The sequence below is a fragment of the Salinactinospora qingdaonensis genome, assembly GCF_039539445.1.
GTDB classification, from domain to species: Bacteria; Actinomycetota; Actinomycetes; order Streptosporangiales; family Streptosporangiaceae; genus Salinactinospora; species Salinactinospora qingdaonensis.
In genome coordinates, this window is the sequence record NZ_BAABDD010000007.1 from 115,344 (window position 1) to 171,993 (window position 56,650).

Genomic DNA, 56,650 nt, shown 5'->3' on the forward strand with positions numbered 1-56,650 from the left:
ATGGGGTGGCAAAGCGTTGTCTTCTTCGGCACTCAATCGATCGTGGCCTACGTCATGTTCGGCTGGTTCGCGCAGTTGCTGCGCGACAGCGGGCTCGACGCCACCACCGCTGGGCTGGCGCTGTCCTACCTCACCGCTTTGGGTGTCCCCGTGTCGTTGACGCTGCCGGGGCTGGCGGCCCGGGTGCGTGACCACCGGATTTTCGTGGTGTGCTTCTTCTTGGCCTATATCGCCGGGTTCACTGGTCTGTGGGTGGCGCCCGTGGCCGGCGTGTGGGCGTGGGCCACCCTCATCGGCATGGCCATGAGCACCTTTCCGTTCGCGCTGACCCTGTTCGCCCTGCGCACCCGCACCGCCGACGGCACCGCCGCGCTGTCGGCGGCCAGTCAGAGCATCGGCTACCTCATGGCCGGTCTGGGGCCCTTCCTGTTCGGGCTGCTGCGCGAGGTGAGCGGTAGCTGGGACGTTCCGCTGGCCATGGTCATGGGGATCGTCGCCCTCAACTTCACCGCGGGGATGTTCCTGGGGCGTCCCCGCTATCTGGAGGACACGCTGGAGGCTGCCGCGGCGCGCAAGTGAGGGGCTCCGGGCGGGCTCACCCTCCTGGCAGCCAGCCCACGCGCCCGATCAGATACGCCGAGCCCACGAAGGCGACGATGTCGATGATGCTGTGGGCGGCCACCAGCGGCATGACCCGGCCGTGACGGTGGTAGAGCCAGCCGAACACCAGCCCCATCGCCAGGTTGCCGACGAACATGCCCAGGCCCTGGTAGAGGTGGTAGAAGGCCCGAAGCAGCGCGACCGCCGCTGTAGAACGCACCGGTGACCAGCCCAGTTGCCCCAATCGCAGCAGCAGGTACCCGAAGATCACCTCTTCGAGCACGCCGTTTTTGACGGCCTGGAGTACCAGCACCGGCAGCCGCCACCAGCTCTCGTTGAGGGCGCTGGGCGCCACCGTGACGGCCAATCCCAGTTGCCAGGAGACGAGGTAGACGACGAGTCCACTCAGGCCCACCAGGGCAGCCAGCGCGGCGCCCATCCCGAGGTCGCGGCTGGGACGGGTGAGGTCGAAGCCGATCGTGCGGGCCGACTCGCGGCTGCGGTACAGCAGGTACAGCACCAAGGCCACCGGGGCCATCGCAAAGACCAGCGAGGAGATCTGGCGCGTCAGATCCAACCAGGGGCGCTGCTGTGCGGCCTGGGGACCCACGAGGCTCGCGGTCTGCTCGGCCAGCGGTTCCGGCGCGGTCAGGGCGCCGACGAAGGAAATCGCGGCCGAGACCGCCGCCGCTCCCAGCGACAGGGCGAGGACGCACAGGATCTCCCCGGCCAGCAGCCGCGGCGTCAAGACGCCGGCGCTCGGAAACGGTGTGGCGTGGGGCGCCTCGGCTTCGGCGGCGGGCTCGGCTGGCGCGCGAGAACCGGAGGTGGATTCGGACATACCGCCGATCATGCCATCGTAGGCGCGCATGGCCGAACAGGGCACGAGCGCTATGGCCGGCATCGAGACGAGCGTGCCAAGGGCCGGCGCACCGCCGCAGCGGGCGCGCCGGCTTGCGGGCTGGCGCGCAGCCTACTCCGCCGTGGTCTCCTCAGCGGTGGTCTCCTCGGCGGTGGGGCTCTCGCCGCTGTCGGCGCCCTCGCCGCCGCCGTCGTTGCAGGCGGTCACGGAAAAGGTCGCGAAAGCGGCGATCGCTGTGGCCGCCGCGATCCTGCGGGCGATGGTGAGAGGTTCCTCGATCTTCATCTGTCCCTCCAAGAGTCGCGGTTTCGGCGCCGCCTCGCAGAAGGGGGGAGCGAGACGGCGCGGCGGACGAGAGTCCGTCGTACAGCAGCCAACCGGATGGGAGGACACACCAAGTGAAATTAAAGTTACTAAAAATAGAGGAAAATGGGAGAAATGGCGACGACACGGTTAACCCAACGTGTCTTTCGAGTTTCCTTGGGCTGTACGTGCGTTTCCTGTTCCTGGTCGACCGGTAGGTGTCGCCGCCCTCGTCGCCTCAGTAACCCCGGTCTTGCTCCTCCTCTTGCTGCCCTTCCTGCTCGCCTTCCTCGTTTTGCGTCATCTCCTCCTCGCCGCCGGTGTCCTCGCAGGCCACCACGCCTGCAAGCGGCAGCGCAGCGATGAGGGCGACGGCCAGGCAGCGTTTCAGTCCGGCATGTGGCTGGTTGTCGGCCATGGCGTACTTACCTCCGCTCGCGTTCGCTACACCCGCCCCGGCGCGGCCGTAACGGCCCGCACCGGAAAGAGCCGGGCCGGCGCTGGCCACCGGCCCGCTGGTTGGCCGCTACCCAGCTAAGCGCTGCGGCGTGACGGTGAGGCGGAAAAACCTGGGCGCACACGCCACCGGCCCCGCGGGTGACACGGTGTCCGCGGGGCCGGTGGCCAGGTGACGGCGCCCGCCCCGCCCCAGCCACGAAAGCGGGGCGGGCACCATCGGGAACGAGGAGCGTTCGTCAGTGAGCCGCTGCGAACTGCTCCTCCTCAGTAGAGCCGGTGAGTGCGGTGGTGGAGCCGTCGGGGGTGATCGCCGCGCTGACCTGGTCGAAGTAGCCGGTACCAACCTCGCGCTGGTGGCGCGTGGCGGTGTAGCCGGCCGACTCGGCGGCGAACTCGGCCTCCTGGAGCTGCACGTAGGCGCTCATGCCGCCCTCGGCGTAGCCCTTGGCCAGGTCGAACATGGAGTGGTTCAGCGCGTGGAACCCGGCCAGGGTGATGAACTGGAACGTGTAGCCCATGTGGCCCAGTTCGCGCTGGAACTTGGCGATCGTGGACTCGTCGAGGTGACGCCGCCAGTTGAACGACGGCGAGCAGTTGTAGGCCAGCATCTGGTCGGGGTACTCGGCCTTGATCCGCTCGGCGAACTGGCGCGCCACCTCCAGGTCCGGGGTGGAGGTCTCCATCCACAGCAGGTCGGAGTAGGGGGCGTAGGCCAGACCGCGGGCCACGCAGGCCTCCAGCCCGTTACGCACCCGGTAGAAGCCCTCGCCGGTGCGTTCGCCGGTGATGAAGGGCTGGTCGCGCTCGTCGATGTCGTTGGTGATCAGCGTCGCGGCTTGGGCGTCGGTGCGGGCGATGATCAGCGTGGGCGTCCCCGAGACGTCGGCCGCCAGCCGAGCGGCGTTGAGGGTCTTGATGTGCTGGCTGGTGGGGATGAGGACCTTGCCGCCCAGGTGGCCGCACTTCTTCTCCGAGGCGAGTTGATCCTCCCAGTGCACGCCCGCGGCCCCGGCCGCGATCATGCCCCGCATCAGCTCGTAGGCGTTGAGGACACCGCCGAAACCGGCCTCAGCGTCGGCGACGATGGGCGCCAGCCAGTGCGGTGCGCTGTCGTCACCTTCCGACCAGGTGATCTGGTCGGCGCGCAGGAGGGCGTTGTTGATGCGCCGGACCACCTGCGGGACCGAGTTGGCCGGGTAGAGGCTCTGGTCGGGGTAGGTCTGGCCGGCCAGGTTGGCGTCGGCAGCCACCTGCCAGCCCGAGAGGTAGATCGCCTTGAGGCCGGCGCGCACCTGCTGGACCGCCTGGTTACCGGTGAGCGCGCCCAAGGCGTTGACGTAGTCCTCCGTGTGGAGCAGGTGCCACAGTCGCTCGGCGCCCAGCCGCGCGAGCGTGTGGTCCTCGGTGACCGACCCGCGCAGCCGCACGACGTCCTCGGCGCTGTAGGTGCGCTCGACGTCCGCCCAGCGCCGGTCGGTCTGCCACTGCTCGTGCAGCTCGGCGGCTGCCTGCCGCTGGCGATCGCTGATGCTCATCTGTGTACCGCCTTCGAGATTCGTCCCCTGGAAAGTCACCCGGCTGGAGACCCCCACGGCTTCCCGCAACGTGTCAGCCACGCCGGAGCCGGTGGAACCGCGGTTTGTTCCCCGCCGGTAACTATTATTCTTCGCAAAGTTCCAAGCTTTTTCGAGCCCGTCCAGGGTGAAGATTTGCGATTCTTTCCCTATCATGAACGCATGGCGTACTTTGGGACTGAAGAAATACCGGCTTTGCCGAGTGACCTGGATCTCGTCACCTTCGGCCAGCGGCTGCGCCACTTGCGTCGTTCACGCGGGTTGACCCTCTCTGAGATGGGAGAACGGGTCGGCCGCGCCCCCTCGCAGTTGTCACTGCTGGAGAACGGCAAGCGCGAGCCGAAGCTGTCGCTGCTGACCGCCTTGGCCAAGGAGCTCGAGGTCTCGGTGGAGGAGTTGCTCTCGCGCCAGCCTCCCAGCCGCCGCGCCCAATTGGAGATCGCCGTCGAGGAAGCCCAGCGCGATCCGGTGTATCAGTCGCTGCAACTGCCCCACCTGAAGGTGGGCAAGCGGGTGCCCAACGACGTCCTCGAACACATCGTCTCCCTCTATGAGGAGCTCAAGCGCCGCACCGTCAAACCCACGGCCACCCCCGAGGAGGCCCGCCGCGCCAACGCCGAGCTGCGCCGGCAGATGAGCGAGCGCGACAACTACTTCCCCGACATCGAGAAGGTCGCCCAGGAAACACTGGAGGCCGTGGGCTACCGCGGCGGAGCGCTGTCGCAAGGCCAGATCCTGTCGATCGTCACCCACCACGGCTTCACGCTGCGCTACGTCCACGACCTGCCGCGCTCGGTGCGCTCGGTCACCGACACGCGCAACCGCCGGCTCTACCTCAAACGCGAGTCGCTGGGCATGCACACCCCGCGCACGATCCTGCTACAGACCTTGGGCCACTTCGTGCTGGGCCACTCCCACCCCCGTGACTTCGCCGACTTCCTGCGTCAGCGCGTCGAGGCCAACTACTTCGCCGCCGCCGTGCTCATCCCCGAGTCCAGTGCCGTGGACTATCTGCGCGAAGCCAAGCAGGCCCGCGACCTCTCGGTGGAGGACCTGCGCGACGTCTACTCGGTCTCCTACGAGATGGCCGCCCACCGTTTCACCAACCTGGCCACGCCCCACCTCGACCTGGTCTGTCACTTCATCCGCAACGACGAGACCGGCATCATCTACAAGGCATACGAGAACGACGGGCTGATCTTTCCCACCGACGACACCGGCGCCATCGAGGGTCAGCGGATGTGTCGTTACTGGTCGGGGCGCCAGGTCTTCGCTTCCCCCGACCGTTACTCGATCTACTACCAGTACACCGACAAGCCCAACGGCACCCACTTCTGCGTAGCCCACGTCGACCCCAGTCGGGAGCGCAACTTCGCCATCACCTTGGGAGTGCCCTACAAGGAGTCGCGCTGGTTCCGTGGCCGGGAAACCACCAACCGCACCACATCGGCGTGTCCCACCGGCGAGTGCTGCGTCCAACCACCGGCCGAGCTGGCCGCCCGCTGGGAGGGCCACGTCTGGCCTTCGGCGCGGGCTCACTCCCACGTGCTGGCCGCCCTGCCGCCGGGGACCTTCCCCGGTGTCGACGAGACCGACGTCTACACCTTCCTGGAACGCTACGAGGAGGATTGATCCGCCCCGCTCGTCCAGCCGGGGCCTCCAACACGCGCCCGCGTAGGCCTCGCTCGGCTCGGGGGGAGACCTCCCCGGGCCGATGGGGGCGTTGCCCAGCGCCGGGCCCAAGCGCCGCACGGCGTGACACCGGCGCGGGGACACCCGTCCCGATCGGGACGGTGATCGTGCCCGGACCGTGCCGCTAGAATTGTGTTACCGTTGGTAACACTGCTGCTCACGGTGACTCCCCAACGCCGACCTCCCCGTTCGCCCCGCCACGCATCAGAAAGACCTCCCCATGACAGACAGCGCCGCTCAGCCCGATCCCGCCTTCAACCTCGAACTCAGCGAGGACGTCCGCGACATCCGCGACTGGGTCCACGGCTTCGCCCGCGACGTCATCCGCCCTGCCGCCGCCGAGTGGGACGAACGCGAGGAGACCCCGTGGCCGATTCTGCGGGAGGCCGCCAAGATCGGCCTCTACTCCCTCGACTTCTACGCCAACCAATGGCTGGAACCCACCGGCGTGGGCATCCCTGTGGCCTACGAAGAGCTGTACTGGGGCGACCCCGGCATCGCCCTCGCCCTGACCGGCACCACCCTGGCCGCGGTGGCGGTGGCCGCCAACGGCAGTCAGGAACAACTCTTCGAGTGGGCGCCGCAGATGTTCGGCACCGCCGATGACATCAAGCTCGGCGCGTTCTGCTCCTCCGAGCCCGACGCCGGAAGCGACGTCGCGGCCATCCGTACCCGCGCCCGCTATGACGAGGCCCGCGACGAGTGGGTGCTCAACGGCACCAAGACCTGGGCCACCAATGGCGGTATCGCCGACGTCCACGTCGTCGTCGCCAGCGTCGAGCCCGAGTTGGGCGCGCGCGGCCAGGCCACCTTCGTTGTCCCCCCAGGCACCCCCGGCCTGCGCCAGGGCCAGAAGTTCAGCAAGCACGGTATCCGCGCATCCCACACCGCCGAGGTCATCCTCGACGACGTGCGCGTGCCCGGGCGCTGTCTGCTCGGCGGCAAGGAGGCCCTCGACGAGCGCCTGGCACGCGCCCGCGAGGGCCGGCACTCACGCGGCCAGGCGGCCATGCGCACCTTCGAAGCCTCCCGCCCGGCCGTGGGCGCCATGGCGGTGGGCTGTGCCCGTGCCGCCTTCGAATACGCCCGCGACTACGCCACCGAGCGCACCCAGTTCGGCCGGCCCATCGCCGACAACCAGGGGGTGGCCTTCCAACTCGCCGACATGGCCACACGCATCGACGCCGCCCGACTGCTGGTGTGGCGCGCAGCCTGGATGGCCCGCAACGGCAAGGACTTCGAGCAGGCCGAGGGCTCGATGAGCAAACTCTTCGCCAGCGAGACCGCCACCTGGGTCACCCAAAACGCCATCCGCATCGTCGGTGGCAACGGCTATACCAAGGACTACCCGGTCGAGCGTTGGCACCGCGACGCCACGATCTTCACCATCTTCGAGGGCGCCAGCGAGATCCAACGCCTCATCATCGGCCGCTCCGTCACCGGCCTGCCGGTGCGGTGACGTTTCACCAGGTCAAGACATTAGAAGTGACTGTGTTGGGCGTCGATGCGTGTTGGTTGGCCGGTGGCTGGCGTGCCGATTGCCGGTGACTGCGGCAAGGAAGATTTACCGATTTTTACCGGTTTTTCTTGGTTGCTCTCGGACGGGTGTTGACGATCGTGCTGACGATCGGCGGGCGTGTATGTCGAGTGTGACCTGACAGAGAAACGTCCCCTGACCTGCATCTAGGTCAGGGGACGTTCGTATACGCGGAGCATGGTGTGGAAGCCGTCAACAAGGAGTCCCAGTGTCCGCTGACGCCCCGGCTCGATCGGGGGGTGAGCCGGGGCAGGGCGAGGGCTAGTTGAGCCCGTCGTAAATCTGCTGCCGCTGAGCCTGGGGGATGGCGAGGCTGGGGTGTAGATGCCTGTTGTGGGCGGGGATGAAGTTCGCTGGATCGCCGGCTTCCCCAGCGACGGGTTGGGGCTGATCACTCACGAAACCGGGTCGGGCTACTTGTACGCCAAACTGGCCCGAGATGATCTCGCGGCGTCCCTCATCGTCCCGCCGTGGGACGGGACGCTGCACACGCGCGACCAGTGGCTCCGGTTGGAGCTGCGGTGCGACGGCACGGACACGGTACTGCGCATTTACCCCGGCCACGCCGACACTGACCCGCGGGTACTCACCTGGAGTGGTCAGACCTTGTCGGGGCCGGTGGAGCTCACGGGGTACCGGTACCGGGTCCGTCCCACACTGCGGTACGGCGACCAGGGCAGTGAGGTCGCCGAGTTGCAGAACGAGTTGATTGATCTCGGCTACGATCTCGGGTCGTGGGGAGCGGACGGGGACTACGGCCAGGTCACCGTGGACGCTGTCGAGCAGTTCCAAACCGACTATGGCTACAGCCTGATCGATGGGGAGGCCGGACCCTCCACCCGTGCTGGGATCGACCTCGCGCTGGGGGGAGCCTACCCGCCGCTGTGGATCTCCCACGTTGCGGTGTCGGACGGGCCGCTGGTGGGTCCAGAGCCGGAGCCGGTGGACCCGACCCCACCCGCCCGGCTCGTGGCCGGAATGCCGATCTGAACACCTGACTGTAACCGCTCCACCCTTGGGTTTTTTCAAGGGTGGAGCGGTTTTGTGTTTTTCAGGGGGCTTCCCGGTCTGCCCTTGTCAGGGGGTGGCCCGGCTAGCTGATGGTGGCGCTCCACGTCCCCCGCGACAGGTGGCAGGTGCCGTCGCGCGTCAGCGTCACGTGGAACTCTGCGCGTGCCGGTTCGCCCAAGCGTTGCCATTCATCCCGGGCGGCTTCGATCTCGTCCCAGATTCGTCGTGGCCCGCCTTGGGTGACATGCCCGTTTTCGGTGAGGTAGCCCCACGAGTCGTCGGTCAGTAGCCAGTGTCGGGTCGCGCCGTGGCTGTCGACGGTGATCATCGCGGCGGCGTCAGGCACGGTGAGCGCAGCGAACCATCCCCACGGGGTGCCCTGATAGACGGGGTTTCCCGTCAGGGAAGTTTCACGTGTTTGCCCCTCCTTACCTTGGTGGTGAGAAAGCAGGCTGCTGGCGTGGGCGGGAGCTATGGCGCGGGTGGGCATGAATCCGCCGAATTGTTCCAGCACACGTCCATGCGCCGCCACTGTTGGCTCGTCCTCGGTTTGGAGTTCGAGCATGACACCGGCAGGCAGGTGGGAGCGAAACACCGGAAGGATCAGTTTCCCGCCTGGCACGGTCTGTTGGATCAGCTCCCACGGAGGTTCGGCGAATCCGCACGTGACGATCACGCGGTCATAGGAAGCGTTGGGCAGGTAGCCCGTGGCCCCGTCGCCCACGTGCAGGGCAGGATAGTGTCCTGCCTTGGCGAGTCGGGTGCGCGCCTGTTCGACGAGTCCAGGGTCGATGTCGACGCTCGTCACGTTGGCGTCTCCGAGCCGGTGACACAGCAGCGCGGCGTTGTAGCCGGTGCCGGTGCCGACCTCCAACACCCGCATCCCCTCGGCCACGTCCAAAGCGTCGAGCATGCGCGCCATCACCGACGGCGCCGACGAAGACGAGGTGGGCTGGCCGTATACCCGCCCGTCCTCGTCTGGCTCCGGGAAACCACCATCGATTTGGGTCACCCACGCTTCATCCTGGTACGCCAGATCGAGCCACGCGGGATCGCCTTCGGTGGCCACAGTGAACCCGCCTTGAGGGTGCGGGATGTAGATGCGTGGCAGAAAGAGGTGGCGGGGGACAGTGGCGAATGCGTGGACCCAGGCTGGTGTGGTGAGCTTGCCGGCGCGTGTCAGCATGTCGGCGAGTTCGCGGCCTGGGCTGGCTGAAGCAGCGGCCATTACGCTTCCTTGTCGGAGTCTTGCTCGAAATCGGCCGGAGTGGTGGGTTTGCTGCCGTCTTTGAACGTGGGGGCTGCGGTCATGGTGGGGTCACCTTTGTCCGCCCAGATTTTCCCGCCACGGGTGAGCATCTGCACCTCTTCGTCGTAGACCACATCACCGGGGACGGTGGGTCCGTCCTGTGGAGGTACGGCGTAGCGCATGCCGAAGGGACGGCACTCGCTGGGTTGGTCTTCTCGGACAGGGTCGGCTCCCCTGCCTAGCGGGAACACGTCGATCACGGCCGTGGTGCTCATTGGGTTACCTCGTTTCTTTTTTGGTGAGGGCATCGGCGATGGCTTCGCCGATCTCATGGGTGGTCGCGTGCTGAATCCAGCCGTATTGGCCGTTGGGGTTAGCTTCCAAGAACCACCAGCGGCCCGAGCGGTCAACGGCGAAATCCATGGCGGCGTATCGCAGATGTAGCCGCCGGGTCAGCTCCCGCACGCCCGCCAGGACTCGGCGGGGTAGAGGTGGCGTGCTGTAGGTCAAAGCCTGGTAGTCAGTGCGCCAGTCCACCTGCGCGGCATCGGAGCGGGTGTGGATGCCGGCGGGGAACACGTGTTCATCGACCACGGTCACCCGGACCTCATAGTCTTTGTCGATCTGCTTTTGGAACAGGTGCGCCGTGTGGCGCAGGGCAGGGTCTCCCCACCCGGTAGGGGGCATGGGGGTCGTGTAGATGGAAAAGTGTGTGTTGTCCTCGGAGAATGTGGCTGCGCCGAGTGGTTTGTAGACCACGCGGCCGACATCGCTACACCATTGTTCGGCGCGCGCAGGGTCGTTGGTGACCAGGGTGCGGGGCACGTTCAACCCCGCACTCGTTGCTTCGGCGAGCTGGTGGGGTTTGTACTCCGCGCGTCCGATCGCCGCCGGATGGTTCAACCAGCCGGGCAGAGTGTTGAGGACGCCGCCGAAACCTCGACGGGCCTCATCTTGCGCGAACTCCACCTCGGAGGCGTTCATGCCGTCGGGGAACTCAAAGCGGCGCGGGCGGCGGTACCAGACCCCGACGACTGTTGAGAGGTCGAGGGAGCGCTTCTCGGTCTCCACAACACCGGACCAGTGGCCGGCATCGAGTTCCGCATGGAGTTTTAGTCGCTGCGGGAAGTCGGCGGGGTCGACGCGAAAGACCGGCACGTCGCGGTCGTGGAGACGCCGTATCACATCGTCAGCGGTCGGGTCATAGGTGTTGGTGAGGATCAGAACAGCCATACAGTCCCTTCTCAGGAGAGCGCGGCGCTGGCGGGCGGAACCGAGAGGTGGCCTAAAGGCGGGACTCCTGCCGGGGTGAGCGGCCGGAGCCGGCAGGAGCCCCGCGCGGCCGTCCGGGGCACCCCTAACCCCGACGGCCAGCGTGAGGGCGCCCCTGATAGCCACCCCGCCCGCGCAGCTCCACGCCGGCGCGTATGAGCGCATCACGGACGGCGCCGTAGGACACGCCCAGCTCGCGCGCGATCTGGCGGATGCTCATGCCCTGCTGGTAGCGGGTCACGTAGGCCGCCAGCGGATAGGGATTGGGGCGCCCGCTGGTCAACGCCCCTCATTTCTTCGGCTGCTTCGGTCGCCGCTGCTCGACACACCACGGGCAGTACTCGCCGGCCCCGCAGCCGCATAGCCATGCCTCGCGCATCGTGCCTCTCTCCTCTCTGAATGATGTCTTGGTGGGCGGTTGGCCGCGCCCCTCACTCGTGGCCGGACCGCCGCTGGGTGGGCCGCCCGCCGTGTGGCGTGGCTCCGGGGGGAGGAGTGGTGGACAGCGGGCGGGCGGCCCGGTCTAGTGAGCCGACATCCATGCCAAATCGGTGACCTGTCCAGCGGCCTTACTCCGCTCTTCGGGGGTAGACAGCAGTACGTTCAGGTAGTGCCCGGCCGCTGCGAGCTTGCGGGCGATGTCGGTGGCGTCCTTGGCGTTGGCGCCGTTGGGGGTGAACACCAGCGGTTCGCGGGGGCCGAGGTGCAGGATGACTGTGGTCGCGTCGGGGGTGACCTCGACCCGGATCGCGCCCGGCTCCACGAGTTCGCTCAGCTCTGTGGTGGTCAGTGGTGGTGTCACGTGTGCCCTCCTGTCGCTAGGGCCATGTAGGGCTGCGTTGACCACAGGCCACTTTCGATGGCGTGCTGCTGCTCGATCAGGTGCGTGAGGTGTGGCCAGTCGGCCGCCCACAGCACGTACCGGAGTCCGGCCTGCACCTCGTGTGAGGCGAGCAGCAGAGTGTAGGGACGTGCGGCCCAGAGGACCCCGCCGACCCGCGTTTCTGTGTCCAGCCCCCAGGGCCGGCCGAGACTGTCGCGGGGCTGCGGTGTGGGCTCCACGCCGGAGGAGGTCATCGCTGCACCCCCTCCACGGGGGCGAGCGCGAGCAGCGCGGCCAAGTCGTCGCGGAGCCGGTGGATGCGCACTTGGATATCGCTCAGCGCGGCGCCGGTCTCGGCGTCTCGCAGCCGGTCGCCAAGCTCGCCCAGCGTCCACGCCGCTGTGCCCAGATGGTCACCTGTAGCGACCAGTTTCCTGACATCGGCCCGGTCCAAGCGGTCGGCGTGGCCGCGTAGGGCCGGGCCGGGCAGGGGGTCGCGGTCAAGCTGGTCGGCGGCCTCGGTGAGCCCGTCAGCCATCTCCTGCTGCCCGAGGTCGGCTAAGAGCACCGCCCATGCGCGCGCCTGGCCGGAGGTGAGATCGACATTCACGATCGAACCGGCGTAACGCTGCACCATGATGCTCGGGCGTGCGGCTACACCGTCGAACGGTTGTTCCCAAGCAGTGAGGATCTCCATACTTGCGCCACCGTTGTAGGTGCGATGCACATGGAGATAGTGGGTGTGGCCCAGCACTGGCCCCTGGTGGCTGCACCGGCACCAGGTGGGGCAGGCGGGAGCGGGCAGGAGGCCGAGCCGGTCGGTTGCGATCCATGCGGTCTCGTCAGGGCCAGCGTCGTCCCACCGCACCGCGACCACCTCGATATCGCCGTCGGACCACCACGCCGACGGTTCCGGATCTCCGGCGAGGTAGCCGCCAGCGGCGCGGACGATGGTGCCGCCGACGCTGGTTTCCAGACACCGCACTCGGCTACCGATCGGGAAACGGTCGGTGAGGGCGCGTATCGCGTCGTCGTCACGGCTCAACTCAGGCCACGTGGCGCTGCTCATTGAGCCGCCTCCGCGAGCGCCTGTTGCAGCTCCTCGGGAGTGGCGGCAGTGATGTCCGCGCCGGTATCGGTGTGGCGTGCACACCAATCGCCAAGACTGCGGTCTTCACGAACAGCCCGCCAAATGCGCCATCGGTATCGTCCGTAGGTAAGCCGGAGGCGCGCCAGGATGTTGTCTTCGTCATCGGCCCAGGGCCCATGTAGCGCCTCAACATCGCGGGTAGTCATCTCTGTCCTCCCAGGTTTGGGGTGACAAAGACGCTACGCAGACGTGCCGCGCGGTTACAGGGACGTACTGTCCAGACTCACGATCCAACACACGGTAACCCGGACGCACAGTCCGGGTTACCGGCAGGTTGCCTCCAACTAGTTGCCGCGCAGGGTCGTCAACATCGCCGCGAGCGGCTCCGGCGGACGCGCCTTCCGCCGCCGGATCTCCTCGACCACAGCGTCAGCGACGCGCTGATGCCGGAACCACTCCGGGCTCAATTCGTGCGCCTTCGCTGCGGTGACCATCGCCTCGTCGGTGCGGCGTCGCGCCACCTGCGACTGGGCCACGTCGAGCAGGTGCCGCCCGTACTGGATGGAGAGCAGATCGTTCGGCTGGACGTCGCGGGCGGCTTTCAGCGCCTTATCCGGCTGGTCCAACGTCGTATGGATATGGGTCGACTGCACCGCGACCTGGGTAGGGCCGAACGAGATCCAGTAGCGGCGCTGCTCTTGGGGCATACGCACCGCAGCGGACCGGGCGGCAGCGAGGTAGGTTTCGGCCTGGTCGCTGCGGTGGTCGGTGGCGGTGACGACGGCGGCCTGCATCATCAGCCCACCCCACGCGGCCAGCCGGGGTTCGTCGGTGTCGGACATCCTGGGTGCGATGTCGTCTGCCGCGCGGACCACCAACGACTCGGCTTCACGGTAGCGGCCCATGTGCAGCAACACCCACGCATACGTGCCCAGGAACGAGACGGGGCGGAACTCGTCGTTGCCCTCCCGCGCTGTGAGCACCGCCCGCTCGATCGCCGCCAAGGCGGCGTCGTCCTTGCCGGTGTGGACCAGCAGCGCCGCAGCGAGGTCGTAGGCATGGGCATACGGCGCTGCAACGGGAGTGATGCCGTGGGCGTGGCGGGCGTCGCGGCACTGGGTGAGCAGGCGAGGGACCATCGCGGCGAGCGCCCCGAACTCCCCGCTGAAATAGGCGCCGTAACCTTTCTCGACGGTGCGCATGAGCTCGCGTGGAGGGGTGGGCTCACCCTCGGGTGGGCCGGGAAGGAGGAGTGCGGGGTCGTAGACCGCGTCACGCACGGCTAGAACTGAAGAGTCGCCGATGGGTTGGACACGGTTCGTCTTCCCCGTGAGGTCGCCGGGGTCACAGTCGAGCGCACGCGCGAGCCGCATGATCGTCTGGAGGCTGGCGGTGCGGGTACCGCGTTCGATCCGACCGATGTAGTCGGTCGACAAGCCGGAGCGTTCGGCCAAGTATTCCTGTGTCCATCCGAGCTGCTCGCGGCGGCTCCTGAGCGTGGGGCCGATGCTGGTAGTCTCGTCCATGAATTAAGCCCGTCCTTGCTGGTTGGCGTCCACTGGCCAGCATAGGGCGGGCTTTCTCGTGCGTCAGGGGATCGTCGTGTTGCTACCCCTCATAGGGGTGATGAGGACCCGTCCGACTCAAGCCGACTGGAAGCGGCTCCACCGGGTTGCTACCCCTCATAGGGGTGATGAGGACGATCGCAGATCACAGCCTCGACGGCGGCCGATACGGTTGCTACCCCTCATAGGGGTGATGAGGACCATGCCCTCGGATGTGGGTGATGTGGAGGCGTGGATGTTGCTACCCCTCATAGGGGTGATGAGGACAGCACCTCCTGTGCGGGTACGAGCGGCCATGCGCGCTGTTGCTACCCCTCATAGGGGTGATGAGGACCGTGATCGTGATCCGCGTCGCCCCGCTATGGGAAGTTGTTGCTACCCCTCATAGGGGTGATGAGGACCTGTGGCACCCGGAGACCCCCCGGACGCCGGGCATGTTGCTACCCCTCATAGGGGTGATGAGGACCTGTGGCACCCGGAGACCCCCCGGACGCCGGGCATGTTGCTACCCCTCATAGGGGTGATGAGGACCGAGAGTAAAGTCGCTGGCCACGATGGGTACGGCGGGCGGTTCGGGAGGCATTTTTTCAGTGGACCTCCAGTGCTGCAGTTGACCCGGGGGGTTCGCTGAAATCAGCTGATCTCGGCTGGTCACAGACGTGACTGTATCAGGGCCTCCTCAGGCTCTGCCGGACACGCGAGTGGCAGCACACTTGCCTGCTGTAGGCCACGTTCCTGAGCGTTTGGCCTCGCCTACTGCTGGGCGGCACACCCGCGTACCGCCCCGGCAGCAAGGGGGTTACTGGGTGCCGGCCGTCTGGCCGGTGGTGGCGCGGTAGGCGGCGAGCTGGCTGCGGCCCCACCGGTCGGACATGCCGCAGGCGGCGGCGACCTCGCTGCCGGTGATCTGTCGCCCTTCCATGTGGGCGGCGTGGATCAGGTCGCGGGCGGCACGGCGGGGGTCGTCCTCGGGTAGGGGGATCACGTCGGCACGGTGCGGGGTGTCGACGGCGGCACGTGGGGGTGCCGGGGCTGTGCCGCTTGTGCCGCCGCCGGCGGCAGACGTGGCGACACCGTGCCGGATCATGCCGAGGTGTTCCATGTAGGCGTCGTCTTCAGCCGTCCATGCGGGTATCCGGTCCCACGGGGTGCCGTCCGGCATCGGCGGTAACGGGGGTTCGGGCTCGTTTTCCGGCATCGGTTCCGGCACGGCCTCCGGCAGGCTGCCGGTCTCCGGCACGGTGCTGTGCCGCTCGGCCAGGTGCAGCAGCACACTCGACAAGCCCAGGACGGCAACCGGCAGCACGGACACGAACACCACCACCGGCATCGGTGCCGCGTGCGGCTGCCGCTCAGCGGTCAACAGGTGATAGGTCGCTTGGCCGAACGCGCCGACCATCAGCGCCCCGGCGGCGGAGCACCACGCGAACACGCGCGCCCCGCCGGCCACGATCCCTGAGACGGCCACGTACAGGGCGATGGCGGCAAACGCCTCCACACCGAGCGGCAGGGTGATGGCGAGATCCACGGTCAGGCCCTCGCCGATGCCGGGCAGCAGGTTGACGGGGCCGAACCCGGCGAGCGTGCCCAGCCCGACCCAGCCGCCCCAGATCGCCACGAACGCACTCGCGGCGACGACGGCGACTACGAACCGGAGTATGTACAGCGCCTTCACTGCCGCCCACCTCCCGGCTCGTCGACGGTCGGGTAGGTGACCGGAGTCATGGTGTCGCGCAGCACGCGGGCGATCACAGCGGCGTCGCCGTGTTCGCCGAGAACCGCGTCGAGCGCGCCCAGAACCTGGCAGGCGCGCGTGCGTTGCAGGTCGGCGCGCTCCTGGTAGCCGGACAGGTCGGACGGGGTGGGCACGTTGAGGGCGTCGTAGATACTCGTCAGCAGGTCGCGCACCTCGGGTGTCAGGTCGGCCATCGCTACTCACCCCCGCCCGTGGTGGCGTCGTCCCACACTCGGTAGGTGACCGGGTTCCTCGCCACGATCGCGGCCAGATGGCCACGGAGCCGCTCCGGCGGGGTGTGGGCGGCGTCGCGCACCAGTTGAGAGATCCCGATCGCGCGCAACGCCACCACCCGGTCACGCTCAGCCTCCCCCTCGGGGGCAGCGATCGGCGGATGCAACGCATCAGCGAGTTCATCGAGGAGCTGGGACAGCTCCGGGACGGTGGGGTTGGCCATCACTGCTCACCTCCGTTGGGGGTGTAACGCGCGTCGCAGGCGTCACGGACCGAGGCGGGCTCGCCCTCCTGGTGCGGGGCCGAGTTCGGCGGGTCATCAGGGATACGATCGATCACGTTCGGCTCCTGGTGTTGTCAGACCGGCAGGGGCCGGGCGGTGGCCCTGGCTGGTGTTCGCTCACCGGCCAGGGCCTTTCACATGCGAAGATTCAGCATCTGCCCGAGAGTCCATCAATGCAACATGTGTTCTCATTATGGAGACAGTTGTTAGCATTATGTTGGAATGCAGATGGGGAAGCAACACACCTCGTGTGCCCCTGGCAAACTCGCTCTCATGAGCGACAGCCAGGGGCGACGCCCGAACGAGATCGGCCCAACCGGAAAGCAGGTGAGCGCCAACCTTCACCGTCTACGAACCACGCGCGGCCTCACCGTGCGGGAGTTGGCCCGCCGCCTCACCGACAACCACGGGCGTTCCTGGACCCCGGGCGCGGTGTCCCGTGTGGAAAGCGGGCAGCGCCGTGTTGATGCTGACGACCTCATGGCGCTAGCGCTGGCCCTGAACGTCGCCCCCACCGCGCTCCTACTCCCGCCTGACGCTGAAGGTGAAACGCAGATCACCGGCGCAGCCGGACCGCTCCCGTCTGCTCATGTGTGGCGGTGGGCCGACGGACAGTGGCCGTTGACCTGGTCCACGGACCCGGAGGAGCTGCGTCGTCAGCTCATGGACTTCCATCTGACCTCTCGACCGGCGGGGTTGGCCCCGTACCACTCGGCTGATGACGCGGCCGAAAAGATGCGTCTACTGAGGAAGACACCGTTCGACTAGCGGCACTCTTCGCTTTCCGGTGCCGCAGAAAGGAAGGCCCGGGATGCTTGGAGGGTCGAACCGGATGCTGTCAGCGCAGGAGACCGCGGACCGGTTGGGGATCAGCCGCCGCACGCTGTACAACAACTGGAAATCCTGGGGCCTGAAGGCCCACAAGGTCGGCGGATCGCTCCGGTTCCGGGAGCGTGACGTGGAGGCGTGGCTGGACACCCGCGCCGCCGCCTAACTGCCTGTCCTCGCGGGGTGTGTTGCTTCCCTCTTCACCCACCCCCTATGCGAGGAGACCCCTGTGGCGACCGTTCTCAAACGGTGTGCGTGTGCGAAGCACATCACGGACCGCAAGCAGCAGATGAAGAAGTGGCACCGGTGCCCGCACACGTGGAAGGTTCTGGACCGGCCTCCGGGTGCGAAGAGGTCGATCCAGACGTCGTTCACAGAGTGGGCGGACGCTGACAAGGAACGTAAGCGCCTCGAAGCCGCGAAGGCCGAAGGGAAGAGGTCGGCTGTCATCAGCGGTGGCCACGTGAAGTTCGAGACCTACGCCGAGGACCGCTTGGACAAATGGCGTGGCGCCCCCAGTTCAGCGAAGAAGTATCGGTCGTCGCTGCGCACCCACGCCTATCCCCGCATCGGTCACCTGGCGCTGCGCGAGATCACCCGCGAGCACGTCGTGGATCTGGTGGCGGAGATGGAAAACGCGCAGGATGAGGACGGAGATCCTTTCTACGCCGGTTCGACGATCGCCGGAGTGTATGTGGCGATCGCCGCGATCTTCGCCGAGGCCCGGAATAACCAGCGGATAGCGGAGTCGCCATGTGTGCGGGTGAACCTGCCGGTGGTGGTGTCAGGTGCGATCTTGATCGACCCGCCTATGGACCAGCTCACCACGTTCGTGAACCGGTTCCCGGCGGATTGGCGGCTCCCGGCCTGGTTCCAGTACGGGTGTGGGCTGCGTATTGGGGAGGCTCTCGCCGTGAACGCGAACCAGTTCCGGGAGGGCGGCACCGTGTACCGAGTGGAAGAACAGGTAGACCCGGACGGGAACGTGATCCCGTGCAAGTGGCGGCGTAAAGGCCAGTATCGGGATGTTCCGGTGCCCGAATTCGTCCAGGAGCGGTATCAGCAGCACATCGCCTTGTTCCCGCCTGACGCGGACGGGTACGTGGTGCCGGGGCGCAAACACCCGAGGGTGGTGCGCAACTCCTACAACGAGCACTTCCGCAAAGCGGTCGAGCTGGCGGGGTTGCCGGAGTTCATGACGTCCCATTATCTGCGGCACCGGTGGGCGGCGGTCATGCTGGCGCGGGGGGTCGATATTACCCACGTCAGCAGGTGGCTGGGGCATCAGCAGATCGAGACGACGTATCGGATCTATGGGCACATGGTGCCGCGTGTGGCGACGGAGGCGCGGGCGGCGATACAGGCGGCGTTCGCGGAGTTGCCGCGGACAGGTGAGGTGTCGAGTGTTGACGACGTGTTGATCCCGGGGGCGGGGTGATTGTGTTGACCTGCGGGAACTGGTCGCGACGCCACGATCTTCACCATCTTCGAGGGCGCCAGCGAGATCCAACGCCTCATCATCGGCCGCTCCGTCACCGGCCTGCCGGTGCGGTGACGTTTCACCAGGTCAAGACGGCATGGGCGAAGGTGGGTGCGCATCGTCCGACGGTGATCTCGGGTACGGCGCGCGGGGCCGTGTTATCCGATCCTTCCCGCGATTTACCGGCCGTTCGCGGATGGGTGTTGATGATCGTGTTGACGCTCGGCGGGCGGGTATGTCGAACGTGGAGCCGTAAACGAAGTGGGGGCGGCGGAAAACCCCCTGCATGGGACCGTCCCCGCTTATCGCGCTTCTCAAGAGCTCACCAAGGGCTCGAACAACCAACCCGTAGTACTGGTTGCTACCCCTCGTAGGGGTGATGAGGACCCGAGGGTAAAGTTGCTGGCCATGATGGGTGTGTTGGGCGGTTCGGGAGGCATTTTTTCAGTGGACCTCCAGTGCTGCGATTGCCCCGGGGGGTTCGCTGAAATTCGGGGATCTTGGCTGGTCACAGATGTGGCTGTGTGAGGGCTTCCTCAGGCTTGGCCGGACACGCGAGTGAAGCCGCCACGGAAGCACTGCTTCCTGGGAAGCGTAGATGACGACAGGCCGTTTGTCGGTATAACGGTGGCAATAGCGGCGGCTCGACGGCTACCGCAGCGGGGCGAGGTCGCCCCCCAAGACCCGCAGTTACCACGCATGTCTAGGCGAGCACGAGGCGGCGAGGAACAGCACGTGCGCTACCGAGGAGTTACCCGTTGCCGATTTGCCTTATGGCGGGATTACCTCCCTGCGTTGGGGACGCCCCAGGAACGTAACCCAGTGTGTCTATCGTGTCACCTGAAATGGCCGGGTGTAGCCAGGTCACCCGCTCATCCTCTACGCCCATCGGCGGGCGGTGTCTGTCCCTTGAATGCCGGGCGGCACGCCGCGGGTCGTCCTCGGGTAGGGGATCACGTCGGCGTGGTGCTGGGTGTCGACGGCGGCACTGGCGTGTGCCGGGGCTGTGCCGGATCATACCGAGACGCTCCAGGTAGGCGTTGTTTTCAGCCGCCCATGCGGGTATCCGGTCCCACGGGGCGCCCTCCGGCACCGGCGGTGGGGGGGGCATCTGGCAGCTCCGGCACGCTCTCCGGCAGGCTGCCGGTATCCGGCACGGTACTGCCGCTCGGCCAGGTGCAGCAGCACCGAGGAGAGCCCCACCACGACAACCGGCAACACACTGACGAACACCATCACCGGTATCGGCGCTGCGTGCGGCTGCCGCTCAGCGGTCGACAGGTGGTAGCTGGCTTGGCCGAACGCGCCGACTATCAGCACCCCGGCGGCGAAGCACCAGGCGAACACGCGCGCCCCGCCGGCCACGATCCCCGACACGGTCACATACAGGGCGATCGCGGCGAACGCCTCCACCCCCAGCGGCAGCTCTTCGCCCCGGTCGGCTGCCGAAGGTCTCCCCAACACCGGACCCCCTTCGGGGCGTCCGTATTTACTGCCCAGGGATGACTACGTATAGTCATTGTTCGTTGCTTCAAGTGAGAGTAAGAGTCCCGTGAGGGTTCCTGTGGCGATGTTGAGAAGACAATAACGACATGATATCGATTATGGCGTTGGCTATCCGCGACTGAATTGGGAGTCACGTATGGCGGTGACCACTCCTGCGGCTTCCCTGGAGGGTGGCAGCACCACCCCCGAACGGCAAGCCGCACGAAGCGGCCTCTCCGACGCGACTCCGATCACCACCGCATGGCTCGACCTCACCCGCATCGCCGCCATGTTCGCCGTGGTCGTCGTCCACGTCTTCGCCCCCGTGGTCACCACCCGCTACGCCGAGTTCGGCGACCCCACCTGGTGGCTGGCCAACAGCGTCGACTCCGCCGTGCGGTGGTGCGTGCCCATCTTCGTCATGATCAGCGGCGCCCTGCTGCTCACCCCCCGCATCGAAGGACTGCGCTCCTTCTATGCGCGCCGCTTCTCTCGCATCGGGGTCCCCCTCGCGGTGTGGACTCTGGTCTACCTCGCCTGGGAACGTCTGCGCTCCGGCATCAGCGTCTCTGACGCCGTGGGCGCGGTCATGTCCGGCAACCCTTCACTGCACCTGTACTTCCTGTTCGTCCTCGCCGGGCTCTACCTGCTCACCCCGTTCCTGCGCGTGTTGACCCGGTACTGTCCCAGGCGCATGCTGTGGAGCTTCGCCGTGCTGATGGTCGCGTTGGGGGTGGTCAACCAGGCCATCGCCGCCTTCGACAACGCCGGCGAACCCAACGCCGTAACACGGTTTCTGCCCTATGTGGGCTACTACGTGATGGGCTACCTGCTGCGCGAGGTTCCGCTCACACGCCGCCACACCTGGCTGGCCGGCGGCGTCTTCGTCGCCTCGGTGGCTGCCACCGCCGTCGGCGCCTGGGCGCTGGGCAAGATCTCGGGCGGCTGGGGGACCGAGTCCAACTACCTCTACGACTACCTCTCACCCACGGTCGTCGTCATGTCCGTGGCGGCGTTCCTGCTGTTTCGCGCCGTGGGCACCGGCTGGCCACTGCTCACCGCCCCCGACCGCGAAACCGAGTCCGCCCGCCGCCGGCTTAAGACCCTCGCCGACCTCAGCTTCGGCGTCTTCCTGGTGCACGTGCTCGTGCTTTACACGGTGCGCGATTTCACCGGCATCCCCGACTACCCGCTGGGCATGACCGCGATGGCCTCCGTCCACCTCGCTGTCGTGCTGCTGGCCAGTTTCGCCGTCACCTTCGTCTTCCGGCGCACTCCGTGGCTACGCGCTACGGTTTGATGGTGTGGCTTCCCCTAACTCCACACCCCAGAACCACCGCCCCCTCGGCACGCTGGCCCCCCAGATGGCCGCCGACCCCGGCGGGGGGCGCGGACGCAACCCCGAACGCCGCCGCGCCATCCTGGACGCCGCCGACCGCATCATCCAACGCGACGGCCCCGAAGCGGCCATGGCGACGATCGCGGTCGAAGCCGGCATCAGCAAGCCCATCCTCTACCGCCACTTCGGCGACAAGAGCGGGCTCTACCGCGCCCTTGCCCAACGCCACGTCGACCCGCTCATGGAGCGGGTCCGCGCCGAGCTGCACAACGGCACCGACCTGTGGTCGCGCACCCGCGCCACCGTCGGCGCCTATCTGGGGATGATCCGCGCCAACCTCAACCTCTACCGTTTCCTCATCGACCGCGCCACCGCCGAGGACCCGCAAACCCGCGGCGACCTGGGCATGATGGTGCGCCGCCTCGGCGAAGAGTTGGCGCAGGTATTCGTCGACGAGGGACGCATCCCTAACCCGGTGGGCGCCCAGATCACCGCCCACGCCGTGGTCGGCATGGTCCAGGCGGCGGGGGAGTGGTGGCTGGACCACCCTGAGGTGGCCGCCGAGACCGTGATCAACGACCTCACCCGCTCCGTCGTCGGAGCCATCTCCGGAGCCGCACCGCAGGGAACCGCCTAAGTTCTGTTTTGGGTACGGGCGGCGAGGGCGGGCGGTGGGCGTAGGCGGGTGAGCGCCCACACCGTCGCCTTCACAGGCTGGCGAGATCGCGCAGCGATCGAGGCACGAGCCAACGAAGAACACTCTCACGACTCCCACACCACGGCCCCACATCCCAACCGTCCGAAAAACACACCCCGGCCGCCACATCCCCCACGGCTCGGCTTGACCTGGAGCGCGCTCCAGGTGCCAAGCTTTTGGTCATGAGCGAGTACTACACGCCGGGTGAAGTGGCCGAGCGTTTCGACATCAGCCATGACACCCTGCGCTACTACGAACGGGCAGGGCTGCTCACTGAGGTCGAGCGCGCCCCCAGCGGCCACCGGCGCTACCGCGCCTCCGACGTTGAGCTGCTCTATCTAGTGCGCTGCCTGCGCGACACCGACATGCCCATCGCCCGGCTGCGCGAGTTCGCCGAACTCGTACGCGAGGGCGACCACACCATTCCTCGCCGGCTCGACGTGCTGGAAAGCCATGACGCGCAACTCACCGCGAAGATCGAGGAGTTGCTGGACCGGCAGCGCGCCATCCGCAACAAGATCGACTACTACCACTCCGTGCTCCGAGCACATGAGGAGACCGGTCAGACCTCGGCGGCCACCGCCGACGACAGCCACGACGAACAGGAACGAGTGGGCTGATGCAGTACCGCACAATCGGAACCGGAGCCGCGGCCCGCGAGGTCAGCGCCATCTGCCTGGGGGCCATGCCGTTCGGCTCCGTGGTCGACGAGGCCACCGGCTTCGCCGTCCTCGACCGGTTCGTCGAGGCCGGCGGCACGTTCATCGACACCTCCAACAACTACATCTCCTGGCTGCCCGGCCACCAGGGCGGCGAGAGCGAGACCGTGCTGGGCAACTGGCGCGCCTCCCGCGGCCTCGGCGACGATGACGGGCTCGTCATCGCCACCAAGCTCGGCGCCAAGCCGCTCACCCCCGACGGCGGTCTGGAAGCCGCCGAAGGGCTCTCGGCCCAAGCCGTGCGTTCGGCCGTCGAGGGCAGCCGCAAGCGGCTGGGTATGGACCGGCTCGACCTGCTCTACACCCACATCGAGGACCGCTCGGTGGCGCTGGAGGAGACGGTGGGCACGCTGGCCGACCTCGCCGCCGACGACACGGTGGGGATGCTCGGGGTGAGCAACCACCGCACGTGGCGGGTCGAGCGCGCCCGCCAGATCAGCCGCGACGCCGGCTGGGCGGGCTACGAGGTGTTGCAGTACCGCAACAGCTACCTGCAACCGCGCTTCGACATCGGGCTGCCTGAGGGCGGCCACATGCACGCCACTCCCGAACTGCTCGACTACGTGCGCGAGGAGGGCCGCACCGGCCGTGCGCCCACCCTCGTGGTCTACACGCCCTTGCTGTTCGGTGCCTACACCCGCGCCGACAAGGAGTTGTCGGCGCCCTACGACCACCCCGGCACCGCTAAGCGGATGGCCGCGCTGCGCCGGGTCGCCACAGAGGCCGGCGCCACGCTCAACCAGGTGGTGCTGTCGTGGCTGCTCGACAACGACCCGCCGATGATCCCGCTGCTGGGCGTCAGCTCCCTTGCACAGTTGGACGAGGTTCTAGAGGCCACCGAGCTCAAGCTCACGATCGAGCAGCGCGCCCTGCTCGACGAGGCCGGATAAGCCCCCCGGCGCCCGAGACCCCGTCCCCACGGGATCGTCTCGTCGCCGTTGGCCGGAAAACCCCAATCCGGCCACCGCCCGGTAGCCGCCATGAGGTACTGGGCATGTCCCGCTAACTGAATACGGTGCTCTTCCCTGAGCCGCCGGTTGGCCCGTCCTGGGGGAACGGGCCAACCGGCCTCCATGCTTTCGTATACGACTAGCAGCGGGTCCGGATCTCCTCGTCCTCGGCCACGTAACCGGGGTCGTACCAGTGGATGCGGTAGGCGAACCCCCGGGCGCGCTCCTTGGCGAAGGCCTCGACGGACTCCCAGTCGCGCACCAGCCGCACGCCGATGCCGGGCCGGTAGCTGATGATCACCTCGCCCACGACCACGCCCAGCATCACCACGTACTCGTGGCCGTCGCGCTCGTTGTGCAGGATCAACGCGAACGTCGCCGGGTGCTCTTCCAGCATCCCCTCCTCAAGCCGGATGTAGGGATACAGCGCGACCCTGCCGCCGCCGGATGTTTCAGGGGGCATTGCTCCTCCAGACGAGCAATCGGGTGGTGCCACGTCCCCGCCGGTCCCTGAGCGAGGATGTGAGACACTTCCCGGTGACTTTCTTTGCAGAAAAGACTAAGCTTTGCAGAAAAGAAGTCAAGTGTTCTGGGGAAAACTCTCCGTAGTTTCTGCTGTCTGACTAGCATGCTCCCGTGTTTGTCGGGGCAAGGAGGACGAAGTGCCGCGTAAGGCAACGGTTCGCGCTCGTGGTCTGGGAGCTGAACTCAAGGAACTGCGGACCCGCACTGGGCTGACGACGACCGTGGTCGGTAAGCGTCTGGGCTGGTCGGCATCCACAGTCAGTCGGATAGAAACCGGGCAACGCGGCGTGACTTCAGAGGAAGTCGCGGCGATGCTGGTCGTCTATCGGGCCACTCCGGAAGAGCGGGAACGCCTCGTAGGGCTGGCCCGCGAGGTGGACAAACCTGGCTGGTGGGAGACTGGTGACTCGGGGTTGCCTAAACAGTTGACCTCGCTGATCAGCTTCGAGTCGCAGGCTACGCGGATTACCGCCATGTCATTGGCCTACGTGCCGGGACTGTTGCAGACAGAGCAGTACGCACACGCGGTCATGTTGGCTTCGGGCGTCTCAGCGTCAGCAGCTCAGACACGGGTCGTGACGCGGATGGGGCGCCAAGGGGTGCTCACTCGTTCCGATCCTGTGGAGTTCCACGCCTTCATCGACGAGGCTGTCCTGCGGCGCCCCCTCGGTGGCGCAGCGGTCATGGCCGAGCAGGTTCGCCATCTCCTCGCAATGGGAAAACGGTCGAACATCACTATCCAGGTTCTGCCGTTCAGCGCCGGCGGACATCTCGGACTCGACGGTTCCTTCGTGATCCTGGAGTACGGCAAGGCACCCACCATCGTCCATCTGGAGAACAAGACCTCCAGCCTGTTCCTCGACGATCACGAGGACACCGCCCTCTACCTCGCGGATGCCGCTACGCTCGAAAACGTAGCCCTGAAGGCATCGGAATCCGCGCGATTCCTGGCATCGATAGCTGACACCTACGAAGAACAGTGAGCCCCACCATGGATCTTTCCACCGCCGCGTGGCGTAAGAGCAGCTATAGCGGTTCCCAGACCGACTGTGTTGAGGTTGCTCGGGCGTCGGGTTTGGTTGCGGTTCGGGATTCCAAGCGTCCTGATGATGTTGCGCTTGTGTTCAGCGTTGAGGAGTGGGCGTGTTTCCTGCGCGAGGTGGGTAAGTAGAAGCTGCCGTTGCGTCCACTCCTCATCGTCCATGGTGGCGAACTAGGGTCGCCACCATGGAGCTTTCTCCCCCTCAGTGGTGTAAGAGCAGCTATAGCGGTCCCCAGACCAACTGCGTTGAGGTGGCTCTCTGGCGTAAGAGCAGTTACAGCGGAACCGAGGTCAACTGTGTTGAGGTTGCTCGGGCGTCGGGTTTGGTCGCGGTTCGGGACTCCAAGCACCCTGAGCGTGAGCCGTTGGTTTTCAGCGCCCAGGAGTGGGCGCGTTTCCTGCGCGAGGTGAGCCGGTAGTGGCCGGCCGGCGCTTCCCCTTCCGGTGGAATGGAACGCCCGTGTAGGTCTGGAAGGTGCCGTAGCAGCACGTGCCCACCGGCTGATCCCCGTTGGGGCGGCGGCCGGTGACGATCGGCGGCGAGGGCGGTCGACGGCCGGGCGTTCCGGGACTGAGGGCGTGACGCGGGACGGCGAAGACCGGTGGCGGGTCCCGTATCCGATATCGCCGTGATCACGACGAGAATGGCCGCTCGGCGATTCTGGGCTACGAGAATCGCCGAGCGGCCATTCTCGTGGCGATCATGCCCCGCAGATCAGCCTTCACTCCGCCGCCATCCCCAGCAGGCTGCACCGGTTCGGTGCCCGCGCCGCCACACCACCCGTCCTCGCCGCCCCCGTTACCCGTCTGACCCCAGCGTCGGGCGTCGAGATCAGCAGCCCCCTTCAGCGCCCTTGCGCCAGGAGCAGTACCGCGACGAGGACGGTCGCGAGAGTGGCCACGGCGACGAGATCGCCCATGCCGTGAGGTTGTTTCCCGCTCTTCTCCGTGGTGATCGCAGGTTGTCGGATGTCGTAAAGCAAGGGCGGGCCGAAAGCGGACACCCGGTTTCGGGGTTTGTGGTCCCCTGTTTTCGGTAGGTCTGTGGCGGGTCGCATCTTGTAACCGGGAGAGCACGGGACGGTGACGTTCGGATCACGGGCTCCCGGGATCGGGCATGGCCGGCCGCAGCCGGCGACACCGACCGCTTCCGCTCCTCGGGGGCGAGGGGAAGCGGTCGAGATAGGGCCATCCGATCAACCGATGTATCACTGCACAACACCGGTATCTAGGGGGAGTACATGGGCTTCAACAGCCAGGCGGAGACGATGACGGTCGCTGGCAAGGTCACCGGCATCAACGACAACGACAAGACCTTCACGCTACAGACCCGCGGCGGAGACGTGGTCGAGGTCAACGTCGGGGAGACCACCAACTACCAGGTCATGTCCAATGTGGACGGGGTGCCGCGCGACCGCACCGAGATCATGGACAACTACGGCGGCGACGAGGTTTTGCAGAACCTGCACCGTTACCTTGCCCAGGATGCCCTTGTCTTCGCTCGTGGCAACAACCTCGAATACGACGATCGGCAGCGTTTCGAGGGGCGCATCGTTTACCTGCTGCCCGCCCAGCGCGGCGGCACGTACGGGTTCGAGGAGACTCACTGGTGGATCGACCAGATCAGTCGGCTGGCCGATCGGTGGCTGGACCAACTCTTCTCTGGAGAGCGCCAGTACACCAGCGAGGATTTCGCCCGCTCCTACCGCACCTACCTCAACCCGCTGGGTCAGGCCGGCCAGAACACGGTCCAGGAGTGCGCCACCCTGTCGCGGTTGATCTACGGGCTCGCCTCGACCTATCTGCTCACCGGGACCGAGCGCTACTTCTATGCGGCCAAGGCCGCCGTGGACTACCAGCGCCAGGCGTTCCGGTCGCTGTCTCACGACGGCAAGCACTGCTTCTGGGCGTTCGGCCGGCGTAGGGAGGATGTGGGCGAGCGCCTCCTGCCCGCCTCGGAGTTCGGCGACGACTACGGGGCGATCCCGCTGTATGAGCAGATCTACGCCCTGGCCGGGCTGGCGCAGTACTACCGCATCACCGCCGACTGGGCGGTGCTGGAGGACATCCGCCGCACGCTGCGGACCTTCTACGACTACTTCCGCGACAGCCCCGAAGCCAAGGAGCGCGGCTTCCCCGGGATGGGCGGCTACTTCTCCCACCTGGACCCGGTCACCCGCCGTCCCGACGTCGCCGCGCTCGGCGCCAACCGCTCCCGTAAGAACTGGAACTCGGTGGGCGACCACATCCCGGCCTACCTGGTCAACCTCATCTTGGCACTGGACCCGCTGCCCCGCCGCTCGGGCCGCGAGGAGCTGGAGTCGTTGCAGGCCGACGCGATCGCGATGCTGGAGGAGACGGTCTCGCTGATCACCCAGAAGTTCCCTGACGAGAACAGCGACTACGTCAACGAGCGCTTCCACGCCGACTGGACACCCGACCACGAGTACCGCTGGCAGCAAAACCGCGCCATCGTCGGCCACAACCTCAAGATCGCCTGGAACCTCACCCGCTGCTCCTTCTACCTACAGGACTACGAGCGCGAACTGTCCAACCGCGGCCAGCACGAGGCCGCCGGACGCATCCAGGCCCTGCACCGCCAGTGCATCGAGCTGGCGCGCCGCCTGGGCGATCGCATGGCCGAGATCGGAGCGGTCGATCCTTTCCACGGTGGTGTCTTCGACGCGGTGGAACGCCAACCCCACAACGGCATGCCCATCGAGTTCACCTGGGAGACCACCAAGGACTTCTGGCAGCAGGAACAGGGCATCCTCGCCTACCTCGCCCTCTACGGGGCCACGCATGAGCGCCACTATCTCGAACTGGCCCAAGAGTGCGCGGCGTTTTGGAACCTGTTCTTCCTCGACCGCGACAACCAGGGCATCTTCTTCCGCGCCACCGAGGGCGGGCTGCCCATCGTCCAAGGCATGTACGGCCAGAAGGGCGGGCACTCGGTGTCGGGTTACCACGCCTTCGAGTTGAACTATCTGGCCCACCTCTACACCCGCACCTATGTCGAGCGCGACGAGGAGGACCGTGACTTCACGCTCTACTTCAAGGTGCTCAACACCCGTGGCCAGGAGAGCATCAACGTCCTGCCCGACTTCGTGCCGCCCGGCCGGGTCGAGATCGCCGAAATCCACGCCAACGGCGTCGACTACACCACCGACCTCAAACCCCACGACCCCACCGACTTCCAGATCCTGGTCGACGACCTGCCCACCAGCAGCGAGGACGGCTCGATCTCGCTGGCCGTCCGCTTCGCCGTCCACTGACCGCCGTCACACGTCGATACCAGGAGCAGCACCATGACCGACCAGCCCTTGGCCGGAGCACGGGTGGCCGTGCTGATCGAAAGCCAGTACATCCCGGGCGAACTCCGTGCGATCCAGCAGCGTTTCGCCGACTACGGTGCCCACGTCGACCTCGTCTCGCGGCTGTGGGGCGCGCCCAGCCAGCGGTTCTACTCCACCGTGGAGCCCGACGGCGAGGGAAACGTGCCCGAGCTGGAGTGGATCGAGGTCGATATCGACGTCGACCACGTCGACCCGACCGGCTACGACGCGGTCATCCCCGTGGCCAACTACCCCACGGTGCGCATGCGCTACGTCGAGCACCCGCCCACCAGCCAGGGCGCCGCCGAGGCCGTGCGCAACGTGCCGGCGGTGCGGTTCATGCGGCGCGCTATGCAGGACAGGCGCGTCGTCAAGGCCGCGCCCTGCCACGCGCTGTGGCTGCTCACCCCGTCGCCGGACCTGCTCGCCGGGCGCCGGGTCACCTGTAACGGGGTGATGATCGCCGACGTCGTCAACGCCGGCGGGATCTACACCCCGCCGCCCGACGGCAGCGACGAGCCCCACCAGGTCGTCGTCGACGACGACCTGGTCACGACGACCTCGTGGCACGCCACCGACGTAATGGTCGATACGGTGCGCGACCTCATCATCGACCGCCGCGACAACCCCGAGCGGTTCCAGTCCGCCGGGGCGGGCACGGCCACAACCGCGGCGTCGAGCGCCTCCCAACGCCAGCCGGGGCGGGGTAGCAGACCCTCTGGCGCCGGGCGTGTCCTCGTGCTGTTATCGGAGTGGGGCTACTGGGGCGAGGAGCTGATCGGCCCGCTCGACCAGCTCGACAAGGCCAACTACACCGTGGACTTTTGCACGCCCAACGGCAGGCGGCCCAACGCGATTCCGGTCAGCATGGACCCGGAATTCTTCGACCCGCCGCTGCAACGCCCCGTGACCTCGGTGGAGATGGCCGAGCGCACCAAGGACATCGACGACCCGACGACCCGGCAGGGGGCGCGGCTCAACAACCCGATCAGCCTGGCCGACTGGCTGCCGCGGCGGCCCTACTTCGCCGCCGCCCAGTTCGTCCACCGGCTGGAGACCTACCGCGAGGAGCTACAGCGGGCCGCGCGCGCCGTCGACGACTACGACGCCCTGCTGATCGTGGGCGGCGCCGGCCCGATCGTGGACATGGTCAACAACCAGCGGGTCCACGACCTGATCCTGGCCTTCCGCGCCGAGGACAAGCCCATCGCCGCCGAGTGCTACGGGGTGGCGTGCCTGGCGTTCGCCCGCGACATGAACGAGCGCGCCAGCATCATCGCGGGTAAGCACGTCACCGGCCACTGCCTGGAGTACGACTACCAAGACGGCACCCACTTCGTCGCCGACCGCGGCAAGTTCCTCGACTTCAACATGGGGCCGCCGCCCTACCCGCTGGAGTTCATCCTGCGCGACGCCACCGCGCCCGATGGTGCCTACCACGGCAACTTCGGCCACCCCACGAGCGTGATCGTGGATTACCCGTTCATCACCGGACGCTCCACCGGCGACAGCGTCCTGACCGGACAGAAGCTGGTGGAGGTCCTCGACAGCGGGCTACGGAGGTGGGGCTGGTGAGCACATCGTCGATCCCGCGCCAGCCGGCCACCGCCGAGCCGGTGACCGAGACCACGGGCCACCGCCGCCTGCTGGAACAGTTGCGCGCCGACGGGGTGCGCTACCTGTTCGGCAACCCCGGCTCCAGCGAGGAGGGGCTGCTCGACGAGATCGCCCGCTTCCCCGACATCGACTACGTGCTCGGGCTCCAGGAGGCGACCCTGGTCAGTAGCGCCGACGGCTACGCCCAGGCCACCCACAGCCCCAGCGTGGCCCTGCTGCACAGCGGCGTCGGGTTGGGCAACGCCATCGGCAGCATCTACCACGCGATGCAGCGCCACACGCCGATGGTGATCCTGGCCGGGGAGGCCGGCGTGGCCTACGAGCCGCTCGATGCCCACATGTCCGCCGACCTGGTGGGGATGGCGCGGCCGGTCACCAAGTACGCCACCCGCGCCGTCCACCCCACCAGCGTGCTGCGGCTGCTGCGCCGCTGCCGCAAGATCGCGGCGACCCCGCCGCAGGGCCCGGTGCTGTTGGTGCTGCCCCAAGACGTGCTCGACCAGCCCAACGACGAGCCGGTCGTGCCCACAGTGGTGCCCGACACCCGGGTGGTTCCCCAGCGCGAGCAGGTCCGAGAGGCGGCCCAACTGCTGGCGGGGGCGCAGTCACCGGTCATCGTGGTCGGCGACGGCGTCGCCACCAGCGAGGCGCTGCCCGAACTCGTCGACTTCGCCGAGACCTGGGGCGCGCCGGTCTACTCGTCGATGTCCTCGGAGCTGAACTTTCCGTGGAACCATCCGCTCAACGCCGGGCTCATGGGCCACATGTTCGGCGAGACCAGCGGGGCCGCGGTCGCCGAGGCCGACGCGGTGCTGGTGTGCGGCACCTACCTCTTCCCGGACGTGTTCCCGCTGGTCACCAGCCCATTCCGACCCGACGCCCAGATCGTGCACATCGATTTGGATGCCTCGGCCATCGCCAAGAACCACCCGGTGACCATGGGACTGGCCAGCGATCCGCGGCTGACGCTGCGCGAGCTGACCACGCGGGTGCGCGAGGTCGCCACCGACGCCGACCGTGCCGCGGCCCAGCGCAGAACCGAACAGATCCGCCAGCGCCGCGAGAACGAGCGCCAGACGAAGCTCACCCAGGACCGGCAGGCGCGCCAGGAGGTCCCGCTGCGGATGTCGGCCGTGGCCGAACAACTGGCCGAACTGCTGCCCGACGACACGGTGATCTTCGACGAGGCGCTGACTCACTCGCCGGAGTTGACCCGGTGGCTGCCGCCGCACACCCCGGGGGATTTCTTCCAGACGCCCGGCGGCACGCTCGGGATCGGTATCCCCGGAGCGGTCGGCGCCAAGCTCGCCCACCCGGAACGCACCGTGGTCGGCTTCACCGGCGACGGCGGCGCGATGTTCACCTTCCAGGCGCTGTGGACCGCGGCCCACCACCGCATCGACGTCAAACTCGTGGTCTGCCACAACGCCAGCTACCGACTACTTAAGGAAAACCTCGTCGACTACCGGATGGACCGAGGAGAGCACAACCCCACAGCGCAGTTCCCGTGGTTCTTCGACCTCTCCGCGCCCCGCGTCGACTTCGTCGACATCGCGGCGGGGCTGGGGGTGAGCGCCCGGCGCGTCACCACTTTCGAGGAGATCAGGCCGGCGCTGGGCGCCATGCTCGACCACGACGGCCCGTTCCTCGTCGAGGTCCACCTCGAACGCGAGGTCAACCAGACCCCGGAGGTGCAGGAGGTCAAACAGCCATGACACAGGTGGAGTTCTTCTACCACACCGGAATCCCGCGTTCGGTCTTCGCCAACGCCCGCCTGTGCGGCAGTTGGGACGAGACCGGCCACCCCGCCGAGCACTGGGCCACGGTGCCCATGGAAGAGTTCGTCGACGAGTCGGGCTGCCCGGCATTTCGGGCCGCCGTGGACTTGCCCGACGAGCACATCGGCACCGACTACGCCTGGGGCGTGCTGGTCGACGGCCCCAGCGGTAAAGACGTGTGGGCCATCCCCACCGAGGTCAAAGACACCGCCGACACCACCCGCCACCGTCGCTTCACGTTGCAAGACCAACCGGCGCCCCAGCGCTACTGGCTCAACACCGCCCGCCGGCTGGGCGCCAACAAACGCTACACCGCCGAGGGGGCCGACCGGCTGGAGTTCGCAGTGTGGGCGCCCAACGCCCAGCAGGTCTCGGTGGTCTTCGCCGACCCGGTCAGTGGCTACATCGCCCCCGACGGCAGCGGTATCGACGAGTCGATCGGGCGGATTCCGATGCAGCGCGACCAGGAGGGGATCTGGATCACCCATCCGGCCGAGGAACGCCTCGCCGACTTCGAGAAGCTGCGCGAACTGCCCTACATGTACGAGGTGGTCAAGGACAACGGGCGCACCGCCTACCGCACCGACCTGTACTCGCGCACCCAGATCGGCCGCGGCGACGTCGACCCGGCCGACTTGGAGCCCGGCCAAAGCTTCTCCGGCAGTTTCCGCGACCTCGACGGCACCGTGGGCGCGTCGGTAGTGATCGACCCCGACCGCTCCACCCGCCACTTCAGCGAACCCAACTGGCCGCCCCGCGAGTGGATTCCCGACGAGGAGTTCTGGCGCAACGAGTTCACGCCGGGCAAGCCGGTCCCGAACACGGTCGACGACCTGGTCATCTACGAGATGCACCTCGCCGGGCTGGGAGCGGGCGACGTCGACGAGAACGGCCACCCCATCCCCGGTGACTTCGCGGACGCGCTGCGCATGCTCGACCACCTCACCGAACTCGGGGTCAACGCGATCGAACTGCTACCCATCGCCGAGTACGAAGGCAAGTCCTCGTGGGGCTACGGCACCTCGCACTACTACGCCGTCGAACGCAGCGGCGGCGGGCGCGACCAGCTCAAACACTTCGTGCGCGCCTGTCACCAGCGCGGCATCGCCGTGATCTTGGACGTGGTCTACAACCACTACCACCACAACTCCGAGCGCGCGCAGTGGGCCTACGACTCCGACTCCCACCCCGACAACATCTACTACTGGTATGAGGGCACCGAGGCCGACTACCGCGACTACCCCGACCCGCCCGGCGTCACGGGCGGCTACGTCGACAACCTGTCCACGGGGTGGGCGCCGCGCTACTGGGACGAGCACGTGCGCCAGTACCTCATCTCCAGCGCGATCGCCAGCATGGTGCAGTTCCACGTCGACGGCTTCCGCGTGGACCAGACCACGTCCATGCACGCCTACGCCGCGCTGCACGCCGACGGGCGGCCACTGCCCCACGCCAACGCCTTCGGCGCGAAGTTCCTACGCGAGTTCAGCCGCACGCTGCGGATGATCGACCCCGGCGTCATGCTCATCGCCGAGGACCACTCCGGCTGGGATGCGCTGACCCGCTCCACCGAGGCCGGCGGGCTGGGCTTCGACGCCGTGTGGTACTCCGACTTCTACCACAACCTGGTCGGCGACACCGGCCACGCCGGATCGGCGAACCTCATCACCGAGGCCGCCTTCGCCGACGGCCGGCCGTTGAACATGACCACGTTCGCCCACGTGCTGAGCGCCAGCGGCGAGGACAAGGTCGTCTACCACGAATCCCACGACGAAGCCGGCAATTCCCGCCACGCTCGCGGCGACTCCGGGCGCACCATCGCCATCGCCGTCAACGACGCGCCGCTGGTGGGCGAGACCCGCCGCTACGCCGAGGCGCGCGCCCGCTTCGCCGCGGGGATGTCGCTGCTGTCGGCGGGCACACCCATGTTCTTCATGGGAGAGGAGGCCGGCGCCCACGAGGACTACCGCTACGACGACTTCATCGAGCACCGCGAGAACATCCTGGCCGAGGCCATGGGGGAGGGGCGCTACCTGATGCGGTTCTACCGCGACATCATCGACCTGCGCCATAGCCTGCCGATGCTGCGCTCACGCCATGTCGAGATCGTCCACGCCCACAACGACAACCGTGTACTCGCCTTCCACCGCCACCACGAAGGCCGCTCCGCGCTGGTGGTGGCCAACCTGCACGACTGGCCCTACGACGCCGGCTACTGGTTGACCGGGGCGCCCGAAGGCTGGTGGCGCGAGATCTTCAACAGCGACGCCGAGGTCTACCGGGGCTGGAACGAAGGCAACCTCGGCGCCGAACTACCGGCCCCCCGCGGCGAGTTGACCGCCGTGGTGCCACGGGCCGGCTTCGTCGTCTTCGAACATGTGCCCAAGCCCGCCAGAGCAACGCCAGGATAGCCGCGCCAGTGAAGGAGGGCGCTATGGCGACGTCTACCCAGCCGGAGGCGGCTGCCGCCGCGCTGGGGGTGCACAGCATCTCTGTCTGCCTGTCCGTGGCCGATCTGGAGGCCAGCGCCGCATGGTACTGCCACAACCTCGGGTTTCGCCTTGCCCAGCAGCGCGCCTTCACCGACCTGGCAGCCCGCGTCGCCTATCTGGAGGCCCAGGGGCTGCGCTTGGAGCTGCTGGAACAGCGCGACTCCCAGCCGGGAGCGCCCCGCCAGGACCCGCCCCGACACGGCAGTCCCCGGGGGCTGTCGCAACTCACCTTCTACGTGGCCGACCTCGACGCCGCGCTGGCCCATATCCGGGACCGTCGCGTCACCGTCGCGATGCCGCCGGCGTTCCTGCCGGAACTGGGCGTGTCCGCCTTCTTCGTCCGCGATCCGGAAAGCAACCTCATCGAGTTCATCGAACTGTCCGCACCTCACCCGTCGAAGGAGTGACATGACTGTCAGCACCGAACGCACCCGCACCACCGAGGAGGTCGCGCGACGCTGGTTCGACGCGCTCACCTCCGGTGACATCGAAACCGCACTTGACTGCCTGCACCCTGACGTCGAATGGATCAACTACACCCCCGTGCCAGGGTTCAACACCGACATGGACTGGATCGGCACCTACCACGGCCGTCAGGCCGTCCTGGACAGTTTCCGCACCTTCACCAACCGCGTCGACGTGCGCTCCGAACGGCTGGTGCGGCTGATCGCCCAAGACGACCAAGCCGCCGGCGTCGTCCACGAGGAGTCGGTGGTCAAAGAGACCGGTATGGCCTTCACCATCGAGTTCGTGCAGTGGCTGACCGTGGCTGACAGTCGGATCGTGCGCTGGAAGTCCTACACGGACCCCTCGCAGATCATCCGCGCGTTGCGCGGTGAGACGGGCGGCGGGGAGCGAGCATGACGGTCGCCACTGAACACCACACCGACGATCGGCTCGTCGCGGCGGTGTGGAGCCGCGACCTCGACGCGGTCGCCAATCTGCTCGAAGCCGGCGCCGACCCCAACATCCGCGACTCCGACAGCGGGCTCACCGCGCTGATGATCGCCGCCGGCCAGGCACACGTCGGGCTGTCCCAGGCGCTGCTGGCCGCCGGAGCCGACATCCACACCGGCGATGGCCGCGCCGGCGCCACCGCTTTACACAAGGCGGTGCAAGGGGGAAGCCCGGAGGTCGTGCGGCTGCTCGTCGAAGCCGGAGCCTTCATCGACGCGGTAGTGCCCACCACCGGACACACCCCGCTGATGGACGCGCTGTGGTTTAAACATCCCGACATCGTGGGCTACCTGCTCGACCAGGGCACCAACCTGAACCTGTCGACCCACTACGGGTTTTCGCTCAAGGAGCACTTCGACTACGAGTTCAACGTCAACCAACTGGGGCGAGACCGGCTGCACCACGCCGAGCAGTTGCTGCGCCGGCGCGAGGAGGACGACGCTGAACAGGTGCGCCGGCAGCAAGTGATGGCCGCCACTGTCGCCGGTGACCTTGCCGGTGTGCGCACCGCCCTGGCCCAAGGCTACGAGGTCGACGCTCGGGCTCCGATCCTGGGCGGATTCAACGACGGCCACACGCCGCTCCTGGTGGCCTGTCGCGATGGCCATACCGTCATCGTCAGTGAGCTTCTCACCGCCGGCGCCGACGCCAACGCCGTCGAGCCGACCTTCGGCGGGGTGCCGCTGCACAAGGCGGTCTACAACGGCCACACCGAGATCACCGAGATGCTCGTGGCCCAGCCGGAGATCGACCTGGACTACCAGGGGGCGACCAACGGCTATACCGCCCTGCACGACTCGCTGTGGCACGGCTACGAGCAGTGCGCCCGGGTGCTGGTGCAGGCCGGTGCCCGCCGGGACCTGCTTGGCCACGACGGCAAGACTCCGGCCGATATCGCTGTGGAGACCTTCGGGCACTCCCACCCACTCGTCGATCTGGTGGGGACGACGCAGCACTGACGCAATCCACGGGGAAGGAAAGATCCGGCATGCTGTTCTACGTACAGATGCGCTGGAACCATGAGGGCCGCATCAGCCTTGACGAGCTGTGGGAGATCGAAGCGCGGGAGGCGGCGCACGCCCAAGAAACCATCGAATCGGGCATGGTCGTGGGGATCTGGAAGGTGGCGGCGCAAAAGCGCGTCATCGCAGTCGTCGACATGGAGTCGGCGGAGGAGCTGGACCGCACCGCCCTGGGGCGGCTGCCGATGCGCGAGTACCTCGACTTCGAGATCGTCTGGCCGCTGCGCGACTACGGCGGCTTCGCCCAAGACGTCCAGCAGCACTACAACGTCTAAAGGGAGAGGCCGTGATCCACCAGTTCATCTTCGCCGCGCCCAAGCCGGGCATGAGTGTCGAGGAGTTCCAGGACTACTGGCTCAACGTCCACGCGGTGCGCTACGCCGCCAAGATCCCGCAGATACGCCGCTACCTCATCGACACCCGCATCCCGTTCGAGGCCGACCTGGGCGTGCCTGCGCTGCCCCACCAGGGCATCGCCGAGATCTGGCTGGACAACGAGGAGGAACAGCTCGCCTCGTTGCAAACCGAGGAGTTCTTGCAGGGAGCGCGGGCCGACGAGCCCAACTGGGCGGCGTTTTGGCAGACCATCGTCATCGACACCACCGAGCACCCGGTGGGGCCCGGGCTCCCGCACGACCCGGCCGCGGCCGGGGTGAAGATGACGACGCTGCTCAAACGCATGCCCGGCACGGCGCTGAGCGACTACCGCGAACGCACGCTGGGCTCCTATGCCGCCGCGGTGGCCACCCTGCCCGGACTGACCGGCTACCTGCACTGCCATACCCGCGACGGCGGCTACATCTTCGGCGAGGCCGCCTTCGACAGCGTGGAGCAGATGTGGTTCGCCGACCGCGCCGCGCTGCGCCAAGCGCTGGCCTCACCCGCCTACGAGCAGCAGGTCCGTCCGGAACGCGACCGGATGGCCGATCCGAACTACGTGTTCTCCATGACCTGTCACGAACACTGGGTGGTCGGCCCGCAGCCCCGTGAGGAGGCGATGGCGGCACGGTGAACGCCCGGCGGCCACCGCCACCACATGCCCGCGCCGAACTCACCGGCGGCTTCCTGTAGGCACCCTCGTGGTGTGAGGCGCGGCCTTTCGCCGGCAGCGCACCCCTGGAGCCGCGCACGCCCACCGCCGGTTCGCCCTGCCGTGGGCGTGACACGAGCTCCGCAGGGGCGTGGTCTCCACCGGCCCGCCGGTCGAGGTCTCTGCCCCCGCAGGGTTATGCCGCTGAGCGTCGCGCTCACCTGCCCGCGGGGTGGATGGCCCCCGTGGCCGCATCACCTCACCGGCCCCACGCCAGGAGACGTCATCCCGTCAGCCGTGACAGCTCTCTCGGGAGGTCGCCCTCGTGGACCACGGTCAGCCGGCGGGTGCTTCGCGTGATGGCCACGTAGAGGTCGTGACCGCCCTTGGGAGACTGGGTGAGGATGCCGGCCGGGTCGATCAAAAGCACGGCGTCGAACTCCAGCCCCTTGGCCTGAGTCACCGTCAACACTGCCACGGGCGTGTCCAGGGCCTCGGGTGTGGCCGCCGCCGCGGCATCGGGCAGCAGCGCGGCCACCTCCCCGTGGCGGGCGTCGGGAGTCAAAACGGCCACCCGCCCCTCACCGATCAGCGCGCACTCCTCGGCCGCCAGTGCGGGAAGCGCGGTTGCCAGCCCGGCCACCGTGCCTTCGCCCGCCTCTTCGCCGGAGCCGTCGCCGCTCACGCGCACCGCGCGTAGCGCGCCGCCGGAGCGCACCGACTCCGGCGGCTCCTCATCGGGGGCCACGCTGGCGAGCACGTCGGCGGCCACCGCCATGATCTCGGCGGGCGTACGGTAGTTGATGAGTAGGCGCTGTTCGCGCCACCGCCCCTTGACGTGGGTGTCGAGCATCTGCGCCCACGAGCGGGCACCGGCGGCGGCGCTGGTCTGGGCGATGTCGCCCACCACGGTCATCGACCGCGTGGGCACCCGCCGCGTCACCATCCGCCACGCCATCCCCGACAGTTCTTGGGCCTCGTCGACGATCACGTGTCCATAGGCCCAGCCTCGGTCGGCCTCGGCGCGCTCGGCGGTGGTGCGCTGCGGTCCTGGCGCCCGGTGGCGCTCGGCCAGAGCGGCGGCGTCGAGTGCCCCTTCCTCGGAGAGCCCGGTGACCTCCAACACTCCTTGGGCGTAGCGCTCCTCCGCGGCCCGTTCCCGCTCCGCCGCGCGGTGCCGGGCACGCTCGGCGGAGTCGTCGGCACCGAGCAGTTCGGCGGCCTCATCCAGCAGCGGCACGTCGGCCACCGTCCACGGCGCTTCGGCTGGGCGCGCCAGTGACTCCCACTCGGCTTGACTCAGCCCCGCCCGCTCGCCGGCTGAGCGCAGCGCTTCGGAGTCGGCGAACAGGTCGGTGAGCAGTTGCTGCGGAGTCAGTTCGGGCCACAGCTTCGTCAGTTCCGCGCGCACAGCAGGCTCCTGCCATAGCAGGGCACGCGCGTGGGGCAGGTCCTCCTCGTCCAATGGCCGGTTCAGTTGCTCGGCCTCGTCGCGGGCCAGCAATGTGAGCATCTCGGTCACAAAGAGTTTGCGCGCGATGTTGTGGGGTTTGTGGAAGTTGTACAGCGCCCGTGCGCTCTCGCGCGCCCGATGGCAGGCGGCGCCGTCGACCCGTAGGGTCATGCCGTCGAGGTCGATCGCCAGCCCCTTGCTGGGGACGCGCTGCCGATCGCTCACAGCCGCGGCCACGAAGTCGACCATGCGCGCGTCTCCCTTGACCACGGCTGCCGAGGCCGGCTCCACACCGGTGGCGCGTACGCCGGGATACAGCTCGTTGAGAGCCGAGAGTACGACGTCGGTCTCGCCTAGCGAGGGCAACACCTGTCCGATGTAGCGCAGAAACGTCGCGTTAGGGCCGATGACCAGTACGCCGCGCCGCGAAAGGGTGTCGTGGTGGGTATAGAGCAGGTAGGCGGCGCGGTGCAGCGCCGCGACAGTCTTGCCGGTACCGGGGCCGCCCTGCACGACGAGCACCCCCTGCAAGGACGAGCGGATCACGTGGTCCTGCTCGGCTTGGATGGTGGCGACGACGTCGCTCATCCGACCGGTGCGGCCTTGGCGCAACGAGGCCAACAGCGCGGCCTCACCCACGAGAGTGCGGCGGTCGTGCTCGCTGAGGGTATCCAGGTCGAATACTTCGTCGTCGAGGTCGGTCACGGTGCGGCCCCGAGTGTGCAGGTGGCGGCGGCGTGCTAGCAGCCCCGGGGCGCTGGGGGTGGCCGCGTAGAAGGGGCGGGCGGCGGGGGCACGCCAGTCGACGAGGATCGACTCGTGCTCCTCGTCGCGCAGACCGAGGCGGCCGATGTAGTGGCGCTGTCCGTCGGTGTGGTCGATCCGGCCGAAGCACAGCCCGCGTTCGACACCGCGGAGCTGGGAGAGGCGCCGGGCACGCTCCTCGGAGGTGACCTCGCGTTCAAAGAGTGCCTGCTCGGTTCCCGTACCGTGATCGCCGTGGGCGGCACGCAGCGCCGTCTCAGTCCGTTCACGCAGTTCGTCGAGCCGGGCGTAGAGCTTGGAAACGTAAGCCTGCTCGCTACGCACGGCCGAGCGGCGGGCGGCGGCAGTGTCGGCATATTGACGGAAATCCATACCTTCTGCTATTCTTATTATGAGGGCTCTTTTATCTCTATTTTTCTGCGTTTAGCTTAGCAGTGCCGACCGGCGTGGTGGTACCCTCACTGGACTTCCGCGGTGTTTCTGGCTGCACGGTTCGCCGTATGGTTGCTACACTTCCCACCGTGCGAATGAATATCAACTGTCACCAGTGGTGGCGCCGCTCCTAGGCGGCGCTCAAAGGTTCGCACGTTCCTCACGACCTCAGTAGCGACCGCCCGTACCGGCGGTCGCCTCTCGCTTTCCCGCCCGGTTCGGGTATCGCGTGACCAGCGCGAAAGGGATTGGCCCGTGGCCGAGAGCTCACACTCCTACCGCACTGCCGGCGGAATCTCCATCCGGCGTACCACCACCGACTGCCACCCCGATGTGCTCACCGACCTTGTTGCGGCGGTCGAGTACCGTCGCGGCGGCGTGCTCTCCTCCGGGATGGAGTACCCCGGCCGTTACAGCCGGTGGCACATGGGCTATGTCGACCCCTGTCTAGAGCTCGTGGCCCGCGGGCGCCGCGTCACCGCCACCGCGCTCAACGAGCGCGGACGGGTGCTCCTTCCCGCTGTCGCCGCCGCCTTGGCTCCCCACGGAGAGTCCGCCGAGCCCGCCGAGTCCGCCGTAGACACCTTCGAGATCGCCATCCCCGCCCCCGACGAGGCCGCGCTGGCGGGCATGCCCGAGGAGCGCCGCAGCCGCCGCCCCGGCGTGTTCGCGGCGCTGCGTTCGGTGGTGGCGGTGTTCGCCTGCTCCACCGAGGACGACCCCCACCTGGGGTTGCACGGCGCCTTCGGCTACGACCTCTCCTTCCAATTCGAGCCGTTGCAGCAGGTGCTCGACCGCGACCCCACTGATCGCGACCTGGTGCTGCACCTGCCCGACGAGATCGTGGTGCGCGACCGCAAGCGCGAGACCTGCATGCGCCACACCTACGACTTCGCGGTGCACACCCCGCAGGGCACGGTGCGCACCGACGGCCTGCCGCGCACCACCGCCCCCACCCCACCCGTGGTCACCGCCGACGTCCCGCCGCCCCCCGAGCCCGGTAGCTACGCCGCCATCGTCGCCGAGGCCAAGAAGCGCTTCGCCCGCGGCGACCTCTTCGAGGTGGTGCCCAGCCACCGCACCTATGCCGCCTGCGACTCGCCGGCACGCTTCTACGAGCGGCTACGCGAACGCAACCCCGCCCCCTATGAGTTCTTCTTCAACCTGGCCGAAGGGGAGTACCTCGTCGGTGCCTCACCGGAGATGTTCGTCCGGGTCAGTGGCACGCCGGGGCAGGGCCAACGAGTGGAGACCTGCCCCATCTCGGGCACGATCCGCCGCGGCGCCACCGCCCTCGACGACGCCGACAACATCCGCGAACTGCTCAGCTCCACCAAGGAAGAGTCGGAACTGACGATGTGCACCGACGTCGACCGCAACGACAAGTCCCGCGTGTGCGAACCCGGCAGTGTGCGCGTGATCGGTCGCCGCCAGATCGAGATGTACAGCCGACTCATCCACACCGTCGACCACATCGAGGGGCAACTGCGCCCGGAGTTCGACGCCCTCGACGCTTTCTGCACCCACATGTGGGCCGTGACCGTCACCGGCGCCCCCAAGAACTGGGCCATGCGCTTCATCGAGAACCACGAGAGCACCCCGCGGCGCTGGTACGGCGGGGCCGTGGGCATCATCGGTTTCGACGGCTCCATGAATACCGGCCTGACCCTGCGCACAGCCCAGATCCGCGACGGCGTCGCCACGGTGCGCGTAGGCGCCACCCTGCTCCACGACTCCGAGCCCGAGGCCGAGGAGCGCGAGACCTTCCTCAAGGCCCGGGCGCTGCTGGAGACGCTGGCCGAGTCCACTGCCCCGGCCGCCGACACCGCCGCTGACCAGCCCGCCCCAACCCACCCGCTGCCGGGCGAGGGGATGAACGTCCTGCTCGTCGACTACGAGGACTCCTTCGTCAACACCCTCGCCGATTATGTACGGCGCCACGGGGCCAGTGTCACCACGCTGCGCCACGGGTTCGCCCCCGCCATCCTCGACGAACTCGCCCCCGACCTCGTCATCCTCTCGCCCGGCCCTGGTTTGCCCTCCGACTTCGACACCGCCGCGCTGCTCGACGAACTACAGGCGCGCGCGCTTCCCGTGCTGGGCGTGTGCCTGGGTTTGCAGGCCATGGTCGAGCACGCCGGGGGGGAGCTGTTGACGCTGGCCGAGCCCGTGCATGGAAAACCCGGGCGGGTGCGGGTGCTGGGGGGCGACATCCTCGCCGATACCGGGGAGGACGGTGTCTTCACCGCCGCCCGCTATCACTCCACCTACACCACCCCCCAACGGGTGAAGGGGTACCACGTCACCGCCGTCGTCGAGGACGGAGTCGACCAGGCCACCCACGGCGAACAGGAGCCGGTGGTCATGGCCATCGAGGACCCCCACGCCCGGCGCTGGGGGGTGCAGTTCCATCCGGAGTCCATCCTCACCGCAGCGGTGGGGGAGGGGATCATCGCGCGGGTGCTGCACCTCGCCGCGCGTGTGCCGGCCTGACCGCCGCTGTCGCCCCGCTGGGGCGACAGCGGCCCGTAGCGTTCGCGGGTCTCGGGCCGGCGCTGCCTGGGACCCGCGCTGTCGGTGTTCCCCGACCGTTGTGGGCGGCCGGCTCCGGGGCGCCCCGAAGCGTCATCGCCTCACGGTATACCGTCGTGCGCTGCGCCTAGGCTCCCCGCGGCGTTAAAGCCATGACCGGCGCTCCTGCGGCGACAGCACCTGCCGCCGTCGACAGTGACCCCCGGGGACCCAAAAAGTACGTAAAGTTATGGCGTGGCCGAGTGTGCCGTTCCCCACGGAGTCTCCCGGCACGAGGAGAACGCATCCTGGCGAGCTCGCGGTGAATATGGCTCTTCTGGCTCATAGGCTTCTTAACCATGGATGCGAATCTAGGCAGGATCGTGATGACCGGTGCGGCCGGGAGCATGGGCTCCACGCTGCGTGCCGGGCTACGGGAGGACGCCGACGAACTGGTGCTGTTCGACAACGAGTCGTTGACGGCCGAGAGCGACAACGAGACGGTGATCACGGGCGACGTCGCCGATCTCGACGCCGTGGACAAGGCCCTGCACGGGGCCGACGCCGTGGTGCACCTGGCCGCGCGCTCTGCGGAAGCTCCACTCGCCGAGCTGCTGGAAGCCAATGTCAACACCACCTTCACTGTGCTGGAGGCAGCCCGCCGCGCCGGCGTGCGTCGCGTCGTGCTGGGCAGCAGTAACCGGGTCACCGGCCACTACCCGATCCACCACCACGTTTTTCCCGACGAGCCCCCGCGGCCCGACGGGTTCTACGGTGTCAGCAAGGTTGCCGTCGAGGCGCTTGGCCAGCTCTACGCCGACAAGTTCGGCCTGGAGGTCGTCGCCTTGCGGTTCGGCTCGTTTGCCACCGAGCCTTCGCAGACCCGGCACCTGGCGACGTGGCTCAGCCCACGCGACTGCGTGGGGTTCGTGCGGGCCGCCCTGACCGCGGAGACGGTGACGTTCACCGTCGTCTACGCGGTCTCGGCCAACGCCCGCCGCTTCTGGGACCTCACCGCAGGCGAGAGCGAGCTGGGGTACCGTCCCGTCGACGACGCCTCACGCTTTGCCCACAACTTCCCCGACGACGATCCGTTCTGGCACGGCGGGCCGCAAGCCGGCGATCTCGCCGACGTCGAGGCGATCCTGCCGCACTTGCCCAAGTAGCGCCGAGACGTCTTGGACCGTCTCCCGCGCTTGGGCGGGCAAGCCGCGGGGTTCGCCACGGCGGCCTGAAAGATCGGCGGCACGACGACCACGCTCGGTGGCGCTCGGTGGCGGTTTCATGGCTTTGTTACCGGCACCCGGCGCCACTGCGGCTCAACCGCCCCGTTCACATCCGTCTCGGTTGACCTCGAATACCGTATTTTCCCGGTAGATTGTTTTCGGTCGTGCTGGCGGGTCAATACCAGGGCCGTGGCGATGGTGCTTCTGGTCGGTGGCATCGGCCCTATGGCGCCTCCGGCTCGTGCCACCTCGGGTGGATGAGGCCCGGCTCCCATGGTTGCGCTCGGCTGTGTCCACCGCGGGTGCTAGGTTCGGTCGAGTGGTCGGCGTGACGCCGCGAAGGGGGTGCGTCCGACCGCCGTGCTGACCGATCGATGGTCCCCGGCCGGCCCCGTGACGCCCGGCCGGGGTGTGGGGGAGTTACTAGCCGTGGTGAAGAGTGTCGAGCCCGAGGTCCACCTGATCGCGCGGCCAGAGCTGGACTACGACGAGATCGCGCGCTATCTCGCCGACGTGGGCGGGCAGAGCTGGTTGGAGCGTCTCGACCGCGGCGAGCTCGACGACCAGCTCAACGACCCGCAGAACCTGGCCGAGTTCGCCGGTCGGCTGTGCTACCGCTCCTGGGAGCCCGGGCTCAACCCCAACGTGACCCGGGTCCGCACCGACCAGAGCGACTACCTTCGCAACATCCTGCGCAGCATGCACGGCTCGGTGCTGGAACACCTCAGCTTCAGCTTCGTGCTGCACAACGTCAGCCGGGTCCTCACCCACGAACTGGTCCGTCACCGGCCGGGCACAGCGATCTCCCAGGAGTCCATGCGCTTCGTGCGCCTCACCGACTTGCCGTTTTGGTTCCCTGACTGGGCCAAGGACGACCCGGAGCTGATGAAACGCGCCACCGAGATGCTGGGGGAGATGGAGCGTTTCCAGCGCTGGCTGGCCGACCACTTCGGGCTCGACGAAGAGGAGGTGCGCTTCGCCGAGAAGAAGCACCGCACCTCCTTCATGCGTCGCTTCGCCCCCGAAGGGGTGGCCACCGGGTTGGTGTGGACCGCCAATGCCCGCACGCTGCGCCACACCCTCCAGGCGCGCACCGCGCCGGGCGCCGAGGAGGAGATCCGGCTGCTGTTCGCCCGCATCGGCGAGGTCATGGTCGAAGAGGCTCCCGCCCTGTTCGGCGACTTCGAGGTCGACGACGGCGCGTGGGTGCCCGCCTGGCGCAAGGTCTAATAACCGGCGGGCTCGCGCCTTGTTAGCGCTGTCCCAATTTCGCCTCGGCGGCAGCGATCCCCCAACGGCAGTCGCGCGCCACCAAACGGTGGTTGCGTACCCGTTCCACCAGGCCAAACGGGCGAGGCTGGGCCGTGGGCGCCCCGGCGGCGGCCCAGGGGTGCAGCACCTCGCCGTGGAGGCGGCCCCGGCGATACCAGCGCTCCCAGCGCTCGAAGTCGGGGCTGAACTGGTGGCCGAACGCGAACGCCGGCTCGCCGGAACCGTCGAGCGAGCCGCCGTCGCGGCGCCATAGCTCTACCGGTGTCTGCGACTCGGCGGGCCAGGAGCGAGCGGTCACGGTGGTCACCTCAGGAACGCCCACCGGCTGCTCACCGCAGCGCAACAGCAGCGCGTCCTCGCTACGGCTGCGAGCGGGCAGCCGGTACTCCCGCTCCACGTCGATCAGGGTTACGATCACCCGCGGCACCCACCACCAGTTCTCGCGGCGGGCCATCAGCGAGTCGGCCCGCAGCCGGGTGGGCGGGTGCTTGACGACCTCCTGTTCCAACAGGTGCGCCACGAAGCGTGCGCCCTCCAGGTCATAGCGGATGTCGACCGGTCCGGCCGCGGCGGTGGCGGCCAGGTGCTCGCCCTGGGGCTGCCCTGAGCTGACGCAGAACACGGCGCGCCCGCTGGTCATGCTCTCCACCGCGTCGAGGTGGGCCAGTGGCAGCGCGACGCAGGGGCGCCCCTCCCACACCAGCGGCACGACGGGTAGCGCGTTAGGGCCATCAGCGCTCAACCAGCCCATTTCCCCGACGGTTGCTCGCTGCCAAACCGTGACAATATCTCCCAAGATCTCCCCTATTGCGTGATGAAAGTCTCATGTTACCGTCATGGGGCCTTACGGGACGTTACGACCCCCCTGCGCCCCGGATATGTGTGTGGCCGGTCGATCCCGGCAGCTCGCGGGGGAACTAAATATCGGTTGGAAGGAATGAGCGTGCCGGCAGTCGTCGTCATGATCGTGGTCCTCGGCGTCTTCGCGCTGGGATACCGCTATTACTCGGCCTATCTGGCCAACCGCGTCTATGCCCTAGATCCGGCGTTCGTCACTCCTGCGCACGCCTACGAGGACGGTATCGACTTCGTCCCCACCAACAAGCACATCGTCTTCAGCCACCACTTCATCTCGGTCGCTGGGGCGGCGCCCATCGTGGGGCCGGCCGTCGCGGTCTTTTGGGGCTGGCTCCCGGCGCTGCTGTGGGTCGTCCTGGGCACGGTCTTCGCCGCCGGTGTGCACGACTTCGGCGCGATCGTGGTCTCGGTGCGCCACAAGGCCAAGAGCATCGGCACGCTGGCCAGCGAGGTCATCAGCACCCGCGCCCGCACGCTGTTCCTGCTGATCATCTTCTTTTTGATCACCCTGGTCAACGCGGTCTTCGCCGTGGTCATCGCCAACCTGTTCATCGCCAACCCCGGCGCGGTCCTGCCGGTGCTGGTGACGATCCCGCTGGCCATCGGTGTCGGACAGTACATCTACCGCAAGCGCACCGCGGCCCTGCTGCCCTCGATCATCGCGCTGCTCATCGTCTACGCCTGCATCCCGCTGGGCCTGAGCCTGCCCATCACCGTCGACCCGGTCGCCAGCGCGCTGGGCGTGACCCCCAACGCCGTGTGGATCGTGTTGATCTTCGCCTACGCCTTCGTGACCTCGCGGCTGCCGGTGTGGATGCTGCTGCAACCCCGCGACTACATCAACCAACAGCAGATGCTGCTGGCGCTGGCCGTGATCCTGCTGGGCGTGGTCGTGGGGCTGAACACGATCGTGGCCCCGGCCGTGGCCGACGTGCCCGCCGACTCCCCGCCGTGGTTCCCGCTGCTGTTCGTGACTATCGCCTGCGGCGCGATCTCGGGCTTCCACAGCCTGGTCTCCTCGGGCACCACCTCCAAACAGCTCAAGAACGAGACCGACGCCCGCTACGTCGGCTACCTCGGCGCGGTCGGCGAGGGCACACTCGCGCTGTGCTCGATCCTGGCCTGCACCGCGGGCGTGGTGGCCACCACCGCCGAGTGGAACGGCCTCTACCCCGACTTCGCCACCGCCTCCGACGGCGCCGTGGGCAACTTCGTCAACGGTGTCGCCGGGCTGGCCGCCAACCTCGGCGTCCCCACCACCGTCGGCGCCGTTTTCGCCGCGGTCGTCGTCATCAGCTTCGCCGCCACCACCATGGACACCGGGGTGCGGTTGCAGCGCTACATCGTCCAGGAGATCGCCGACATCGTCCGACTGCGACCGCTGGCGCGCAACATCACCGCCGCCACCCTCGTCGCCGTCGTCGTCCCCCTAGCGTTGGCTATGATGCCGGGTAACTTCGCCTTCGGGACCCTGTGGCAGCTCTTTGGCACCACCAACCAGCTCACCGCCGGGCTGGCGCTGGCCGTGGTCGCGGTCTGGGTCACCAAGAACAGCCGCAACCCGCTGGCCGTGCTGATCCCGCTGGCCTTCCTACTGGTCATGACCACCTGGGCGCTGATCATCAACCTCGTGCAGTTCGTGCAGGAGGACCAGTGGCTACTCGCTCCGCTCGACGTGATCATCTTCGTGCTGGCGATGTGGCTCATCGTCGAAGCTGCCGTGGCGATGCGCCGCGCCTGGCACGGACGCGGCACCACTGCCGTCGCCACCGAGCAGGCCGAAAACGCCCCTAGCGAGGAGACCTGACGTCGATGGCACCCAGCCCGCTCTGGGAGCGGCTCCGCCGGGCCTGGCGCCACGCCGAGGAGTTCCACGAGGCGTGGTTTCGGGCCCGGTGGCAGCGCGAACTGCGCCGGGAGGCCCGCACCCAGCAGGACACGCTGCGTGCCCTGCTGCTGCTCGACACGCTCGGCGTGGCCAACCCCGTCGGCTATGAGACGCTGGACGCCATCCCCTATATGGTCGCTGACCTGCACGAGTGGCACCAGCGCATGGGGCGGGAAAGCTTCGGTGACCCGGGAGTGTGCTGTTGAGCCAGGCCGCCATCACCATCCTCGGCGGCAAGGGTGGGGTGGGCAAGACGACGCTGGCCGCCGCCTACGCCCTCGGCCTGGCCCGGTCGGGGCTGCGGACCCTGGTCGTCTCCACCGACCCCGCCCACTCCCTCGGCGACGCCTTCGCGACCCCACTGGGCGACAGCCCGCAGCCCATCGCCGAGGTCGAACGGTTGTGGGGGGTGCAGCCCGACCCCGAAGCCACAGTGCAGCGCCGCGTGCGCACGATCCTCGACGATGCCCAGGAGGCACTGCCACGCGAGGTCATGCCGGCGGTGCGCCGCCAACTGCACCACGCCGCCGCCGGGCCCGGGATGGCCGAGTCAGCGTTAACGGACCGGCTGATCGACCTCATCGAACGAGTGCCCGGCGACTGGGATCGCTTGGTCGTCGACAGCGCCCCCACCGGCCACCTGCTGCGCATGCTCGACCTGCCCAGTCTGCTCACGCCCTGGGTACAGGGATTGGCCCGCCAGCGCGAGCGGGCCGTCTCCGCCGAACGCCGCGCCTCCGGACCACTGACCGCCGGTGCCGGCGGAGCCGCCGATGCCACCAGCGCCGACGATCCGCTCCTGCAACGCCTGCACGAGCGGCGTCACCGGCTCAGCAGCGCCGCCGGCCGGCTGCGCGAGGACGCGCTGGTGCGCCTCGTGCTCACCCCTCGGCGTATGGTCCTGGCCGAGACCGAACGCGCCGCGCAGCACCTGCGCGAGGGCGGTTTCCACCTTGGCCCGGTGATTCTCAACCAGATCCCGCCCGAGGGCGATTCCGAGGTGCTGACGGCCGTACGTGAGCGCTTCGCCGACCACGGAGTGGTGGAGTTGGCTATGGCCCAGGCCGAGCCCACCGGAGCGCAGCGCCTAGCCGCGCTCGCCCGCGAGTTGGGCGTCGCGCAGTGAAGTGGCGGGCGGCCCGGTCTCCCGCGGGGCCTGGGCGCGGTGTGGGGTGGGGATGAGGAGGGCACGGAGGGTTTCCGTCGCCCGTACCTTCCCACCTTCGGCTCAACAAGAATAAAGAAGCCGCCAGGCCGCCGGGGCGGCCCTGTGACTCACAGCGGGGAGCGGTCCAACCGGCCATGGGCAGACCCCGTGCCCGCCCCTTCGTCGGCCTCGGCGCTACGGAGGTAGCCGCCGTCTTCGTCGGGGAGCAGATCGTGGAAGATGCGCGAGCGCCGCACCCCGGCGGCTCGCAGTTGGGTGATAGCGCTGCGCATCATCGCCGGGGGACCGCACACGTAGGCGTCGTGCTCGTGGAATGGGCCGAAAGCGGCGATCGCGTCGGGAACCCGGCCACACCGCACGTCGCCGGAGAGCGCCGCGGCACCGGGGGAGGAGTCGGTCGCAGCCGTCGACTCCAGCACCGAGACCACCCGCAGCCACGGGTTGGCGCTTTGGAGTCGGTCAAGAGTGGGCTTTTCGGTGAGGTCGCCGCTGTGAGCAGCCCCGTAGAACAGCGTCACCGGACGGCGGCGAGGCAGGCTCGCGACCTGCTCGATGATCGCCTTGAGCGGCGCGATGCCCGTGCCCCCCGCCACGCACACCAGCGGCCGATCGGAGGCGGCGTCCAAGACCATCGATCCCAACGGCGGGCCTAGCAGCACGCTGTCACCCAGCCGCGTGTGGTGGACTAGCGCGCCGCTGACCCAACCGCCCGGCACGGCGCGTACCAGCAGATGCAGCAGGTTGTCGCTTTGGGGGGCGTTGGCGATGGAATAGGGGCGCCACACCCGTGGCCAGCGGGCCGCTTGCAGCATCAGGTACTGGCCCGGCAGGTAGCTGTACCCCTGGTTGGGCCGCAGCGTCAGCCGTGCCAGGTGGCGCTGCGGGCGTTCGAGCCCGATGACATCGGCGTGCCACCACGGTGGCGCCCACGCCGAGTGCTCCTCAGCGGCCTCGATCATCATGCGCGCGGCCAACTGGTAGGCCGCCAGCCATGCCCGCTCGGCCTCCTGGCTCCACGCCGGGGCGGCGAAGCGGCGTAGCGTAGCCACTAGCGCCGAGCCCACAGCCTCGTAGTGGTGCGGCTCCACCCCGAACTTGCGGTGGTCGCGCCCCAGGTGGCTCAGAAACGAATTCAGCGTTTCGGCGTTGTCCAGATTGCGCACGATCGCGGTCAAAGCCGTGAACAGCCGGTCGCGTTGGACATCCATCGCTGGTGGGAACATCGACCTCACCCCGGGGTTGGCGGCGAAAAGCCGGCCGTAGAAGTAACCGATCGCCCGCTCCCGATCGTTGTCGATGTAGGCGAAGGTCTCTTCGATGAGGCGTGAGTTCAACGGCATGAACGGGCTCGTCCCCCTCGGATCGCTTGGCGGCCAGACCGCCACTCCTCCCCGTAGGCGTGCCGATCGAACGCAGTGCCGTGCGCACTAGATCTCTCAGCTCACACTCAGGATCTTCGTCCGCTGAAGTCTGGCAGCCTCACAGCCAGTCAACAACCGATTCCAGAAAATGCGGACTTTTCCTAACGAAGAGGAGGTGACGGAGAGGCGGGAGCGGTATTCCCGCGCTTGAGCGCGATCGGTGTCGTGCCGTGCCTTTCCGTGCTCTCCTGCGACGATGCCAGGGGGTGGCCCAGGAAGTCACACCGTGTCCGCAGGCCACGGTTGGACCTGCCGTCACGGTGCTGTTGACCTCCCTTATCGGACGAGTGGCGCGTAATGCGACAAGTAGTCCGAACTGTTGTTAATGTCGCTAGCGGCTCAGCAACGGCGACACGCATGAACCGCTCATCGTGTCCGATGGCGCGATAGGGTCCGCCGTCTTCCGGGCCTCGCACTCGCCGGAACACGAGGAGGACGCATGCCCCCACCACTCATCGGGATCACGAGCTACCTCGAACCCGCCCGTTGGGCCATGTCGGTACGCGAGGCCGCGGTCCTGGCCAGCTCCTACCTGCGCGAAGTCGACCGCGCCGGCGGACTCCCAGCGATCCTCGCTCCCACCCACCCCAGTTCGGTGCCCGATCTCGTGGCGCGTTTCGACGGCATCATCTTCAGCGACGGCCCCCATCTCGATCCCGCGCTGTACAACGAGTCGTCCCATGCGCGCACCACCACGCCCGATGCGCGCCGCGACCGCTTCGAGATCGCATTGGCCAAGGCGGTCGTCGAGGCCGGCCTGCCCTTCCTGGCGATCGCGCGAGGGGCCCACGTCCTCAACGTCGCCACCGGGGGCTCGCTGGTGCAGTATCTGCCCGAGACCGTCGGGCACGAGCGCCACGCCTCGGAGTCGGCCAAACTCACCACCGCCGACCTTTCGGTCAGCCTCACCAGCAGGCTCGGCGAGGTTCTTGGCGACCAGGCCACGGTCCGGGAATCCCACACCCAGGGCTTCAACCGCTTGGGCAGCAGCCTGAGCCCCGTGGCCTGGGCCGCGGACAACTCGGTAGAGGCCGTCGAGGTCACCGGCCACCCCTTTGGCCTAGGTATCCAGTGGCACCCGGAGGAGGGGCAGGATCGCAGCCTCTTCACCGCTCTCGTCTCCGCCGCGAACAAGGCCGGCGCGTCCCACTCCTAGCCGACCGCCTCCCCCCGCTGGCTACGGCGCGGCACGCCGACCTCGACAGGTGGTCAGTGCCCACCCCGACTAGGCTGCCGTGGGAAATCGTCCCGCCTGTCAGGTTTTGGGGCAGCAAAAAACACGCGCCATCCTTACCCCCGCGTTGGCGTTGCAGTGGGTAGGCTCGACAACGGGCACAGGGAGGTGGGGTGGCGATCCAAGCGAAAGGGGATGACTCCGCAGGTAACCGCATCTGGACAATCCCGAACTTGCTGAGTGTCCTGCGCCTGCTCGGGGTCCCGTTGTTCCTGTGGCTGGTTCTTGTGCCACAGGCCGACTGGTGGGCGTTGGCCGTCCTAGCCTTCGCCGGCCTGTCCGACTGGCTCGACGGCAAGATCGCGCGCGCCTGGAACCAGACGAGCCGTATCGGCATGCTGCTCGATCCACTGGCGGACCGGCTCTACATCTTCGCCGCGCTGCTTGGCCTCCTCGTGCGAGACATGATCCCGTGGTGGCTCATGGCGTTGTTGGTCCTGCGTGATGCGCTGATCGCGCTCGCTCTGCCCATTCTGCGCCATTACGGTTACGGGCCACTACCAGTCAATTTCGCGGGCAAAGTCGCCACGACGTGCCTGCTCTACTCTTTCCCCCTGCTATTCCTAGCCGGATATGGGGGAATAGTCGGCAATGTGGCACAAGTCGTAGGTTGGGCTTTCGCCATCTGGGGAACGGCTATCTACTGGTGGGCCGGATTGCTGTATGCAGTTCAGGGGTTGCGTCTGATCAGGCAATCCCGACACGCCGATCGCACCACCGCGGCGAGTTCTTCGTCCGTGAGGCGCTCGGCGGCAACGGCAGAAGATCCCACGGCGCTTGACAAAGACCGGGTGGGCAAGGACCCCCAGGGGCGCCGCACCGGAAGATCCGGTCCTACCTCCAGTGACAGGAAGGGAGCGACATCCCCACCATGAGACCACGCCTAAGGGCGTTTCGCCGAGCGAGAACCGGGGCCTGGGGGTGGCCCAGATGAAAGCAGTCCTGATGGCCGGAGGAGCGGGCACCCGACTGCGTCCAATGACGGCGAACCAGCCCAAACCACTGTTGCCGGTGGTCAATCGGCCAATCATGGAGCATGTGCTGCGACTTCTTAAGCGGCACGGCTTCGACGACACGGTCGTGACCGTGCAATTCCTCGCCACAATGATCCGAAACTATTTCGGTGATGGTGAGGAACTCGGCATGAACCTGCACTACGTCGCCGAAGAGGTCCCGCTCGGTACAGCCGGCAGTGTCAAGAACGCCGAACACCATCTCAAGGGCGAACCCTTCATCGTCATATCCGGCGATGCGCTCACCGATATCGACCTCACCGACATGGTGCGGTTCCACCGGGAGAATGGTGCCAAAGTGACGATCGGGCTCAAGCGGGTAGCCAACCCGCTGGAGTTCGGCATCATCATTGTTGATGACAACGGGCGCATCCAGCGCTTTCTGGAGAAACCCACCTGGGGTCAAGTCTTCTCCGACACCGTCAACACCGGCATCTACATCATGGAGCCCGACGTCTTGGAGCGGGTGGCCGAGAACGAGGTCGTCGACTGGTCCGGCGACGTCTTCCCCGAGTTGCTCAAGGAAGGGGCTCCCCTCTACGGTTACGTCGCCGACGGCTACTGGGAGGACGTCGGTACCCACGAGAGCTACTTGCGCGCCCAAGCCGACGTGCTCTCGGGCAAGATCGACGCTGAGATCGACGGCTTCGAGATGTCACCGGGCGTGTGGGTGGCCGAAGGCGCCGAGGTCGACCCCGAGGCCATCTTGCGGGGTCCGCTGTTCATCGGCGACTACGCCAAGGTCGAGGCCGGGGCGGAGCTGCGCGAGTTCACCGTGCTCGGCAGCAACGTCGTGGTCCGCTCCGACGCTTTCTTGCACCGGGCCGTGATCCACGACAACGTCTACATCGGTTCCAGCACCAACCTGCGCGGTTGTGTGATCGGTAAGAACACCGACGTGATGTCGCGCGCCCGGATCGAAGAGGGCACGGTCGTCGGCGAGGAAAGCGTCATCGAGTCCGAGGCCTACCTCGCCAACGACATCAAGGTCTACCCGTTCAAAACCATCGAGGCCGGAGCGGTCGTCAACACCAACGTCATCTGGGAGTCGCGCGGGCAGCGCTCGCTGTTCGGCCCCAGAGGCGTGTCGGGGCTGATCAACGTGGAGATCACCCCGGAACTGGCGGTGCGGCTGGCCAGCGCCTACGCCACCACCCTCAAGAAGGGCACGGTCGTGGGCACCTCGCGCGACGCCTCCCGGGCGGCGCGCACCCTCAAGCGGGCCGTTATCAGCGCTCTCACCGCCAGCGCCATCGATGTGCAGGACCTGGAGGCCGTGCCCCTGCCGGTGGCGCGCTTCCACACCTCACAAAGCGGCGTGGGCGGCGGGATCGCGCTGCGGACATCGCCGGGAGATCCCCAGTCGGTCGACATCGTCTTCCTGGATGAGCGGGGAGCCGACCTCTCGCCGGCGGCCCAGCGCAAGCTGGAGCGCGTTTTCTCCCGCGCCGAGTTCCGCCGCGCCTTCCCCGGCGAGATCGCCGAACTGTCCTTCCCCTCCCGCGGTATCGAGAATTACGCCCACGATCTGCTTAAACGCATCGACACCTCCAGTGTCGCCGAGAGTGGTCTCAAGGTCGTAGTCGACTGTGCCGGAGGGACCGGTTCGCTGATCCTGCCCGCGCTGTTGGGCCGGATCGGGGCTGATGTCCTCACGGTCAACGGCCGCCTCGACGAGGCTTCCCCCACCGACACCCTCGCCAAGCAGATGCGCGACCTGCAACGGCTGGGGGAGTTGGTGTCGTCCTCGCGCGCCGACTTCGGGGTGCGGTTCGATCCGGTGGCCGAGCGGCTGTCCATCGTGGACGAAAACGGAGAGCTCGTCGACAACGAGCGGGCCCTGCTGGTGGTGCTCGACCTCATCGCCGCCGAGCGCCGCACCGGGCGGGTGGCGCTGCCGGTGACCACGACGCGGGTGGCCGAGCAGGTGGCCAACTTCCACGGCGTGGAGGTGCAGTGGACGCCCACAGCCACTGACGAGCTGACTAAGGCGGCCATGGCCGAAGACATCATCTTCGCCGCTGACGGGCGTGGTGGCTTCGTTTTGCCGGAGTTCTCCCGCACTAGCGACGCTATCGCCGCGTTCGTGCGCCTGCTGGGGCTCGTGGCACGGACGAAACTGTCGTTGAGCCAGATCGACAACCGCATCCCTGAAGCGCATCTGCTGCGTCGCTCGGTGCCCACCCCATGGGCGGTCAAGGGCAGCGTCATGCGTGAGGTTGTGGAGGCCGCTGAGGGGCGCGATATCGACACCACCGATGGCGTGCGCGTCATGGAGCCGTCGGGCGGTTGGGCCCTCGTGCTGCCCGATACCTCCGAGGCGGTCACCCATCTTTGGGCGGAAGGTCCCGACTCCGACACCGCGCAGCGGTTGCTGGAGGAGTGGGCCGCCGTGGTCGAGCGCGCGGAGGGCTGACCTCCCCCGGCGAAACCTCGACCGCGCCGCACAACCTGGTAACACCCTGTGGGGCGCCCGCGGGCGCCCCACAGGCGTATGTGCTATCGGGGTAGCGGTGCAGATGGGCACCGGCGGCGGGGCGTGATTGCGCGGACGTCGCTATCACATCGATATGGTTTAGAGTCGAGTGTTCCCCCAACGCCTACCACCTCGCGATCGCAAGGATTCCCGGGTGGCGAAGGCTGGGGGATGGGGCCGATTATGGGGAGATGAGACGTTGTCAGAACCGACGGGAGCCGGCCGGCGGGCGACCGCTTCCCGCTCCTGGCCCCACCGGCGGTGACCGGTTCCCCCGATCGCCGTGTACATGAAGACCACCAGCCGAATCAAGCACCGCCCCGTGCGGTAGGAGGCCGAGCCGACCCATGTCGAGCGTTTACTGCACGCAGTGCGGTCACGCCGTTGCGGATGATGCCCGTTTCTGCTCCAACTGTGGTTCCCCTATCCGCGGGGCCCAACAGGCGGCTCCGCAGTCCCGCGAACGCCGCGACTCCGTCGGCGAGACCACGTCAACGATCTCCATCTCCGGAATTCAGGCGCTCGAATCGGAGACGGAGGGCGGCGAGGACGTCGCCGCCGATCCCACGGCGGTGGAAGCGCTGCCCGCCGGTACCGCCCTGCTCGTGGTCAAACGCGGACCTAACGCCGGAAGCAGGTTCCTGCTCGATAGCGATCTGACGACGGCCGGGCGCCACCCCAACAGCGACATCTTCCTTGACGACGTCACGGTTTCGCGCCGTCACGTGGAGTTCTTCCGGCGCGATTCCTCCTTTGGGGTTCGCGACGTCGGTAGCCTCAACGGTACCTACGTCAACCGGGAACGCATCGACGAAGCCGAGCTCCACGGCGGTGACGAAGTGCAGATCGGTAAGTTCCGTCTGGTACTGCTGACCAATCCACGGCGTGGCTGAGACGCGGTCACAGGGTGGTGTCCTTATGCGCAGGTTTGCGCCGCGGCCGTGCCGGAGAGCTTTGTAGGGAAGACCGCCACCGATGGCGCAAGACGGGACAGACCTCCCATGTCCGATTGTGAAAAGTTTTGGGCAATTTCAACGTTTTTTCGCGGAACGGGAGTCGACTCCTCCTTCGACACCATCGCACCTGGGCGGTGTACCGTGAGAGAGGGAGCAGAGCACAGCATGGCGAGTGCCCCTCCGGCACGACGAGTCGTGGGACGGAGCCGCAGTGAAGCATATGGAGGTTATCGGCGTCCGGGTCGAGATGCCCTCGAATCAGCCGATTGTCCTGCTCAAAGAGGCTGATGGGGAGCGCTACCTCCCCATCTGGATCGGCGCTGTCGAGGCCACGGCCATCGCCTTGGCCCAGCAGGGGGTGATCCCTGCCCGGCCGCTTACACACGATCTTT

Annotated in this window: 56 protein-coding genes, 1 pseudogene and 1 CRISPR repeat array (2 of these 58 only partly in view); of the genes and pseudogenes, 35 read left to right on the forward strand and 22 right to left on the reverse strand. The window is 67.6% G+C overall.

The annotated features are described in order from the left end of the window. Positions 1–579, forward strand: partial view of a CynX/NimT family MFS transporter gene (locus ABD848_RS09655; RefSeq protein ID WP_344969914.1) — the 3' end only. It extends 675 nt beyond the left edge of the window; only the last 579 of its 1,254 coding nucleotides appear in the window; its start codon lies beyond the left edge, outside the window; the stop codon is at positions 577–579. Positions 580–595: 16 nt separating this feature from the next. On the opposite strand, the gene ABD848_RS09660 is transcribed toward ABD848_RS09655, so the two are convergent. The 4 genes from ABD848_RS09660 to aceA all read right to left on the reverse strand — a co-directional run bounded on the left by ABD848_RS09660 (position 596) and on the right by aceA (position 3,759). Beyond that, positions 596–1,441, reverse strand: a complete 846-nt coding sequence (locus tag ABD848_RS09660; protein ID WP_425567490.1) for a CPBP family intramembrane glutamic endopeptidase — start codon at positions 1,439–1,441, stop codon at positions 596–598. Positions 1,442–1,573: 132 nt separating this feature from the next. After that, positions 1,574–1,747 (reverse strand): hypothetical protein, encoded by a 174-nt coding sequence (locus ABD848_RS09665; protein WP_344969917.1) that lies wholly within the window; start codon positions 1,745–1,747, stop codon positions 1,574–1,576. A 256-nt stretch (positions 1,748–2,003) separates the two neighbouring features. Further along, positions 2,004–2,183 carry a hypothetical protein gene (locus tag ABD848_RS09670; protein WP_344969920.1) on the reverse strand — a complete coding sequence of 60 codons (180 nt, stop codon included), beginning with the start codon at positions 2,181–2,183 and terminating at the stop codon, positions 2,004–2,006. Positions 2,184–2,460: 277 nt separating this feature from the next. Next, positions 2,461–3,759 (reverse strand): isocitrate lyase, encoded by a 1,299-nt coding sequence (gene aceA, locus ABD848_RS09675; protein WP_344969922.1) that lies wholly within the window; start codon positions 3,757–3,759, stop codon positions 2,461–2,463. Between the two features lie 234 nt (positions 3,760–3,993). Here aceA and ABD848_RS09680 point away from each other — a divergent pair, with 234 nt between their 5' ends. The 3 genes from ABD848_RS09680 (at position 3,994) to ABD848_RS09690 (ending at position 8,017) form a co-directional block, all read left to right on the forward strand. Further along, positions 3,994–5,430, forward strand: coding sequence for a helix-turn-helix domain-containing protein (locus ABD848_RS09680; RefSeq protein WP_344970258.1), 1,437 nt, complete (start codon positions 3,994–3,996; stop codon positions 5,428–5,430). A 280-nt stretch (positions 5,431–5,710) separates the two neighbouring features. Next, entirely contained in the window at positions 5,711–6,949 is a 1,239-nt protein-coding gene (locus ABD848_RS09685) for an acyl-CoA dehydrogenase family protein (protein WP_344969925.1), read from the forward strand. A gap of 402 nt (positions 6,950–7,351) precedes the next feature. Next, on the forward strand, positions 7,352–8,017 hold the full coding sequence (locus tag ABD848_RS09690) for a peptidoglycan-binding domain-containing protein (protein WP_344969927.1): 666 nt from the start codon (positions 7,352–7,354) through the stop codon (positions 8,015–8,017). A 103-nt stretch (positions 8,018–8,120) separates the two neighbouring features. On the opposite strand, the gene tgmC is transcribed toward ABD848_RS09690, so the two are convergent. From tgmC to ABD848_RS09750, 12 genes are all read right to left on the reverse strand, one after another. Next, positions 8,121–9,266 carry an ATP-grasp peptide maturase system methyltransferase gene (gene tgmC / locus ABD848_RS09695; protein ID WP_344969930.1) on the reverse strand — a complete coding sequence of 382 codons (1,146 nt, stop codon included), beginning with the start codon at positions 9,264–9,266 and terminating at the stop codon, positions 8,121–8,123. Then, a complete protein-coding gene (locus ABD848_RS09700) occupies positions 9,266–9,562 on the reverse strand; it encodes a hypothetical protein (protein ID WP_344969932.1) in 297 nt (98 codons plus the stop codon). Before ABD848_RS09700 ends, tgmC begins: the two co-directional genes overlap by 1 nt. Before the next feature lie 4 nt (positions 9,563–9,566). Next, on the reverse strand, positions 9,567–10,520 hold the full coding sequence (gene tgmB / locus ABD848_RS09705; protein WP_344969936.1) for an ATP-grasp ribosomal peptide maturase: 954 nt from the start codon (positions 10,518–10,520) through the stop codon (positions 9,567–9,569). 124 nt (positions 10,521–10,644) lie between these two features. Then, complete coding sequence (locus tag ABD848_RS09710) at positions 10,645–10,842, reverse strand: helix-turn-helix domain-containing protein (RefSeq protein WP_344969939.1); 198 nt, start codon at positions 10,840–10,842, stop codon at positions 10,645–10,647. A 240-nt stretch (positions 10,843–11,082) separates the two neighbouring features. Beyond that, entirely contained in the window at positions 11,083–11,361 is a 279-nt protein-coding gene (locus tag ABD848_RS09715; protein ID WP_344969941.1) for a hypothetical protein, read from the reverse strand. Next, positions 11,358–11,636, reverse strand: a complete 279-nt coding sequence (locus ABD848_RS09720) for a hypothetical protein (RefSeq protein ID WP_344969944.1) — start codon at positions 11,634–11,636, stop codon at positions 11,358–11,360. The genes ABD848_RS09715 and ABD848_RS09720 overlap by 4 nt, the downstream gene beginning before the upstream one ends. Next, complete coding sequence (locus tag ABD848_RS09725; RefSeq protein ID WP_344969948.1) at positions 11,633–12,451, reverse strand: hypothetical protein; 819 nt, start codon at positions 12,449–12,451, stop codon at positions 11,633–11,635. The genes ABD848_RS09720 and ABD848_RS09725 overlap by 4 nt, the downstream gene beginning before the upstream one ends. Further along, positions 12,448–12,678, reverse strand: coding sequence for a hypothetical protein (locus ABD848_RS09730; protein ID WP_344969951.1), 231 nt, complete (start codon positions 12,676–12,678; stop codon positions 12,448–12,450). Before ABD848_RS09730 ends, ABD848_RS09725 begins: the two co-directional genes overlap by 4 nt. A gap of 138 nt (positions 12,679–12,816) precedes the next feature. Next, positions 12,817–13,998, reverse strand: a complete 1,182-nt coding sequence (locus tag ABD848_RS09735; protein WP_344969955.1) for a helix-turn-helix domain-containing protein — start codon at positions 13,996–13,998, stop codon at positions 12,817–12,819. A 78-nt stretch (positions 13,999–14,076) separates the two neighbouring features. Next, a CRISPR array of direct repeats spans positions 14,077–14,568; the repeat unit is 30 nt; unit sequence GTTGCTACCCCTCATAGGGGTGATGAGGAC. Positions 14,569–14,836: 268 nt separating this feature from the next. Then, complete coding sequence (locus tag ABD848_RS09740) at positions 14,837–15,712, reverse strand: hypothetical protein (protein WP_344969958.1); 876 nt, start codon at positions 15,710–15,712, stop codon at positions 14,837–14,839. Continuing rightward, complete coding sequence (locus ABD848_RS09745) at positions 15,709–15,966, reverse strand: glycosyltransferase family protein (protein WP_344969960.1); 258 nt, start codon at positions 15,964–15,966, stop codon at positions 15,709–15,711. The genes ABD848_RS09740 and ABD848_RS09745 overlap by 4 nt, the downstream gene beginning before the upstream one ends. A gap of 2 nt (positions 15,967–15,968) precedes the next feature. Continuing rightward, complete coding sequence (locus tag ABD848_RS09750; protein ID WP_344969963.1) at positions 15,969–16,229, reverse strand: hypothetical protein; 261 nt, start codon at positions 16,227–16,229, stop codon at positions 15,969–15,971. A 333-nt stretch (positions 16,230–16,562) separates the two neighbouring features. Between ABD848_RS09750 and ABD848_RS09755 the strand changes: the two genes are divergently transcribed. From ABD848_RS09755 to ABD848_RS09770, 4 genes and pseudogenes are all read left to right on the forward strand, one after another. Beyond that, complete coding sequence (locus ABD848_RS09755) at positions 16,563–17,057, forward strand: helix-turn-helix domain-containing protein (protein WP_344969966.1); 495 nt, start codon at positions 16,563–16,565, stop codon at positions 17,055–17,057. A 43-nt stretch (positions 17,058–17,100) separates the two neighbouring features. Next, on the forward strand, positions 17,101–17,283 hold the full coding sequence (locus ABD848_RS09760) for a helix-turn-helix domain-containing protein (RefSeq protein ID WP_344969968.1): 183 nt from the start codon (positions 17,101–17,103) through the stop codon (positions 17,281–17,283). Between the two features lie 297 nt (positions 17,284–17,580). Then, on the forward strand, positions 17,581–18,555 hold the full coding sequence (locus ABD848_RS09765; protein ID WP_344969971.1) for a tyrosine-type recombinase/integrase: 975 nt from the start codon (positions 17,581–17,583) through the stop codon (positions 18,553–18,555). Between the two features lie 24 nt (positions 18,556–18,579). Continuing rightward, positions 18,580–18,672: pseudogene (locus ABD848_RS09770) on the forward strand (acyl-CoA dehydrogenase family protein); the annotation flags it as partial. 939 nt (positions 18,673–19,611) lie between these two features. Here ABD848_RS09770 and ABD848_RS09775 read toward each other — a convergent pair. Continuing rightward, complete coding sequence (locus ABD848_RS09775; protein WP_344969974.1) at positions 19,612–20,058, reverse strand: hypothetical protein; 447 nt, start codon at positions 20,056–20,058, stop codon at positions 19,612–19,614. 181 nt (positions 20,059–20,239) lie between these two features. On the opposite strand from ABD848_RS09775, the gene ABD848_RS09780 reads away from it, so the two are divergent. The 4 genes from ABD848_RS09780 (at position 20,240) to ABD848_RS09795 (ending at position 23,727) form a co-directional block, all read left to right on the forward strand. Further along, positions 20,240–21,382, forward strand: coding sequence for an acyltransferase (locus tag ABD848_RS09780; RefSeq protein WP_344969977.1), 1,143 nt, complete (start codon positions 20,240–20,242; stop codon positions 21,380–21,382). Positions 21,383–21,446: 64 nt separating this feature from the next. Continuing rightward, positions 21,447–22,058 carry a TetR/AcrR family transcriptional regulator gene (locus ABD848_RS09785; protein WP_344970261.1) on the forward strand — a complete coding sequence of 204 codons (612 nt, stop codon included), beginning with the start codon at positions 21,447–21,449 and terminating at the stop codon, positions 22,056–22,058. 242 nt (positions 22,059–22,300) lie between these two features. Further along, the gene (locus ABD848_RS09790; RefSeq protein WP_344969980.1) at positions 22,301–22,738 is read left to right on the forward strand and encodes a MerR family transcriptional regulator; all 438 of its coding nucleotides are present in this window, start codon (positions 22,301–22,303) and stop codon (positions 22,736–22,738) included. Continuing rightward, positions 22,738–23,727, forward strand: a complete 990-nt coding sequence (locus ABD848_RS09795) for an aldo/keto reductase (protein ID WP_344969982.1) — start codon at positions 22,738–22,740, stop codon at positions 23,725–23,727. The genes ABD848_RS09790 and ABD848_RS09795 overlap by 1 nt, the downstream gene beginning before the upstream one ends. Before the next feature lie 199 nt (positions 23,728–23,926). On the opposite strand, the gene ABD848_RS09800 is transcribed toward ABD848_RS09795, so the two are convergent. Next, positions 23,927–24,250: a cysteine peptidase family C39 domain-containing protein gene (locus tag ABD848_RS09800; protein WP_344969985.1), complete on the reverse strand. Its 324-nt coding sequence runs from the start codon at positions 24,248–24,250 to the stop codon at positions 23,927–23,929. Positions 24,251–24,449: 199 nt separating this feature from the next. Here ABD848_RS09800 and ABD848_RS09805 point away from each other — a divergent pair, with 199 nt between their 5' ends. The 3 genes from ABD848_RS09805 to ABD848_RS09815 are packed head-to-tail and all read left to right on the forward strand — an operon-like array spanning position 24,450 to position 25,773. Next, positions 24,450–25,295, forward strand: coding sequence for a helix-turn-helix domain-containing protein (locus ABD848_RS09805; RefSeq protein WP_344969988.1), 846 nt, complete (start codon positions 24,450–24,452; stop codon positions 25,293–25,295). Between the two features lie 8 nt (positions 25,296–25,303). Beyond that, entirely contained in the window at positions 25,304–25,483 is a 180-nt protein-coding gene (locus tag ABD848_RS09810) for a DUF397 domain-containing protein (protein WP_344969990.1), read from the forward strand. 56 nt (positions 25,484–25,539) lie between these two features. Next, complete coding sequence (locus ABD848_RS09815; protein ID WP_344969992.1) at positions 25,540–25,773, forward strand: DUF397 domain-containing protein; 234 nt, start codon at positions 25,540–25,542, stop codon at positions 25,771–25,773. Between the two features lie 426 nt (positions 25,774–26,199). Here ABD848_RS09815 and ABD848_RS09820 read toward each other — a convergent pair whose 3' ends face one another. Continuing rightward, entirely contained in the window at positions 26,200–26,358 is a 159-nt protein-coding gene (locus tag ABD848_RS09820) for a hypothetical protein (protein WP_344969997.1), read from the reverse strand. 237 nt (positions 26,359–26,595) lie between these two features. On the opposite strand from ABD848_RS09820, the gene ABD848_RS09825 reads away from it, so the two are divergent. Genes ABD848_RS09825 through ABD848_RS09865 form a run of 9 tightly spaced genes read left to right on the forward strand, consistent with a single transcriptional unit; the run spans position 26,596 to position 37,567 of the window. Beyond that, positions 26,596–28,629, forward strand: a complete 2,034-nt coding sequence (locus ABD848_RS09825; protein WP_344970002.1) for an AGE family epimerase/isomerase — start codon at positions 26,596–26,598, stop codon at positions 28,627–28,629. Between the two features lie 33 nt (positions 28,630–28,662). Beyond that, positions 28,663–30,264, forward strand: coding sequence for a DJ-1/PfpI family protein (locus ABD848_RS09830; RefSeq protein ID WP_344970005.1), 1,602 nt, complete (start codon positions 28,663–28,665; stop codon positions 30,262–30,264). Beyond that, the gene (locus tag ABD848_RS09835) at positions 30,261–32,021 is read left to right on the forward strand and encodes a thiamine pyrophosphate-binding protein (protein WP_344970007.1); all 1,761 of its coding nucleotides are present in this window, start codon (positions 30,261–30,263) and stop codon (positions 32,019–32,021) included. The genes ABD848_RS09830 and ABD848_RS09835 overlap by 4 nt, the downstream gene beginning before the upstream one ends. Continuing rightward, a complete protein-coding gene (locus ABD848_RS09840) occupies positions 32,018–34,495 on the forward strand; it encodes an alpha-amylase family glycosyl hydrolase (protein WP_344970011.1) in 2,478 nt (825 codons plus the stop codon). Before ABD848_RS09835 ends, ABD848_RS09840 begins: the two co-directional genes overlap by 4 nt. Before the next feature lie 23 nt (positions 34,496–34,518). Then, the gene (locus tag ABD848_RS09845; protein WP_344970013.1) at positions 34,519–34,983 is read left to right on the forward strand and encodes a VOC family protein; all 465 of its coding nucleotides are present in this window, start codon (positions 34,519–34,521) and stop codon (positions 34,981–34,983) included. A 1-nt stretch (position 34,984) separates the two neighbouring features. After that, positions 34,985–35,440, forward strand: a complete 456-nt coding sequence (locus ABD848_RS09850) for a nuclear transport factor 2 family protein (RefSeq protein ID WP_344970016.1) — start codon at positions 34,985–34,987, stop codon at positions 35,438–35,440. After that, entirely contained in the window at positions 35,437–36,492 is a 1,056-nt protein-coding gene (locus ABD848_RS09855) for an ankyrin repeat domain-containing protein (protein WP_344970018.1), read from the forward strand. Before ABD848_RS09850 ends, ABD848_RS09855 begins: the two co-directional genes overlap by 4 nt. Positions 36,493–36,521: 29 nt before the next feature. Then, complete coding sequence (locus ABD848_RS09860) at positions 36,522–36,830, forward strand: muconolactone Delta-isomerase (RefSeq protein WP_344970021.1); 309 nt, start codon at positions 36,522–36,524, stop codon at positions 36,828–36,830. Between the two features lie 11 nt (positions 36,831–36,841). Further along, positions 36,842–37,567 carry an EthD domain-containing protein gene (locus ABD848_RS09865; protein WP_344970023.1) on the forward strand — a complete coding sequence of 242 codons (726 nt, stop codon included), beginning with the start codon at positions 36,842–36,844 and terminating at the stop codon, positions 37,565–37,567. A 301-nt stretch (positions 37,568–37,868) separates the two neighbouring features. Here ABD848_RS09865 and ABD848_RS09870 read toward each other — a convergent pair whose 3' ends face one another. Then, on the reverse strand, positions 37,869–40,175 hold the full coding sequence (locus ABD848_RS09870; RefSeq protein WP_344970026.1) for a HelD family protein: 2,307 nt from the start codon (positions 40,173–40,175) through the stop codon (positions 37,869–37,871). A gap of 315 nt (positions 40,176–40,490) precedes the next feature. Between ABD848_RS09870 and ABD848_RS09875 the strand changes: the two genes are divergently transcribed. The 3 genes from ABD848_RS09875 to thyX all read left to right on the forward strand — a co-directional run bounded on the left by ABD848_RS09875 (position 40,491) and on the right by thyX (position 45,202). Continuing rightward, complete coding sequence (locus tag ABD848_RS09875; protein ID WP_344970029.1) at positions 40,491–42,728, forward strand: anthranilate synthase component I; 2,238 nt, start codon at positions 40,491–40,493, stop codon at positions 42,726–42,728. Positions 42,729–43,105: 377 nt separating this feature from the next. Further along, positions 43,106–43,912, forward strand: coding sequence for an NAD-dependent epimerase/dehydratase family protein (locus ABD848_RS09880; protein WP_344970032.1), 807 nt, complete (start codon positions 43,106–43,108; stop codon positions 43,910–43,912). A 492-nt stretch (positions 43,913–44,404) separates the two neighbouring features. Further along, positions 44,405–45,202: an FAD-dependent thymidylate synthase gene (thyX, locus tag ABD848_RS09885; protein WP_344970264.1), complete on the forward strand. Its 798-nt coding sequence runs from the start codon at positions 44,405–44,407 to the stop codon at positions 45,200–45,202. A gap of 22 nt (positions 45,203–45,224) precedes the next feature. On the opposite strand, the gene ABD848_RS09890 is transcribed toward thyX, so the two are convergent. Continuing rightward, positions 45,225–45,995: a hypothetical protein gene (locus ABD848_RS09890; protein WP_344970035.1), complete on the reverse strand. Its 771-nt coding sequence runs from the start codon at positions 45,993–45,995 to the stop codon at positions 45,225–45,227. Positions 45,996–46,187: 192 nt separating this feature from the next. Here ABD848_RS09890 and ABD848_RS09895 point away from each other — a divergent pair, with 192 nt between their 5' ends. Genes ABD848_RS09895 through ABD848_RS09905 form a run of 3 tightly spaced genes read left to right on the forward strand, consistent with a single transcriptional unit; the run spans position 46,188 to position 49,116 of the window. Further along, positions 46,188–47,909, forward strand: coding sequence for a carbon starvation CstA family protein (locus tag ABD848_RS09895; RefSeq protein WP_344970037.1), 1,722 nt, complete (start codon positions 46,188–46,190; stop codon positions 47,907–47,909). Positions 47,910–47,914: 5 nt separating this feature from the next. Further along, positions 47,915–48,196 (forward strand): cory-CC-star protein, encoded by a 282-nt coding sequence (locus ABD848_RS09900; protein WP_344970040.1) that lies wholly within the window; start codon positions 47,915–47,917, stop codon positions 48,194–48,196. Further along, on the forward strand, positions 48,190–49,116 hold the full coding sequence (locus ABD848_RS09905) for an ArsA family ATPase (protein WP_344970267.1): 927 nt from the start codon (positions 48,190–48,192) through the stop codon (positions 49,114–49,116). Before ABD848_RS09900 ends, ABD848_RS09905 begins: the two co-directional genes overlap by 7 nt. A gap of 149 nt (positions 49,117–49,265) precedes the next feature. On the opposite strand, the gene ABD848_RS09910 is transcribed toward ABD848_RS09905, so the two are convergent. After that, complete coding sequence (locus tag ABD848_RS09910; RefSeq protein WP_344970043.1) at positions 49,266–50,498, reverse strand: globin domain-containing protein; 1,233 nt, start codon at positions 50,496–50,498, stop codon at positions 49,266–49,268. A gap of 520 nt (positions 50,499–51,018) precedes the next feature. Here ABD848_RS09910 and ABD848_RS09915 point away from each other — a divergent pair. The 5 genes from ABD848_RS09915 to ABD848_RS09935 form a co-directional block, all read left to right on the forward strand. Continuing rightward, entirely contained in the window at positions 51,019–51,735 is a 717-nt protein-coding gene (locus ABD848_RS09915; RefSeq protein ID WP_344970046.1) for a gamma-glutamyl-gamma-aminobutyrate hydrolase family protein, read from the forward strand. A 191-nt stretch (positions 51,736–51,926) separates the two neighbouring features. Beyond that, a complete protein-coding gene (locus tag ABD848_RS09920; RefSeq protein WP_344970049.1) occupies positions 51,927–52,688 on the forward strand; it encodes a CDP-alcohol phosphatidyltransferase family protein in 762 nt (253 codons plus the stop codon). A gap of 55 nt (positions 52,689–52,743) precedes the next feature. After that, positions 52,744–55,242, forward strand: coding sequence for a mannose-1-phosphate guanyltransferase (locus tag ABD848_RS09925; protein ID WP_344970051.1), 2,499 nt, complete (start codon positions 52,744–52,746; stop codon positions 55,240–55,242). A gap of 407 nt (positions 55,243–55,649) precedes the next feature. Then, a complete protein-coding gene (locus ABD848_RS09930; RefSeq protein WP_344970054.1) occupies positions 55,650–56,195 on the forward strand; it encodes an FHA domain-containing protein in 546 nt (181 codons plus the stop codon). 274 nt (positions 56,196–56,469) lie between these two features. Beyond that, positions 56,470–56,650 carry the 5' portion of a bifunctional nuclease family protein gene (locus ABD848_RS09935; protein ID WP_344970056.1) on the forward strand. It continues 290 nt past the right edge of the window, so only the first 181 of its 471 coding nucleotides appear in the window; the start codon lies at positions 56,470–56,472; its stop codon lies off the right edge, out of view.

Coding starts and splice junctions, on each gene's coding strand:
- ABD848_RS09660 (WP_425567490.1), bottom strand. CDS start 1,441: ATGTCCGAATCCACCTCCGGTTCTCGCGCGCCAGCCGAGCCCGCCGCC.
- ABD848_RS09665 (WP_344969917.1), bottom strand. CDS start 1,747: ATGAAGATCGAGGAACCTCTCACCATCGCCCGCAGGATCGCGGCGGCC.
- ABD848_RS09670 (WP_344969920.1), bottom strand. CDS start 2,183: ATGGCCGACAACCAGCCACATGCCGGACTGAAACGCTGCCTGGCCGTC.
- aceA (WP_344969922.1), bottom strand. CDS start 3,759: ATGAGCATCAGCGATCGCCAGCGGCAGGCAGCCGCCGAGCTGCACGAG.
- ABD848_RS09685 (WP_344969925.1), top strand. CDS start 5,711: ATGACAGACAGCGCCGCTCAGCCCGATCCCGCCTTCAACCTCGAACTC.
- ABD848_RS09690 (WP_344969927.1), top strand. CDS start 7,352: ATGCCTGTTGTGGGCGGGGATGAAGTTCGCTGGATCGCCGGCTTCCCC.
- tgmC (WP_344969930.1), bottom strand. CDS start 9,266: ATGGCCGCTGCTTCAGCCAGCCCAGGCCGCGAACTCGCCGACATGCTG.
- ABD848_RS09700 (WP_344969932.1), bottom strand. CDS start 9,562: ATGAGCACCACGGCCGTGATCGACGTGTTCCCGCTAGGCAGGGGAGCC.
- tgmB (WP_344969936.1), bottom strand. CDS start 10,520: ATGGCTGTTCTGATCCTCACCAACACCTATGACCCGACCGCTGACGAT.
- ABD848_RS09720 (WP_344969944.1), bottom strand. CDS start 11,636: ATGACCTCCTCCGGCGTGGAGCCCACACCGCAGCCCCGCGACAGTCTC.
- ABD848_RS09725 (WP_344969948.1), bottom strand. CDS start 12,451: ATGAGCAGCGCCACGTGGCCTGAGTTGAGCCGTGACGACGACGCGATA.
- ABD848_RS09730 (WP_344969951.1), bottom strand. CDS start 12,678: ATGACTACCCGCGATGTTGAGGCGCTACATGGGCCCTGGGCCGATGAC.
- ABD848_RS09735 (WP_344969955.1), bottom strand. CDS start 13,998: ATGGACGAGACTACCAGCATCGGCCCCACGCTCAGGAGCCGCCGCGAG.
- ABD848_RS09745 (WP_344969960.1), bottom strand. CDS start 15,966: ATGGCCGACCTGACACCCGAGGTGCGCGACCTGCTGACGAGTATCTAC.
- ABD848_RS09750 (WP_344969963.1), bottom strand. CDS start 16,229: ATGGCCAACCCCACCGTCCCGGAGCTGTCCCAGCTCCTCGATGAACTC.
- ABD848_RS09755 (WP_344969966.1), top strand. CDS start 16,563: ATGAGCGACAGCCAGGGGCGACGCCCGAACGAGATCGGCCCAACCGGA.
- ABD848_RS09760 (WP_344969968.1), top strand. CDS start 17,101: ATGCTTGGAGGGTCGAACCGGATGCTGTCAGCGCAGGAGACCGCGGAC.
- ABD848_RS09780 (WP_344969977.1), top strand. CDS start 20,240: ATGGCGGTGACCACTCCTGCGGCTTCCCTGGAGGGTGGCAGCACCACC.
- ABD848_RS09785 (WP_344970261.1), top strand. CDS start 21,447: ATGGCCGCCGACCCCGGCGGGGGGCGCGGACGCAACCCCGAACGCCGC.
- ABD848_RS09790 (WP_344969980.1), top strand. CDS start 22,301: ATGAGCGAGTACTACACGCCGGGTGAAGTGGCCGAGCGTTTCGACATC.
- ABD848_RS09795 (WP_344969982.1), top strand. CDS start 22,738: ATGCAGTACCGCACAATCGGAACCGGAGCCGCGGCCCGCGAGGTCAGC.
- ABD848_RS09800 (WP_344969985.1), bottom strand. CDS start 24,250: ATGCCCCCTGAAACATCCGGCGGCGGCAGGGTCGCGCTGTATCCCTAC.
- ABD848_RS09810 (WP_344969990.1), top strand. CDS start 25,304: ATGGATCTTTCCACCGCCGCGTGGCGTAAGAGCAGCTATAGCGGTTCC.
- ABD848_RS09815 (WP_344969992.1), top strand. CDS start 25,540: ATGGAGCTTTCTCCCCCTCAGTGGTGTAAGAGCAGCTATAGCGGTCCC.
- ABD848_RS09825 (WP_344970002.1), top strand. CDS start 26,596: ATGGGCTTCAACAGCCAGGCGGAGACGATGACGGTCGCTGGCAAGGTC.
- ABD848_RS09830 (WP_344970005.1), top strand. CDS start 28,663: ATGACCGACCAGCCCTTGGCCGGAGCACGGGTGGCCGTGCTGATCGAA.
- ABD848_RS09840 (WP_344970011.1), top strand. CDS start 32,018: ATGACACAGGTGGAGTTCTTCTACCACACCGGAATCCCGCGTTCGGTC.
- ABD848_RS09845 (WP_344970013.1), top strand. CDS start 34,519: ATGGCGACGTCTACCCAGCCGGAGGCGGCTGCCGCCGCGCTGGGGGTG.
- ABD848_RS09850 (WP_344970016.1), top strand. CDS start 34,985: ATGACTGTCAGCACCGAACGCACCCGCACCACCGAGGAGGTCGCGCGA.
- ABD848_RS09855 (WP_344970018.1), top strand. CDS start 35,437: ATGACGGTCGCCACTGAACACCACACCGACGATCGGCTCGTCGCGGCG.
- ABD848_RS09860 (WP_344970021.1), top strand. CDS start 36,522: ATGCTGTTCTACGTACAGATGCGCTGGAACCATGAGGGCCGCATCAGC.
- ABD848_RS09870 (WP_344970026.1), bottom strand. CDS start 40,175: ATGGATTTCCGTCAATATGCCGACACTGCCGCCGCCCGCCGCTCGGCC.
- ABD848_RS09880 (WP_344970032.1), top strand. CDS start 43,106: ATGGATGCGAATCTAGGCAGGATCGTGATGACCGGTGCGGCCGGGAGC.
- ABD848_RS09890 (WP_344970035.1), bottom strand. CDS start 45,995: ATGGGCTGGTTGAGCGCTGATGGCCCTAACGCGCTACCCGTCGTGCCG.
- ABD848_RS09900 (WP_344970040.1), top strand. CDS start 47,915: ATGGCACCCAGCCCGCTCTGGGAGCGGCTCCGCCGGGCCTGGCGCCAC.
- ABD848_RS09910 (WP_344970043.1), bottom strand. CDS start 50,498: ATGCCGTTGAACTCACGCCTCATCGAAGAGACCTTCGCCTACATCGAC.
- ABD848_RS09915 (WP_344970046.1), top strand. CDS start 51,019: ATGCCCCCACCACTCATCGGGATCACGAGCTACCTCGAACCCGCCCGT.
- ABD848_RS09925 (WP_344970051.1), top strand. CDS start 52,744: ATGAAAGCAGTCCTGATGGCCGGAGGAGCGGGCACCCGACTGCGTCCA.
- ABD848_RS09930 (WP_344970054.1), top strand. CDS start 55,650: ATGTCGAGCGTTTACTGCACGCAGTGCGGTCACGCCGTTGCGGATGAT.